This window comes from Dyella psychrodurans, assembly GCF_003363265.1.
Lineage (GTDB): Bacteria > Pseudomonadota > Gammaproteobacteria > Xanthomonadales > Rhodanobacteraceae > Dyella_B > Dyella_B psychrodurans.
Genome location: NZ_QRBF01000002.1, coordinates 261,169 through 307,560, shown reverse-complemented (window position 1 = coordinate 307,560; position 46,392 = coordinate 261,169). Strand labels below are relative to the sequence as shown.

The window sequence follows — 46,392 nt, the reverse complement described above, 5'->3', positions numbered from 1 at the left end:
AACGCATGCGCTGCGCGCATCGCTTTATTCAACTAAGACGGGGATCTTGCCGATCTTCGCCTGCCACTCGCGCGGGCCGGTCTTGTGCACCGAGGTACCCGCCGAATCCACGGCCACGGTCACGGGCATGTCCTTGACCTCGAACTCGTAGATCGCCTCCATGCCCAGATCCTCGAACGCCAGCACGCGACTGGCCTTGATCGCCTTCGAGACGAGGTACGCAGCGCCACCGACCGCCATCAGGTACACCGACTGATGCTTCTTGATCGCATCGATGGCCGCCGGACCGCGCTCGGCCTTGCCGACCATGCCCAGCAGGCCCGTCTGCGCCAGTACCTGCTCGGTGAATTTGTCCATGCGCGTGGCAGTGGTCGGGCCGGCCGGACCCACCACTTCGTCGCGCACCGGGTCGACCGGGCCGACGTAATAGATGAAGCGACCGTTGAAATCCACCGGCAGCTTCTCGCCCTTGTTCAGCATGTCGACCATGCGCTTGTGTGCGGCATCGCGGCCGGTGAGCAGCTTGCCGTTGAGCAGCAGCACTTCACCCGGTTTCCAGCTGGCGACTTCCTCGCGTGTCACGGTGTCGAGGTTGACGCGGCGACCCTTGGACGAGTCGTAGGTGAGCTTGGGCCAGTCTTCCAGCGAGGGCGGATCGAGCATCACCGGGCCGGAACCGTCCAGCGTGAAGTGCGCGTGGCGTGTCGCCGCGCAATTGGGGATCATCGCCACCGGCAGATTGGCCGCGTGCGTCGGGTAATCCTTCACCTTCACGTCGAGCACGGTGGTCAGGCCACCCAGGCCCTGTGCACCGATGCCGAGCGCATTGACCTTTTCGTACAGCTCGATGCGCAATTCCTCGGCGCGATTCTTCGGGCCGCGCGCGATCAGATCCTGGATATCGATCTCTTCCATCAGCGCTTCTTTCGCCAGCAGCATCGCCTTCTCGGCGGTACCGCCGATGCCGATACCCAGCATGCCGGGCGGACACCAGCCGGCGCCCATGGTCGGCACGGTCTTGAGCACCCAGTCGACGATGGAATCGGAGGGGTTGAGCATCGCGAACTTGGATTTCGCCTCGGAACCGCCGCCCTTGGCCGCGACGATCACATCGACGGTGTCGCCCGGCACGATGGACACGTTGATCACCGCCGGCGTGTTGTCCTTGGTGTTGCTGCGCTTGCCCGCCGGATCGGCCAGCACGCTGGCGCGCAGTTTGTTGTCGGCATGGTTGTAGGCGCGACGCACGCCTTCGTTGACCATGTCTTCCAGGCTCATGGTCGCATCCCAGCGCACATTCATGCCCACCTTGAGAAAGACCGTCACGATGCCGGTGTCCTGGCACAGCGGGCGATGCCCTTCGGCGGCCATGCGCGAATTGATCAGGATCTGCGCCATCGCATCCTTGGCGGCGGGCGATTCTTCACGTTCGTAGGCTTTGGCGAGGTTGGTGATGTAGTCGACGGGGTGGTAGTAGCTGATGTACTGGAGTGCGTCGGCGACGGACTGGATCAGATCGTCTTGCTTGATGGTGGTCATTGGCGGCTGCTTCGACTGGGGATGAAAGCCCGGCGAGCCTTGCACTCGCGGGGCGCAACCCCTCTATTGTGCCGCAATCGACTTGGAATCATCCCAAATGCGGCGACGCAACGCGCCGCCAGGGCTTCGCCGCCGGGCATGGTCGGCGCACGAACCGGAGACGGATCAACGATTTAGGCCTACATGCAAATCGTTCCAACCGACATGCATTCGCGGCACTTTCCTGTCACTCGGCGGCGCTATAGGCTGACTTAGCGGCGCAACGGCAGTCGTCAGGGGAGACGGACGACGTCGCGGGAAGACAGAGACTTCAGTTAAACGCCTAACGGTTTTTGCCGGATCAGGCGTGGGTGCGTGCGTGTCATTCCCACGCCATGTCGATTCAGCGAACCGTTTCGACTACGACAAGGAGAAACACCATGTTTGCGAAGTTGCACCGCACGTCGCTTTCGTTATCTCTTGGCTTGCTGCTGGCCGGTTCGAGCGCCGGAGCCATGGCGGCCAATGCTGTTCCGGCCGTCGATACCGGAGCCGCTCCGGCAAACCAGATGGTCCACGTCACCCTGGTCCTCAAGCTGCGCAATCAGGCCGCACTTGAGAATTTCATCAAGCAGACCGTCACGCCAGGCAATCCGAATTATCAGCAGTTCCTGACCACCAGCCAGTTTGCCGCGCAGTACGGCGCTACCGACGATGCGATCGCACGCGTGCAATCCGTGCTCAAGCAGCAAGGCATCAGCAGCGAAGTGCTTCCCAGCCACCTGGCCATTCGCACCAGCGGCAGCTTGAGCCAGTACAACCGGCTGTTCCAGACATCGGTTCATAACTACGTATCGCGCGAGAACGGCCACAGCTTCCACAAGCCGACTTCATCGCCGCAGATTCCCTCCGCGATCGCGGACGTGGTGGATGTCGCCAGCGGCCTGAGCAATGAACTCACGTATCGCCCGCATCACATTTCATCGTCGGCCTTTACTTCGCTCGGCACGCAGCTGCCGAAGACCCACGCGCTGGCGTCCAGCACCGGCGGATCGAACGGCAATCCCACCGCTACGGGTGTGCCGGGCGAATACACGGTGGGTGACGTGGCCAATTTCTACGACATCAATCCACTCTACAAACACGGTGTCGTGGGCAAGGGTTCCACCGTTGCCATCGTGACGCTGTCGAATTTCTACCCCGCCGATGCGGAAACCTATTGGTCGGATATCGGCCTTGCCACCAAGCCCAACCGCATTACGCAGGTGCACGTGGACGGTGGCGGCGCGATCGACGGCGGCAGCGGCGAAACCTCGATTGACGTGGAACAGTCCGGCGGCATTGCGCCGTTCGCCAACATCCTCGTGTATGACGCACCGAACGCCGGCAACGGCTACGTCGATGCGTTCGCGCAGGCCGTGTCGGACAACATCGCCGACAGCATTTCCACCAGTTGGGGCTTGCCGGAAATCTTCAATTTCGCGGCGCTTAACGTAGCGGGTGCCAGCAACACCGACACCAGCGACGCCGGCGACTTGCGTGCCTTCCACGCCATCTTCCTGGAAGCGGCAGCGCAAGGTCAGTCGCTGTTCGCGGCATCGGGCGATTCCGGTGCGTACGACACCGTGCGCGACCTGGGAGCCGGCACCGCACCGGGCGACTACACCGCGCCGCTGACGGTGGATTCGCCGGCATCCGATCCGTTCATCACGGCGGCCGGCGGCACCACCACGCCGTACAGCTATGCCTTCGGCACCGGCCCGACCGAATCCATCTCGCAGGAAAGCGTCTGGGGCTGGGACTACATCCAGAACTACTTCAACACCTACATCGGCCCGAACGTGATCAACTTGTTCTCGGTCGGCGGTGGTGGCGGTGTGAGCGTGTACTGGCACAAGCCGTTCTACCAGGACTTCACCAGCGGTGTTCGCCGCAGCGAGCCGAAGCAGTCGCTGGTGTACAACGATCCCAGCGCGGGACCGACCACGCTCTTGCAACTGCCCAGCCACTTCTCCGGTCGCAACGTGCCGGATGTGGCGTTGAACGCGGATCCGGAAACGGGCTACATCTACGTCTCCACCTACGACGGCGGATTGAATGCCGGTGAAGGCGGCACCAGCTTCGTGGCGCCGCAGCTCAATGGCATCACGGCGCTGTTGCGGCAGAGCACGGGGCATCGCATCGGTCTGTGGAATCCGCAGATCTACGCGATCCAGAACTTCTTCGGCTACGGTCGCTTCTCGGCCTTCAACAGCGTGCGCGCCGGCGACAACTGGTTCTACTACGGCGCGCCTCACTACAACCCTGGCGCCGGTATCGGTTCGCTGGACGTAACCAATCTGGATGTGTTCCTGCGCAGCGGATTCTGAGTTGTCTGTCGCTTGATCATCGGCCCGCACATGTCCTGTGCGGGCCGATTTCTTTTTGGCGATACGCGCACGTGCCGCAACGGATACGATGCAGGGCTTGCCGACAACGGGTATCGCCATGCCATCCAAACGCCGCTTCATGCAGCTCGACGTGTTTTCCCGCCAACCTTTGAAAGGCAATCCGCTGGCGGTGGTGATCGATGGCGACGGCCTCGACGACGACACGATGCGTGCGTTCGCCCGCTGGACCCATCTTTCGGAAACCACCTTCCTGTTGCCGCCCACATCGCCCGAGGCGGATTACCGCGTGAGGATCTTCACTCCGCGCCAGGAATTGCCGTTCGCCGGTCACCCCAGCGTCGGCAGCGCGTATGCGGCGATCGAAGCCGGACTCGTGCCACGCACCAAACACGCGTTGATTCAGGAGTGCGCGGCGGGCCTGTTGCCGATTCGCGTCGACGGCGACGGCGTCGAACGGAGCATCCATGTACAAGCGCCGCCGGCGCGGGTGCATCGCGTCGATGAGGAACTGCGCCGGATCCTCGGCGATGCGCTGCAAGGCGCATTGGAAGACGGGCAGCTGCGCCTCGTCGACATCGGACCTCATTGGCTCATCTGCGATCTGCGCGACGCATCGCGGGTGCGCGGCCTCGTTCCCGATCTGTCGAGCGTCGCCGCCCTATGTCGAAAATACCGCGCCATCGGCGTAAGCGTGTTCGGTTCCGAGCGCGCACAAGATGCCGCCATGGCAGTGCGCGCATTCTGCCCGGCCGACGACATTCCGGAAGATCCGGTCACCGGCAGCGCCAATGCGGCGATCATGGCCTTCCTCACTGATCGGGGCGCGCATCCCTACGGTTCGCGTTACCGCGCCAGCCAGGGGCGCGAAATGAATCGGGATGGCTACGTGGATGTCGCCCGCGATCCGGCCAGCGGCGCCATTACCATCGGCGGCGATTGCGTTGCCACCATTCGCGGCGAACTGGAACTTTGAGAGCCTCGCTCGCTTGCACGATCCTGATTGCACAAGCTTTTAGGCCGAACACGCGATGCGCGCGGACCGGCACGCCATGGTAAAAATCGCCTTGCCCGACGCAAGACTCAGCGCCGGCCGCTTGCCGTGGCACCGCGCGATTGCCATGCTCCGGGTTTCCAATCCAGGAACCTTCTCATGACATCACCGGTTGCGGGTTACCAGCGCAGTCTTCGCTTGCGGGATGCCGCGTTGGTGGTGATCGGGGGCATCATCGGCGGCGGGATATTCCTGAATCCGTTTATCGTCGCGCAACGCACCGAATCCGGACTCGCGTTGCTGTTGATGTGGATCGGTGCCGGCGTGCTGACGCTGATCGGCGCGCTCTGCTACGCCGAGCTCGGTGCGCGCCGGCCGCATGCCGGCGGCAGCTATGTTTACTTGCGCGAAGCCTTCGGCCCCCTGGCCGGCTTCCTGTTCGGCTGGACCATGCTGCTGGTGATTTATTCGGGCTCGACGGCCGCTGTCGCGACGATCTTCGCCAAGTACGCCGCCTCCGTGTTCGGTCTCCCGATGGCGATGGCCACGCCGCTGGCGGTCGGCGCGCTGGTGCTGGTCGCCGGCATCAATCTATTCGGATTGAAGTTCGGCACGCATATGCAGAATTTGTTCACGCTGCTGAAGCTGCTGGCGGTCGCCGTGCTGGTGGTGTGCGGATTGTTCCTGGCCGGCGCAGGCAGCACGTCGGTGCTGGCGGACGATCCCGCGCGGCATGGCGTGGGGTTCATGTCGGCATCGCTGCCGGTGCTGTTCGCCTATTCGGGTTTCACCTACCTCAACAACCTTGCCGGTGAAGTACGCGAACCGCAGCGCACCCTGCCCCGCGCACTGACGCTGGGCATGGCAGGCGTGATCGTGGCCTATGCGCTGGTCAACATCGCCTATCTCGCCGTGCTGGGCCACGACGGCCTGGCGGCCAGCCAGACGCCGGCGGCGGATGTCATGGGCAAGGTCTTCGGCGCGACGGGCGCCAGGCTGATCGCCGTGGGTATCGCCATCTCCACCTTCGGCTTCTGCAACATCACCCTGGTGGCGGGTGCACGCGTGCTGCAGGTGATGGGCGAGGACGGCCTGTTCTTCGCCAGCGTGGGACGGCTGCATCCGCGCCATCACACACCCAATGTCGCCTTGCTGCTGCTTACCGGCTGGTCGATCGTGCTGGTGCTGTCGGGCAGCTACGGGCAATTGCTCGATTACGCCACCTTCGGCGACTGGCTCGCCTGCGCCGTAGGCGTCAGCACGCTGTTCTGGTATCGGCGCCGGCAGAAGGGCGACGTCTCGTTCCGGGTGCCGGGCTATCCGCTGCTGCCGTTGATCTTCATCGCCACCATTGGCCTGGTGGTGGTGCAGAGCCTGCGCACCAGCCTCGTCAATACGGGCATCGGCCTGGCGATCATGGCGGCGGGCATTCCGGTCTATCTGATCTGGCGACGATTGTTCAGGCCCGTACACCCCTAATTTCTTGCGCCGATGCCACAATGGTGGGATAGGTATTCAGGAGAACCCATCGATGGCGCAAGACCACGCCGCGCCGGCACCTCGCAAGGCCGATATCGTCCCCGTCGCCAAGCACACCGGGATCGATCTGTTGATCAACGGCGAGCTTTTCAATCACACCGGCGATCCGGACATGCCGCTGCTGTGGTACCTGCGCGACGTATTGCGCCTGGATGGCACCAAATACGGCGGCGAACACGGTGAAGGCGGCGCGGATCTGGTGCTGGTGAATGGCAAGGCCACCTCGGCCATCGGCGTGCCGATGGGCAAGCTGGACGGCAAGCAGGTGGTTACCGTCGAAGGCCTGGCCGACGCCAAAGGCGGATTGCATCCGCTGCAACAGGCGTTCATCGACGAAGACGCCATCGGTTGCGGCTACTGCACGCCGGGCTGGCTGATTGCCTCGATGGATCTGCTGACGCGCCACAAAGATCCCACCGACAGCGACATCGATACCCTGCCCAACCTCTGCCGTTGCGGTTGCCAGACACGCGTGCGCAGCGCCATCAAGCGCGCCGCCGCGTCGATGAAACAAGGAACGAAGGCATGAGCGTCGACGTGCAACTCTCTCGCCGTCGCTTTCTTCAGGTGCTCGCTGGAACCGCCGGCGCGCTGATCGTGGGCGTGCGCACCGCGCTGGCCACCGAGCCGCCGGTGCCGCTGGACATGCTCGGCGACACGCTTTACGGCCTGGGCGTTTACGTGCGCATCGATGCGGACGGCGATGTGGTGATCGGCGCGCGCGATCCGGACACCGGCACGGGCGTGGCCACGTCATTGCCGCGCATCATCGCCGAGGAACTGGATGCGGACTGGCAACGCGTACGCGTCGTACCACTGGGTCTTGGCGTCGCCAACGGCAACGGCGAGCCGCGCTGGATGTACGGCCAGCAAGTGGGCGGCACGGGTAATTCGATGCCGCGCGCGTGGCGCGACCTGCGCTCGGCAGGTGCACTGGCGCGCTGGCTGCTGATGCAGGCTGCCGCGCAGCAGCTTGGCGTGCCGGCAGATCGTCTGCACACGGAAAAGGGCGTGGTGATATCGCCCGACGGCCGTCGCCTGACCTACGGCTCGCTCGCCGCAGCTGCCGCGAAAATCGCGCCACCGCAGAATTCGCCCGCGCTGAAAACGCCGGATCGCTACACCTTGATCGGCCAACCGGCCGACGACGTCGACGCGCGCGAAATCGTGACGGGCCAGACACCCTACTCGTTCGATCAGCATTTTGGCGACGCCGTGGTCGCCGTGCTCACGCATTGCCCCTGGCCGGACGGACAGATCGCCGAGAAAGACTACAGCGCTGCGATGGCCGTCAAAGGGGTGCTGAAGGTGGTCGAACTCAAGCCCGATCCCAAGTTGCCGCCCGGGCAAACCGTGATCGCGCCGGCAGTAGCCGTTATCGCCGAAACGACATGGCAAGCGCTGCAAGGCCGGCGCGCGCTGAAGCTGAGCTGGAAACCCGGCGCCAGCGGCAGCGAAAGCACTGCCGCGCTGGAACAACAGGCCACCTCGCTGCTCGGCAGCGACAGCGCGCCCACGACACGCATACGCGATGACGGCGACGTGGACAAAGCGCGCCGCAAAACCGCACGCCGCATCGATGCCACCTATTACCAGCCCTGGCTGGCGCACGCCGCCAGCGAGCCGATGAACTGCCTGGTGCGCCTGGACAAGACCGGCGCCACGCTTTACGTACCCACGCAGTCGCCGCAGCAGGCGTGGACCGTGGTGCAGCGCCTCACCGGCTTGCTGCCCGATCAGATCGACATACGCGTGCCGCGCATCGGTGGCGGTTATGGTCGCCGCCTCGATCACGACTACGTGGCAGAAGCCGTATTGCTGGCTCAAGCCATCGACAAGCCGCTGCGCTTGTTCTGGCCGCGCGACGAAGATCTCACGCACGACTATTACCGCTCCGGCTGCGTGCACCAGTTCGACGCCATCATCGACAACAAGCGTCGCATCCTGGCCTGGAACCAGCGTGTCGCCAGCGCTTCCGCGCAGACGGGGCGCGGTGTGTCGAGCGATCGGCTCTGGACCTCCGAAGTCGACGTCAATCAGCTGCCCGCAGGCTTCGTACCCGACTATCGCAGCGACTGGTTCAGTCTTGCCTCGTCGTTGCCGCGCGGTCCGCATCGCGGCATGCCGCACATCACCAACGCGTTCGCCGTCGACTGCTTCATCGACGAGATCGCACATGCGCTCAAGGAAGATCCGCTCGATACGCGCCTGCGCCTGATCGGCGATGCGCGACTCGTTCCACTGCAAGGCGGCGGCGCGATCGATACCGCACGACTCACCAACGTGTTGAAGCTGGTCGCCGACCGCATCAACTGGAAGAACTGGCTACGTTCAGTCAACGGACTCGGCATCGCCTGCTGGTACGTGGATGGCGCGTATGTCGCGCACGCCGTCGAAGTCTCCATGCAGGGCGAAAAGCTCACCATCGAACGCGTGGTATGCGCGGTCGACGTGGGTCGCGTGATCAATCCCAAAGGTTTGGAAGGCCAAATTGCCGGAGCGACGCTGGATGCGCTTTCCACGGCGCTCAACCTCGCCATCACCGTGAAGGATGGCAAGGTGCAGCAGAGCAGCTGGAAGGACTATCCGCTCGCCAGCATGGCGGAACTGCCGAAGACGGTCGAAGTGATTACCGTACCGGGCGAGGACGATCCGACCGGTGCAAGTTTCCTCGCGATGCCGTCGGCGGCGCCGGCGCTGGCGAACGCGGTCTTTCGGGTGAGCGCCGTGCGTGTGCGTCGCTTGCCGCTGATGAAAGAGTTGTTGCGCCTGCTCTGATTTGTCTTGCGTCAACTTCGCCATTGGTCATTCCCGCGCAGGCGGGAATGACGACAAACTGCTTCGACGTCAGCGCCCCGCACGCTCAAGCATCGCGCGCCGGCGTTCGATGCTCGCCTGCGGCCAGTATTTCGCCCGTTCGTAATACTCGTCCACGGCAGGCACACCCGGCGGCAGCAACACCCACGGCTGTTTCGACAGCGTAAAAATGTGGATATCCGGCGGGAAGCGATCGGGATCGTCGAGCGTTCCCACACGAATGAAGCGCTGGATTTCGCCAAGACCCGCGTAAGTGCTCCACACCGCGATGCGGCAAACGGGGCACCGGGCGATCTTCTGGCCTTTTCCGCTGTGCGACGGGGTATGCACGATTTCCACCTCGCCTGCCAGCATCGCGACGCGATCCGCTTCGATCAACGCATTCAACGCAAACGCGCTGCCGCTTTCGCGCTGGCACCAGCGACAGTGGCAGCAGTGCACGAACAGCGGCGTATTCATCATGCGATAGCGCACCGCCTTGCAATCGCAACCGCCATCGAAACGCATCGCATCATCGGCGTTCATGACACGGTTTCCTCATCAATGGAACTGATCGCTCGCCGGCACCCACGAACTCGTGGATGGCGCCGGCAGACGCAAGGGTTTCACCGGTTCCGCCGGCGGGCAATTGGGCGGCATCGGACCACCGCTCACGCGCGCGGCCGCACATTCGGCGCTGTTGTCCAATGTCACCGGCGCGCTCGGCGCTTGCGCGGTGGCGGCTGCCGCAGGAACCGTGGGTATCGAGGCATTCTTGGAAGGAAGGTTCAGGCGGTCGTAGATCTTCTGCGGCAGCGGCGCCGCCGGTGGATCGGGGTTTGTGCAACCGAACAGCGCCGATGGCAGCAACGGCATCACCGTGCACTTGATGCGCACGCCCTGCGGCAAATTGAAGGTGTGACTTACCGTGGTCTTCTCGACGGCGTGGCGCAACGCCGTATCGACCGAGCTCTCGCCTTTGGGTGTCCAGTACTTGTCGAACACGGTCGGGCGATATTTCGGAATGTTCGTGTTGTGCGACATGATTTCCGTATCGCCGTGCGGCGTGAGCTGAATATACGTGCCGTTCGGGCTGCCTGGCGTGCCGCCACCCTGCGGCCCAGGAACATTTCCCGTGCCGGTGGCAGGCGAAGGCTGGCCATTTTGAGCGTTGTTGTTTTCCGAAGGCTGATTGACGCCGTTGGGCTGTCCGGGATTGGCCGTCTCGCTTCCTTGCGGCGTTGCGTTGGGTGCCGTGCTGACGCTGGCGTTGGCTTCGGTGGAAGGTGTCGTTGACGGCGACGGACTTGGCGCGGGCGAAGGCGCCGCCGCAACCGTCTTCTCGCTGGCCGCCGACTCGGGCGCCTTGGCCGGCGATGTCGTGGGTGTCGTAGGTGTCGTCGACGGCGAAGGGCTCAACTGCGGCTGTAGCGACACCTCAGGCAATGCAAGCTTGGGGGCGGGGATGTTCAACGGCGGCGCAGGAGGTACCGCAGGCGTCGGTGCGGGAGCCGGAGCCACGACGGGCGTGACAGGCGCCGGCGCAAGCTGCGCTTCTTCCTGCGGACGGAGCACGGGCGTCGTCACTTGCTCCGCAATGCGCGGCGCATTGGGCGTGACGAGCGGCGTGACCGACGACTGCAGGTTGACCGTGGCTTCGATCTTCGCCGGCATCGGTATCGGCTGCACCGACGGTGTCGGCGGCGAAGGCGGCGCGGCAGGCGTCGGCGCGGGTTCGACCGCGACGACATTGGGCATCGCTATCGGCTGCAGCGACGGTTTCTCCACGGCCATCTGCGGAGGCGTTGCGGTCAATGCCGATTGCGTGGGCTGCGTGGGAAGCGCCACCGACGGCAGCGGAGGCATCGGCTTGGTGCCTTCCAGTTGCGGTTTCGGCGGCGGTACGGGCTGGAATTGCGGCGGCACAGGCTGCGGCGCCGTCACCGCCTGCAGCGACAAGGCCGGCGGCGGCAAGCCGACCGGCTTGGGTTGTTCGATTTCCACCGGCGAAGGCTTGGGCAGCGTGATCGGCGGCAAGGGTGCCGCGACCGGATGCGGTTTTTCGGCCGCGGATGGCTTGGCCTGCGCGACCACGGGCGTTTGTATCGGCGCCGGTACGGGCGGTTGCTGGGTGACGGCCACCGGTGCGGCCGTCGATGCCTCGTGAGTCACATGCACGGCTTGCGCCGTATTGCCGCGATGCGTCGGCCCGTGTTCCTTCGGCGGCACGCCACGAACGGGCGGGGGCGGCGGTGGCACAGGCTTGTTGTTGATGATGCGCACCAGGAGCGGATTGCCCTTCGGCTCTGGCGGCGGCGGCGGCAGCTCGTAGGGCGAGCCCAGCATCGCGCCGAGCAGGAAAATCAGATGCACCAGGAGCGCGCCGAACACCCCGATCACTTTCAGCAAGCGATCGCGCGGCCTGTCGCGGATCTTGCGCCGATAGACGATCGCCCACGTCGCCGCATCGCGCGGCGATTTGATCATGACGACTTTGAGCGGGGTGGGTGGACCCGGGGGCGATGGCGGCATGGCGCCAGTTTAACGGGCGGAACGGAATTTCTTGATGTTTGTTCGACATCATCGTCACCTTTCCGCCCTGCCCCTCAGGACACCACGGCAGCCGTGGCATTCAATGCTCGGCTTGAGGCACGTGTTTTTCCGCATCCACGGCACGCGTTGGCGTGTCCACTGGACAGCCATAGGGCAAGGGCTTGCCCGCCCTGTAGTCGGCGATACATGAGGCGACGTCAGGGGCCTTGGGGGTGGATGCGTTCCTGATCAGCGATGCCGGTGCCATGTTCAAGCGTTCGTCGCCATCGGTGGGCGGTGGCGGTGGCGGCGGATCGGCGCCTCCGCAACCACCGCCAAGCGCGGCGAAGGTAATGGAACAGCGAATGCGAATGCCCATCGGCAACTGAATGGTTTTGGACACGGTGGTCTTCTCGACCGCCTTCTGCAACACGTCGTCGAGGCCGCTGCCGCCTTTGCGCCAATACGGATCGAGCGCCGTCGGCTTGTATTTGACGGGATCTTTGTCGTGCATGATTTGCGTATCGCCCTGCGGAGCGCGCTGCACGTAATCGGGCGTTGGTGCCACCGGCGCACTGGATGCATTGGCCGGCAGAACGATTCGTCCGGTTTGATCGAACAGCCTCACCGGCGCGGAACTGGCAGGCGCCGGCTGCGGGGGCGATGCAGGCGTCGGCGCGGGTCCGGGCATATGCAACGTCATCGCGTTTTTCGACACGGGCTCGCGCGCAGGACGTGGTGGTGACGTCAACACGATGGGCGGCGGTGCAGCGGGCCCTTTCGATGCTGCGTGAACGATCAGGCGCACCTGGATGGCGCTTACCTGTCGCGCCACCATTTCCCCAAGCTGACGCGCCCTGGGTTTCATCTCGTGCCACACGGCAATCACGAAGAAGACGTGCAGAACCAACGCGATCCCCAGCGCCATCCAGAGACGGCCATGATCGGGCGGGGATTTGCGCCAACGCAGCTGGTGCAGCATGGCGCGCGTGGGTCCGTCGAGCGTGGCTAGTCCGCGATCCTTGTCCGGGGGCGGTGAAAACCAGCGGTGATGCTCGACTTCGTCGGGGCGTTCGATAAGCCGTCCTCGGTCTGCTGCCCGGTCACCGCATGTGACCGCGTGGAAATAGGAATCACACAGACCTTTCGAACGCCCGGCGGTTCCGTCCGCTCACATCGCGTTAACGTCTTCGCACTGCAACTTGACCATTCCCGGCAATGGTAGAAGTCTAGACAAGCGGCCCAGCGCCGCCTCCCGCCATGACCGCCCCCCTGCGTCCCGCACGCGAAGGACGACCATGACGGCCCGCCAAATGCGCGGCCTCATGCGGCTAGACCGGCACGATCCCGCGCCTCATCAAAGGAGGGTCGCATCGTGTCCTACAACACGGAAAATATCCGCAACATCGCGCTCGCCGGTCACGCCGGCGTGGGCAAGACCACGCTTTTCGAAGCTCTGCTGCAAGCCGGCGGCGTGATTCAGACGATCGGATCGGTCGAGCGCGGCACCACGCAATCGGACACCGATGCGCAAGAGAAAGCGCGCTGCCATTCCATCGACAGTTGCATCGCGAGCATCGATCGCGGCGACTGTCACATCAACGTGATCGATACCGCCGGCTATCCGGATTTTCGCGGCGGCACCCTTTCCGCGTTTGCCGCGGTGGAAACCGTCGCGGTGGTGGTCAATGCCGCCAACGGCGTGGAGCACGGCACGCGCCGCATCATGGAGCGCGCCCACGAGCGGGGTCTCGCGCGCCTGTTGATCGTCAACAAAATCGACACCGAAGGCGTGAACCTGGCCGACCTCGTGAATACGCTGCGCGAAGAATTCGGCAACGAATGCCTGCCGGTGAATCTACCCGCCGACAACGCCACGCGCGTGCTCGACTGCTTCTTCCATCGCGATGGCAAGACCGATTTTTCATCGCTGGCCGACGCGCACCAGCAGATTCTCGACCAGGTGGTCGAAATCAACGAAGCCACCATGGGTGCGTATCTGGATGCCGGCGAAGAAGCCCTGACGCCGCAGCAGTTGCACGATGCTTTCGAGCAATGCCTGCGCGAAGGCCATCTGGTTCCGATCTGCTTTGTCAGTGCGCGCACAGGCGCAGGCGTGCAGGAAGTGCTGGATATCTTCGACCGGCTCCTGCCGAATCCGGGCGAAGCCAATCCGCCGCCGTTCCGCAATACCGACAAGATGCAGATTGCCGTCGATCCCAATCCGAGTTCGCATGTGGTCGCCGATGTATTCAAGGTGATCAACGATCCGTTCGTGGGCAAGCTGAGCGTGTTCCGCGTGTGGCAAGGCACGATTCGCCGCGACAGCCAGCTGTTCATCGACGACAACCGCAAGGCGTTCAAGGTGGGCCATCTGTTTCGCCTGAACGGCAGGACGCATGTGGAAATCGACCAGGCCATTCCCGGCGACATCGCCGCGGTGGCAAAGGTGGAAGAGATTCACTTCGACGCCGTGCTGCACGATTCGCACGACGAAGACAGCATCCGTCTCGAGCCGCTGCATTTCCCGCAGCCGATGTTTGGGCTCGCGCTCGAACCCAAGCACAAGGGGCAGGAACAAAAGCTGTCGCTGGCCTTGTCGCGCCTGACGGAAGAAGATCCGTGCTTCCGCATGGAGCACCACAAGGAACTCAACGAAACCGTGGTGCGCGGGCTCTCCGACCTGCACCTGAAGATCATGCTGGAACGCATGAAGGATCGTTACGGCGTGGAGGTGGTCACGCATCCGCCGCGTATTGCCTATCGCGAAACCATCGCAGGTTCGGCGGAAGGTCACCATCGCCACAAGAAGCAGACCGGCGGCGCGGGCCAGTTCGGCGAAGTGTTCCTGCGCGTGGATCCACTTGAGCGCGGCGCAGGCTTCGAATTCATCGACGCGGTGAAAGGCGGCGTGATTCCAGGCCAGTTCCTGCCCGCCATCGAAAAAGGCGTGCGCCAGGCGATGGAGACCGGCGCGGTGGCGGGTTATCCGCTGCAGGATCTTCGCGTGACCGTGTACGACGGCAAATACCATCCCGTCGATTCGAAGGAAGTCGCCTTCGTCAGCGCCGGCAAGAAAGCGTTCCTCGATGCGATCAACAAGGCGCGTCCGATCGTGCTGGAGCCCATCGTCGACGTGGAAGTGTCGATTCCGGAAGTGAACGTGGGCGACGTCACCGGCGGTCTCGCCGGCAAGCGCGCGCGCATCATGGGCACGGACGCGCGACGCGGCGGCGAACTGGTGATCAAGGCGCAGGCGCCGCTGGCCGAGCTCACCGACTATCCCACCGAACTCAAGGCCATGACCGGTGGGCGAGGTCGTTACAGCCTTGATCTAAGCCACTACGAACCTGTTCCACCGCCCGTCCAGCGGCAACTGAGCGAAGCGTGGAAGCCGAAACTGGACGAGGACTGACATGCCACCTGCTCTACCGACCGGTCGGGTGGCGTTGCAGTCACCCGACCGTGGCCACATGCCTTGATCAACCGCCCGCGTGATTCGCGACGCGATCGCCACGCGATGTTTCACTCACGAACAATACCTACGCGGAGGGCCGCATGAGTCGCGCCTTCGTCAAAGACGACAATGATGGCGATGCCAGCGAAGCATTGCCCGAACTACCGTTGAGCGATCATCCCAATTACGTGACGCCACGAGGCGCAGCGGCGCTGCGCGAACGTCTGGCCGCTACACAGGCGCGCCACGATGCACTGCGGGAAGACGCCACGCTCGATCAGCAAAGGGAACTGACCGCGCTCGACCGCCAGTTGCGCTGGCTGAACGCGCGCGTGGCCAGCGCCATCGAGATGGATCTGTCCAAACAGCCGCACGATCGTGTCGCGTTCGGTGCCACGGTTACAGTCGACAGCCCGGTGGGCGAACGACGCTGGCAGATCGTCGGCGAAGACGAAGCCGACGCCGAGCATGGCCTGGTCAGCTATGTGTCTCCGCTTGCCCAGGCGCTGCTTGGCGCGCGCGTGGGCGATGAGGTCTGCTGGCAGCGTCCTGCGGGCGACATGATGATCGAGGTGCTGGCGATTGATTACGCGAACTGAAGCAACCGGCCAGGGATGAATGCGTTCGGCCCAAGCCTCAGCGCTTGGGCTTCAGCAGCGTACCCGTGCACTTGGGCGAACCGCACAGGCACACCCACAGCTTCTTCAGGCGTGCGGTATGCGGAACCTCGAGCACGATGCCGTAGTCGTAGGTGAGTTCCTCGCCCGGCTTGATGTTGCGCTTGGCTTCGATGACCACGCGGTCCTTGCGCGGATCGCCGGTTTTGCTTTCTTCGACCAGCGCTTCGCAGTTGGGGTTGCAGCTGTGGTTGATCCAGCGCGCGATATTGCCCTTGCGGTTCGCGTCGATGATGTAGTCATCGTTCAACGTGAACAGAAAGGTGTGACCCGTCTCGCCACCGTCGCCGTACATCTCGTCGGCTTCGCCATGGGTCATCAACGTGCCCCTGTATTCGATGATTTCCTCACCCTTCTTGAGCGGAGCGACGGCGAATACGCCATTGCCATGGATGGGGGAGCGGCGGGCAACGATGCGACGGGTCATGGATAGCTGCAGACATGAGGGGCGTAACCGCTAATGATGCCCGTTCCGTATGACGATGGGAATCGCTAGATAGAACAAAGGTAAGCGGTGTCGATACCAACGATCTTACGCATGCGAAGCATTTGCTCCCTCTTCTGTTTGCAGCGGAGGGAGTGGATCGCGATGAACAAATGCACCTTTGATTGGGTCTTGCACTTGTATAACTCTTTCTGTTTCAAACGTTTCGCGTGTTGCATCCCCACGTTCCACTGACATCATTCCCTGATATATTCAAACAATCGTTTGAGGTGACTCCATGAAACGACTGCTCCACGGATTGGCCCTCGTAGTGCTGGTTTGCGTCCTGGCTGCCTGCGGGCCGCAGCGGCAGAGCGTGTTCCCGCCCACGATCACCATCCAGCAAATGAAGGTGCAGCCGGACGGCACCTGGCAGCTCACCTTGCGCATCCAGAACAACAGCTACACCGGCATGGATTTCCAGTCGATCGAAGGTCAGTTGCAGGTCGCGCAGGGCATACCCGTGCGCGTGCACTCGAAGTTCGACCTGGACATCCCCTCCTTCGCCGGCGACGTGCTGCAGATCGACGTGCTGCCGACGCCCGCGATGAACCAGTCCCTGCAGGCGATTGCCGGCAAGGGCAGCGCCGGTTCGCTGGCCTACGCCGTCAACGGCACCGTGCACGGCACGCCCAATCTGGAAGATCACCCGGACAACAAGAATCCGCGTGACTTCCCGTTCCACAGCAACGACTTCCTGTCGCCGGTCCCCGGCATCGCCAATACGTACCGCTGACCGCTTCACCGCATACGCCCTACGAAGGACTCAAGCCATGACGCTCTACAAGGCCCCACTCGACGACCAGCGCTTCGCACTCTTCGACGTGCTCGGCGCGGAAGCTGTTCTCACCAAACTGCAGGGGGGCGAGGGCCATACCCGCGACCTGCTCGACGCCGTGCTCGAAGAAGCCGGCAAACTGAGCGAGCAGGTGCTGGCGCCGACCAATGGGCCAGGCGATGAAGAAGGCTGCCGCTACGACAAGGGCACCCGCACCGTCGCCACGCCCAAGGGCTTCAAGGAAGCGTTCCGCCAGTTCGCCGATGGCGGCTGGGCCGGCCTGACCATGGCCGAGGAATTCGGCGGCCAGGCCTTGCCTGCGGTGGTCGGCGTCGCGACCACGGAGTTGTTCCAGTCGGGCAATCTGTCCTGGAGCCTGTACCCGCTGCTTTCCGAAGGCGCCTGCCACGCGCTGGAACTGCATGGCACCGAAGAACAGAAACACGCTTACCTCAAGCCGATCGTAGCCGGCCAATGGACGGGCACGATGTGCCTGACCGAGCCGCAAGCCGGCTCCGACCTGGGTCTCTTGAAAACGCGCGCGGAACCCGGCGCCAACGGCAGCTACAAGATCACCGGCACCAAGATCTTCATCAGCGCAGGCGATCACGATCTGGCCGAGAACATCATCCACCTCGTGCTAGCGCGCCTGCCGGATGCGCCGGCCGGCAGCCGCGGCATCTCGATGTTCATCGTGCCCAAGTTCAAGTTGAAGGCCGACGGCGCGCCGGGCGAGCGCAACAACGTTTACGCCGGTGCCATCGAGCACAAGATGGGCATCCGCGGTTCGGCCACCTGCGTCATGAACTTCGATGAGGCGGAAGGCTATTTGATCGGCCAGCCGCACAAAGGTCTCGCGGCCATGTTCACCATGATGAATGCCGCGCGCCTGTCGGTGGGTGTGCAGGGTCTGGCCTTGTCGGAGCGCGCGTGGCAGAACAGCCTCAATTACGCGCGCGAACGCCTGCAGTCGCGTTCGCTCTCGGGCCCGAAATTCCCCGACAAGCCGGCCGACAACCTGCTTGTGCAGCCCGACGTGCGGCGCATGCTGCTCACGCAACGCGCCTTTGTCGAAGGCTCGCGTGCGTTGCTACTGTATTCGGCGTTGCAGACCGATATCGAATCGCGCGGCGCGGACGAAGCCACGCGTCAGAAAGCCAGCGAGCTGCTGGCCTTCCTGATTCCGATCGCCAAGGGCGTGGTGACCGAGCTTGCGCAGGAATGCACCAAGGAAGCGTTGCAGGTGTACGGTGGCCACGGCTTCATTGTCGAGAACGGCGTGGAGCAGTTCGTGCGCGATGCGCGCATCATCACCTTGTACGAAGGCACCACGGGCATCCAGGCAGCCGACTTGCTCGGACGCAAGATCCTTCAGTTGAAGGGAGTCGGCTTGCAGCACTTCCTCGGCGAGATCGGCGCGTTCTGCAAGCAACACGCGCAGGATGAAGCGCTGCGTCCCTACATCGGCCCGCTCGGCGCGTTGGCCAAGGAATGGGGCGAGCTGACGCTCAAGCTCGCGCAACGCGTCCAGGCCAATCCGGAAGAACTCGGCGCGGCCGCCAACGACTATCTCTACTACAGCGGTTACGTCACCCTTGCCTATTTCTGGGCGCGTGCGGTGGCGGCGGTGGAAAAGAGTACGCAGCAGGCGGAGTTCAAGCAGGCCAAGCGCGATACGGCGGCGTTCTACTTCGCTCGCATTTTGCCGCGTACGCATTTGCACAAAGCAGCCGTCGAGGCGGGTGTCGAGACCTTGCCGGCGATTGCATAAACCTCTTGCTTGTATACGTGCAACAAAACGCCCGGTTCGCCGGGCGTTTTGCTTTGGCGCACCGAATAACTCCCTCTCACCGTCATTCCGGCGCAGGCCGGAATCCAGTGGCGACCACCTGGCTTGTGCTTAAGCGCCACAAAATCCCAAACAGGCTTTGAGATTTCCTAGCACTTATCCACACGACCGTCACTGGATTCCGGCCTGCGCCGGAATGACGGTGAGGGGGAAACGTAGGTTTCGGCATGACGGCGTGCCATGGCTTTCCAATGCCGCTACGCTAGGGCGGCACATCCAACGGGGAGTCACCATGAAGTCGAGTCGTGCCGCGATCGCGTGGCGCGGAGCAAAGCCCGCGCTCTTGAGTTTGTTGCTCTCGCTGAGCAGCGTTGCCATGGCCACGGACGCGCCTGCACAGCAATACCCGAACTATCCCAGCGAAACACCCGCTACTTTCAAGCCGGTCACCAGCAGCTACGACTACGTCGAGCGCGACGTCATGATCCCGATGCGCGACGGCGTGAAGTTGTACACGGTGATCCTGATTCCGAAAGGCGCACATCACGCCGGCATGGTGATGACGCGCACGCCGTACAGCGCCAAGGAACTCACCCATCACGTGATGAGCGGTCACCTTGGTCCGATGCTGGAAGGCTACGACAACGCCACCGACGTGATCGTCGAGGACGGCTACATCCGCGTGATCCAGGATATCCGCGGCAAGTACGGCTCCGAAGGCGATTACGTGATGAACCGGCCGGTGCACGGTCCGCTCAATCCCACGCCGGTCGATGACGCCACCGATACCTACGACACCATCGACTGGCTGGTGAAGAACGTTGCCGAATCGAACGGCAAGGTCGGCACCATCGGCATTTCGTATGACGGCTTCGAGCCGCTGATGTCGCTGGTGAATCCGCATCCGGCGCTGAAAGTCGCCGTGCCGATGAACCCGATGGTGGATGGCTGGATGGGCGACGACTGGTTCCATCATGGCGCCTTCCGCCAGCAGAACATGTCCTACATCTACGAGCAGAGCGCCAGTCGCGACAACAGCTACAAATGGTGGACCAGCTATCACGACGAATACGACCTGTTCATGCAGGCCGGTTCCGCCGGCGAACTGGGCCGTCAGTACGGCATGGAGCAGCTCGGCTTCTGGAACAAGATGATCGCGCATCCTGCCTACGATTCGTTCTGGAGCGATCAGGCCGTCGACAAGGTGCTCGCCGCACAACCGCTGAAGGTGCCGGTGATGCTGGTGCACAGCCTGTGGGACCAGGAAGACATTTACGGCGCGCTCGCCGTCTATCGCGCGATCAAGCCGAAAGACAAGAACGGCGACATGGTGAAGCTCGTCATGGGCCCGTGGCATCACGGCCAGGAAATCGATGAAGGCAGTTCGCTGGGCGCCATCCGTTTCGGCAGCGACACCGCCAAGTATTTCCGCGAGCACATCCTGCGACCGTATCTTGCGCAATACCTGAAAGACGGCGCGCCCAAGGCCGACATCGCAGCGGTTACAGCCTTCCAGACCGGTACCAATCAGTGGCAGCGCCTGAGCCATTGGCCGCTTGCCTGCGATGAAGGTTGCTCGACGAAGAGCCGCCCGCTTTATCTTGAGGCCGGCAACAAGCTGGGCTTCAGCGCACCGTCGTCGGGTGACGCGTATGACGAATACGTCTCCGATCCCGCCCATCCGGTGCCGTTCCGCGCACGCCCCATTCAACCGATCGGTTACGACAACGGCCTCACGTGGGCACAGTGGCTGGTGGACGATCAGCGCGAAGCATCGGGCCGCACCGACGTCGTCACCTACGTATCCGATGTACTGACTCAACCGCTGACCATCGCCGGCGCGCCAGTCGTGCATCTGGTGGCATCGACCAGCGGCACCGACAGCGACTGGGTCGTCAAACTGATCGACGTGTATCCGGATCAGGTGTCCGAACAACCGGAAATGGGCGGCTATCAGCTCGCCGTATCGATGGATATTTTCCGCGGGCGCTATCGCGAAGGTTTCGACAACCCCAAGCCGCTCGCCGCGAATCAGGCGCTGGCGTATCGCTTCGACCTTCCGGCAGCGAACCATGTGTTCCTGCCCGGACATCGCGTGATGGTGCAGGTGCAGTCCAGCTGGTTCCCGCTCTACGACCGGAATCCGCAAACCTTCGTGCCCAACATGTTCTGGGCCAAGCCCGGCGATTATCAGAAGGCGACGCAACGCATTTATCACGCGCCGGATCAGGCCAGCTACATCGCACTGCCTGTCATCGCACATTGATAAGCGCATGCTGACGCAATACCGCCACCTCCCCTGGATGCAGGGGAGGGTTGGCGCGGGGTCAAGCCATCTGCGAAAAGCCCACTCTTCCCTCCCCCACGCGCAGGGAGGCATCATCGGGAACGACACAAGGGACTTCCGCGCACAACCCGCTTGGGTGTAGAACCGAGCCTACGTACCCCATGATCGACTCGGAACATGAGCGACAACAGTTTTCTAATCCGTCTGGCCGAGGATGACGACGACTTCATTCTCGGCCTGGTCCCTCGCTTCGTTGATTTTTCGCTACCGGCCTGGCGCAAGCGGCACGAGTGCATCGAAGGCATCCGCAAGGATCTCAGCCGGCAGCTGGAAGAGCAGCCCGCCAACAGCTACGTGTTTGTCGCCGAAAACGAAGACGGCGAACGTGTCGGCTTCATCCACCTGCAAAAGACCCAGGACTTTTTCAACGGTCACGCGAACTGCCACATTTCCGACCTTGCCGTCGCGCCGCGCCATGAAGGCCAGGGCGTGGGCAAGGCCTTGATCGAACACGCGGAAGATTGGGCGCGCGAGCACCAGTGCCAGCTGGTGACGCTCGCGGTTTTTCCGGGCAACGAGCGCGCAAGGGCGTTGTATGAGGCCGCCGGCTACAACATCGACCTGGTGAGGATGGCCAAACCGACGCACTGACAGCAGCAACGCTTTCCCGTGCGGCATGCTCACGGCCTTCGGGCATGCCTTATGTCACTTTTACCCGGGCGCCGGATGCGATGTGCTGGCGTCTTGAGTACTGAAGGGGCACGCGATGCAAGGGGATGGTTCCGAATTTTCGATGAAGCGCCGCGATTTGCTGCGCATGATCGGCGTGAGCGCAGGCGGCGCCGCGATGTACCAGGCGATGAGCACCCTGGGCCTCGCCGCCGAATCGCCGTACCGCGGCACACCTAAGTTGCAGGGCGCGCCGCATGGCGCATCCGTGCTGATTCTGGGAGCGGGACTGGCCGGCATGGTCGCAGCCTACGAATTGCGCCAAGCCGGCTACAAAGTGCAGGTGCTGGAATACAACGCACGCCCCGGTGGAAGGAACTGGACGATTCGCGGCGACGATACCTACACCGAACTCGGTGGCTATACCCAGCATTGCCAGTTTGATCGCGGGCTTTACATCAATCCCGGCCCCTGGCGCATTCCCTATCACCATCGCGGCCTATTGGATTACTGCAAGAAACTGGGCGTGCCGCTCGAACCTTTCGTGCAGATCAACCACAACGCCTATCTGCACAACACCAAGGCGTTCGGCGGCAAGCCGCAGCGCTACCGCAGCATCAACGCCGACTATCGCGGTCACATCACGGAGCTGCTCGCCAAAGTCACGCAGCAGAGCAAGCTCGATGCACTCGTGAGCAAAGACGATCAGGCGATGCTGCTTGATTCGCTGCGCCAATTGGGCGGCCTGGACAAGAATTACGCTTACGTCACTGGACCTTCCGCCAGCAATCGCCGTGGATACGACAAGCCGCCGGGTGGCGGTTTGTCCGCCAAACCGGTGGACTCACAACCGTTGCAACTTCACGACGTGCTCAACTCCAATATGTGGAGGGCCCTCACCGAAGGCGAGATGTTCGAATTCCAGCAGACGCTGTTCCAGCCCGTGGGCGGCATGGGGCGCATCGGCGAAGCATTCGGCCGCTCGCTGGATGGATTGATTCATTACAACGCCAAGGTCACTGCCATCCATCAGGACGAGCATGGCGTGACTGCCACGTACGAAGACTCGCGCCGTCCAGGCAGCGTGCGCAAAGCGCATGGCGACTGGTGCATCTGCACGATTCCGCTTTCCATCCTCAGCCAGATTCCGATGAACGTCGGCGCTGCGATGGCCGATGCGATCGGAGCGATTCCTTATGCGGCAACGGTCAAGATCGGCCTGCAATTCAAGCGCCGCTTCTGGGAAGAGGACGACGATATCTATGGCGGCATCACGTCCACCGATCTGCCGATCAACAACATCAGTTATCCCAGTTGCGACTTCAACAGCCGTGGCAAGGGCGTGCTGCTGGGCGGTTATCTGTGGGGTCTGAGCGCGTATGAGTTCACGGCGATGACACCCGAGGAGCGAGTGCGCCGGGCCGTCGAATACGGCAGCCAGATTCATCCGCAATACAAGACGGAATTCGACAACGGTGTCGCCGTGTCATGGCATCGCGCACCCTTCACCATGGGTTGCTTTGCGACGTGGTCGGAAGAAGCGCGCGCCAAGCACTACGAAAATCTCTGCCAGATCGACGGACGCATTGCACTCGCGGGCGAGCATGCTTCTTACCTGCCCGCGTGGCAGGAAGGCGCCGTGACATCCGCGCTGGATGTCGTTACGCGTATTCACCAGCGCGTCGTGGCCGGAGGTGTGGCATGACGAGCATCACCCGCCATCTGTTTCGTGCAATCGTGCTTCTTGGTTGCACAGGATTCGTCCACGCGCAGTCGTCCGACAACGCGCTCTATACCTACGACACGCTGCACAACGCCAATGGAGAAGCGATTTTCCACACCATCTGCCAGGGTTGCCACATGCCCGATGCGAAGGGCGCGACCGGTGCCGGCACGTATCCGGCGCTGACCGGCAATCCGCGCCTGGCCTCGGCGCAATACATGGCAGCCACGATTCTCTTCGGCAGGCACGACATGCCATCCTTCAAGACCTCCGCGGAGCCCAATCGCAGCTTCTTCGGCGACACCAAGCTCAGCGATGCGCAGATCGCCGACGTCATCCATTACATCCGCACGCATTTCGGCAACCACTACACCGACAGCATCACCGCCGATGAAGTGACCGCCATGCATCCACAAGACAAACCGTCACCATCGAAACCGTGAGAAAAGAGGTTGTCCATGCATAAGATCATCCGCAGCACTGTTGCACTGGGTGGGCTCTTCGCGGCGCCGTTCGCGGCGCATGCGCAGGATGTCGTGCGATACAAGCTTGCCAACAGCAGCTTTCCCATCTCCTCGGCGGTGGAAGTACCGGCCGGCAAAGCCATCGTTTACCTGAGCGGCAAGGTGCCGCCGGTTATCGATCCGAAAGCGCCGAAGGATTCCGTCACCGCCTACGGCAATACGGAAACACAAACTGTCGGCGTGCTCACGGCGATCCAGAAACAGCTGCAAGACATGCATCTGGGCATGGGCAACATCGTGAAGATGAATGTGTTCCTGGTCGGCGATCCCGATCACGGCGGTCATATGGATTTCGAAGGCTTCATGGCGGGCTATACGAAGTTCTTCGGAACCAAGGAACAACCCAACCTGCCTGCCCGTTCGGCGGTGCAAGTAGCCGCGTTGGCCAACCCCGGCTTCCGGGTGGAAATCGAGGTCACCGCCGTGCGGCCGTAACGGGGGCGGGTCAGCGCAAACCGCCCATCGCTATCGGCTCGCCGGACGCGCGATCAGAAGCTGCGGCCGTCGATTTGTACGTGCTTGAGGCCCGTAACATCCACGCCTTCAAGGCAACGCACGTTCACCGATGCCATCGCCTTGCCGCCGGGCCCCGTGCCGAAGCTGAGCGGCGCGCATCCGCACTGTGGACAGAAATGATGATGAATGGCGTGCTTGTTGAAGGTGTACTCGGCCATGTTGGCTTCGGGCGTCTTGAGCGTGACTTGCTCGCGCGATACGAACCACATGAGGAATCCTTTGCGGCTGCAGTGGGAGCAGTTGCACTCCATCACCTGCGTCAACTCGCCTTCGACATCGAACGCGATGCCTCCGCAATGACAGCTGCCGTGGTAGCGCATACAGGCTCCTGACTGGCAAAGTGTTTCTTATAGTAAGCCGATTGCGTCACACCGTAACGGCATAAAAAAGCCGCCCATAGGGCGGCTTTTTCGCGATCGTCCCCGGAGACCGATCAGTTCTTCGTCGCGTTGGCCGCTTCGGCTTCTTCGCGCTGGGCAAGACGCTGGCCCACGCGGTCGATGTTCGACAGCGACAGCAGATGGGCGTAGATCCAGCCCAGCGTGCCGTCGTTGAGGAACTGGTACGCGGTCGCTGCATCGATCTTGCGCAGCTTTTCCTCGCTGACCACGTAGAGGCCGTTGAGATTGATCACGTTGCCGTTGCGCTCCAGGCGAACGTTGCGTGCCTCGAGCAGATCGTGCTTGCGCAGGTCTTCGACGAACTGCTTGGTACGTGCCACGTGCTGCTGGAATTCGCCGAGGAAGCTCACGGCGTTCTTCAGCATGTCCGTTTCGGTGCCGTCTTCCTTGAACAGGCGCTCGCCTTCCTGATCGTTGAAGCCTTCGTAGCCTTCGTCCAGGAACACGGTGAAGTCGTCGCCTTCCGCGCCCGCCGGCTTTTCAGCCAGCACGAACGGATAGCGGCGGACGAAGGCGGGAATGTACACGCCCTGCGCCCAGTGGCCTTCGTTGTCCAGGAACAGGTTTTCGCTCTGGCGCAGGCCGAGCAGCGCCATCGGACCGGTGTTGGCGATGTCCGGACCCGCGAACAGGATCGGAATATCGCGCGCGGCGGCCGGGAATTCGGTGCAGGTAAGCGGCACGGAGTGCGCGCCGTGCGCAAACTTCAGGTTCTGCAGCCCCTTGATGCGCAGATCCTTGTGGGTTGTGCGATTGAGCGGCACCGGCCGCTCGTAAAAAAGAACTTCAGCCACGTTAATTACCTCTGCCCCGCCGTGCCGGGGTCGCCACCCAGGCTCCCCCTCCCAAACCCGGCGTCGGGTCTACAGATGAATGATCACTATATCAGCGCCCGGCTTTCCGGGCGAATAGGGCTTGGAGTACGTTTTTTTGCAGGGCTGGGCACGGTTTTGCATGCGATTTGCAACGCATATGGTCTATGCTCCGGCCAAACCGAGCACCGTTGCATCGATGGGGCGCTCTTTCGCTACTGGGTGAAGGACGAAACGCATGCTTATGGAAGTGCCAAACCGGGCCGACCTGAACTCGACTCGCGTACTGTCACTGGACGCCGCCGGCCGCATCCTCGACTGGATCAGCTGGCAGGACGCCGTCTGCCTTTATGTCCGCGAAGCCGTAGCCTGGACCCTTGGCGCCCCCTGCCTCACCGTTCACGGTGGCTATAACCGGATTTTGGGCGCGCAGAGCCAGATCGAACTGCACCCCATCGTTGCCAGCACGGGCCACTGCCGCGATCACGCCATCGACCCAGCGCCTGCCCTGACCAACAGCGCGCTGTTCGGGCGTGACCGCTACTTATGTATGTACTGTGGCGAACGCTTCAGTCGTGGCGAACTGACCCGCGACCACGTGCTGCCGATCTCCAAGCGCGGCCGCGATGATTGGGAAAACGTGGTCAGCGCCTGCCTGGCCTGCAACCTCAAGAAGGGCAACCGCACTCCGCAGGAAGCCAATATGCCGCTCCTGGCCGTGCCCTACCGGCCGAGCTGGGTGGAACATCTGATCCTGTCCAACCGCAACATCCTGGCCGACCAGATGGAGTTTCTGGTCAGCCACCTGCCAAGGCATCGCCGCGAAGCCTTGGTGTAAGGCGGCACCTGCAAACTAAGACAGATCCTGACCGGGGTGCCGTCCCACCCCGGCGTTACCCTTGCCCCGTCCTAACGCAGGGTTAACAATACGCCGATGATCGATCTGTCCCGCTACCCGCACCTGTCCCGGATTCAGACGCCGGCCGACCTCCGGGGCGTGCCGGACGATCAGCTGCAGACCGTTGCCGACGAGCTGCGGCAGTACCTGATCGAGGCGGTGGCCAGTGTCGGCGGTCATTTCGGGGCGGGTCTGGGGGTGGTCGAGCTGACTGTCGCCCTGCACCACGAATTCGATACCCCGCATGATCGCCTCGTGTGGGACGTGGGCCACCAGTGCTATCCGCACAAGATCCTTACCGGCCGCCGCGACCGCATCACCACGATCAAGAAAAAAGGCGGCCTGGCGCCGTTCCCGCGCCGCGAGGAAAGCGAGTACGACACCTTCGGCGTCGGCCACTCCTCCACCTCGATTTCCGCCGCGCTCGGCATGGCGATCGCCGCGCAGCGCAAGGGCGATACGCGCCAATTCGTGGCCGTCATCGGCGATGGCGCGATGACGGCGGGCATGGCCTTCGAGGCGCTCGATCACGCCGGCGACCTGAGCGCGAACCTGCTGGTCGTGCTCAACGACAATGGCATGTCGATCAGCGAAAACGTGGGTGGACTGGCCAAGCGCCTTGAAAAACGCGACGAAAGCGTGTCGGTGCCGAGCACCATGTTCGAAGAACTCGGCTTCCATTACACCGGCCCCATCGACGGCCACGACATGCCGACCTTGCTTGCCGCCCTGCGCGAGGTCAAAGAGCTGTCGGGACCGCGGCTTTTGCACGTGATCACCACGAAGGGCAAAGGCTACGCACCCGCCGAGCAGGCGCAAATCGAATATCACGCGGTGGGTCCGTTCGATCCGACGGCCGGCGTGGTGAAGAAAGCCGGCGCAACCAAGCCCACTTACAGCGATGTCTTCAGCGACTGGCTCTGCGACATGGCCGCCGCCGACGAACGCCTTTTCGGCATCACGCCTGCGATGCGCGAAGGTTCCGGACTGGTGCGCTTTTCGCAGGAATATCCGCAACGCTATATCGATGTCGCCATCGCCGAACAACACGCGGTAACACTGGCGGCCGGCATGGCCTGCGAAGGCGCCAAGCCGGTGGTGGCGATTTATTCCACGTTCCTGCAGCGCGCCTACGATCAGGCCATCCACGACGTCGCGCTGCAAAACCTGGATGTTACGTTCGCAATCGACCGCGCCGGCGCGGTGGGGCCGGATGGTGCCACGCATGCGGGCAGTTTCGATCTCACTTTCCTGCGCTGCCTGCCCAACATGACGATCATGGCGCCGGCCGACGAAAACGAATGCCGCAGCATGCTCACCACAGGCTTTCGTCACCAAGGTCCCGCCGCGATTCGGTACCCGCGCGGCACGGGTCCGGGCGTGGCCATCGGCAAAACGCTGGAGACGTTGCCCATCGGCAAGGCGGATTTGCGGCGCCGCGGTCGCGGCCTGGCGATTCTCAGCTTTGGCGCGATGCTCGCGCCGGCCGCGGAAATCGCCAAGGAAATCGATGCGACGCTGGTGAACATGCGTTTCGTGAAGCCGCTGGATGAAACCTTGATCCTGGAACTGGCGAAGGACCATCAGGCCTTCGTCACGATCGAGGACAACGCCATCGCCGGCGGCGCGGGCTCGGGTGTGGCCGAGTGCCTGGCCGCACATGGTGTAACCTTGCCGATCCTGCATCTGGGCCTGCCCGATGCGTATCTGGAACACGGCACCCGCGAAGAAGTGCTGAGCGAAGCGGGACTGGATCTGCCAAGCATCCGCCAGGCGATACGGACCCGATTCCCGCTACTTGTTTCGCTAAGTCAGGCGAGCGCCTGACGCGATGTGTAACACGAACGGCCAGCATGCATGGACTGCGAGCTGGCTGTTTCACTTTCGGCGCTTGATGAAGGTCTGACATGACGCGCGGCGAACGCGGCCGCGACGCAACCGATCGAACGGGGTCACACCCCACGCAAGCGCTGTACTGCGAACTTTTATAAGGAACCGTTTGGCCCGTGACTGAGCTTATCGTCCGACTTACTCAATTCTGCCGACGTTATGCCCTTCTCGTCGCGCTGTTCTTTTTCGCGCTGTCCGGCGTCGCCGTCTGGGTTGCTGCCCATCGGCTGAGCGTGGACACGAATACGGACAACCTCTTCGCCAGCACGCTGCCGTGGCGACAGGATGCGATGGCGTTCGATCGCGAATTCCCGCAGTTCAACAATGTGCTGGTGGCGGTGGTGCGTGGCGCCACGCCCGAGGAATCCGACGAGACCGCCGCCCAGCTCGCCAAGGCCATGGCTGCGGACAAGAAGCACTTTATCGATGTCACGCGACCGGATGCGGATCCGTTCTTCCGTCAGGAAGGCTTGCTGCTGCTCGATCCCGACGACCTGACCAAACTGCTCAATTCGTTGATGAATGCGCAGCCGTTGCTCGGGCCGCTGGCTTCCGATCCGTCGGCGCGCGGACTGTTCAACGGCGTGTCGCTGATGGCGGCGGGCGTGCGCATCCAGCACGCCGATCTCACACCGTACAAATCCGCGCTCGACCAACTGCGCCAGGTGCTGGACAACGCAGCCGACGGTCGTCCCACGCCGCTGTCGTGGCAAAGCCTGCTCGGTTCGGACGTCACGCAGCAGCCTCAGAACGTGCGCTTCGTATTGACGCATCCCGTACTTGAAGACGGCTCATTGCAACCGGGCCTTGCCGCAACTCAGACACTGGAACGCATTCGCGACAGCCTGCCGGATGTGAAAAGCGGTCGCGTACACATCGACTACACCGGCTCCGTCGCCTTGGCCGACGTGCAGTTCGGCGCACTGACCAAGGGCATCGTCGCCAGCACGCTTGTCAGTCTGTTCCTGCTTGCGCTGTGGCTGTATCTGGCGATGCATTCGTTCCGCCGAATCATCCCGATCCTGCTGACCTTGCTGGTCGGCTTCGCGCTGACGACCGGCTTCGCGGCGATCGCCGTGGGCACGTTGAATGTCATCTCGGTAGCCTTCGCCGTGCTGTTCGTCGGGTTGGCGGTGGACTTCTGCATCCAGTTCGCCGTGCGCCTGCGCGAGATGCGCATGCTGTACGGCGACATCGATGTGGCGCTCGCTGAAGGCGCACGCGTGTCGGGCGTGCAGATTGCGGTGGCGGCAGCGGCGACGGCCTGTGGCTTTCTGGCCTTTTCGCCAACCAGCTTCGTCGGTGTCGCCGAGTTAGGCACCATTGCCGGTGTGGGCATGGGCATCGCGCTGTTGTGCACGCTGACCTTGCTGCCGGCCTTGCTCAGCCTGATGAAGCCGACCCGTCAATCGAAGGAGCTGGCACTCCCGTTCGGTCCTGTACTGGACGCAGGATTGCATCGGCACGCCAAAGCGGTGCTCATCGTATTCACACTGGTGGGCATCGCAGGCTTGGTGGCAGGCATCCGCATGCCGTTCGACGCCAATCCGCTCAATACGCAGGACCCCCATTCCGAGCCCATGCGCACGCTGCGCAGCCTGGCCGACAATCCGATTACCAATCCGTTCAACATCAACATCATGGTGCCCAACCTGGACACCGCGCGCACGCTCAGCGACAAGCTGTCGAAACTGCCGGAAGTATCCAGCGTCATCTCCGCGGCGACGTTCGTGCCGGCACATCAGCAGGCATCGCTCGACCAGCTCGACCAGGCGCAGGTGCTGATGCTGCCGTCGCTGGCGGTGGATCCCTCCGCGCCACCTGTCACGCCTGCCGTGCTGCGCGCCGCCATTTCCGACGCGCACGACGCGATCATGGACGCCAACGCCGACATGCCCGCCGATTCGCCGCTGCGCGGTATCGACGCCGCGCTGCAGCGCCTTGCCAAGGCTCCCGACGATCGACTGTTGACGATGAACGAATCGATCAGCCGCTTCCTGCCGACGCAATTGGAGAGTCTGCGAGATGCGCTGAACGCACAAAACGTAACGCTGGCGACACTGCCCGAATCCATCAAACGCGACTGGGTCAGTCCCAACGGCCAGGTGCGCATCCAGGTGTCGCCCACCGTCAACGAGCAGGACACCGCAGGCCTGCGTCGCTTCGTGGAAGCTGTGCAACGCATCGCGCCTGATGCAGGCGGCCCGGCGGTCACGACGATCGCCTCCGCCGACACCATCATGAATGCATTCAAGCAAGCCGCCACTCTGGCAATCATTGCCATTGCCATCGTGCTGCTGCTGGCAATCCGTCGCTTGAAAGACGTGGGCATCGTGTTGCTGACGCTTGGCATGTCCGCGCTGCTGACTGCCCTGCTTGCGCGCATGCTGGGCATGGCCATCAACTACGCCAACATCATTTCGCTGCCCTTGCTGCTTGGCGTGGGCGTGTCGTTCAACGTGTACTTCGTGATGAACTGGCGAGCCGGCATGCGACGTTTCGTAAGCTCCGCGTCGGCACGCGCGGTGCTGTTCTCCGCGCTCACCACGGGCACTGCATTCGGCTCGCTGGCGCTGTCGCACGACCTTGGCATGGCAAGCATGGGCGGCATGCTGCTGGTCAGCCTGGTGGCCGTGCTGTTGGCCACGTTCATCTTCCTGCCCGCGCTGCTTTACGCAATCAAGCCGCCTGCGAAGCTGTCGGGAGCCGGGCATTGACGAATGCGCCCTTCTCCTCGACCGGAGAAGGGCGCATATCCCTCAGAACGGAACGTTGAAGGCCACGCCGACAGTGCGCGGAGTCGACATCTGCACCAGCATCGGCCCGCCTACCGAAGCGAGGAAGTTGACCGCTTCGTCATTGAGCGTACCGATCGGCACCTGTTTATTGAGCACGTTGCGCACGTAGAAGTTGATGTTGGCGCCGCCATGCAGATTCACCCCGGCGTTGAGATCCAGAAAGCCGAACCCGGGCAGCTTGAAATTCGGATCGCTGCTGTCGCCGCTGAATCCCGCATTGCGACGCGTCGATCCACGCGCGGTCGCACCGACATAGGCATCGATCCCGGCAAGCATGAATTTGTACTTGCCACCCAATGTGCCTGCCCACTTCGCCGAGTACGGCAACGGTGAATTGGGAGCGATGCCCAGCTCCGGACTGCCGTTCTTGGTATAGGCATCGGTATAAGCCGACGAAGCGTCGAATTGCCACGGCCCGTTCGAGTAGCTGGCCTGCATCTCCACGCCTTCGACGCGCGCATCGCCCGCGTTCTGGATGATCGTATTGCCCAGCGTGAAGGTATAAAGCTGCAGGTGATGCCATTCGATGTCGTAACCGTCGATGCCGACATTCAAATGGCCGTCCAACTGCCTGGACTTGTAGCCAAGCTCATAGCTCTGCAGGTTGTCCGAACCGAAGGTGTCCTTGGCGTTCGCATTCGGTCCCAGTACCGTGCTTTCGATAGGCGCTTGCAATCCGCCGGGCCGGTAACCCGTCGATGCGCGCATGTAGTAGCTGTCCCTGTCGTTGGGTCGCCAGCTGAGCGTAATCATCTTGGTGACGTCATCGCTGATCAGACGCTCGCGGAATCCGCCGGGGCTTCCCGCAACCGGGCCTTCTTCAAAGTTTGCCAAGTGTTGCTTGTTGCCGCTGGCGCGCGCGCCGATCGTCAAATCAAGCGTCGGATCCGCATGCCAGGTGATGTCGCCATAGCCGGCGTACTCTTCGAAACCCGAACTGACGCGTTGCCGCAACAAACCGGTGGTGCCCGGTGGCGGCGTGTTGTTGCCTTCCAGCAAATAATCCTCCCAGACATTCTCGCGATTGAACCAAAAGCCGCCAAGCCAATCGAAGTTCTCGTTCTTGCGCGACGTGAGGCGAATCTCCTGCGAGGTCTTGTGCACGTCGTACTGGGAATCCACATACAGGCTGCTCAACGGATGATCCACACCGAAAGCCGGCCCAAACGCATTCAACAATGCAAGAAACGAATCGGGATAGTCCTGCACACTGTGGTTGACAAAATCCTGGTACGAGGAGATCCAGTCCAAGGTCGCCCAATTGAAATCGTAGGCGGCCTGGAATGAATACAGCTGCAGCGTTTGCGTAAAGGGTTCGCGATGATTGAGTCGGCGATCGTAGGGGCCACCTGAAATGGGTTGCCCCTGAAGGTTGAAGTCGCCCATCGACAGACCATCCGCCGCGATCTTCTGCGCCATCGCCGTGACGTTGAACGTCAGCTTGTCGATCGGATCGTATTCCAGCTGCATGCGCGCGCCCTTGGTGTGCGTGCGATCGGCGCCGCCCGCGGGTGTTTCACCTACCGCCTGATAGATGCCTGTGGTGTGCTGATCCACCGCCGAGATGCGCAACGCGGCCTTGTCTTTCAACAGCGGGATGTTGAGCGAGACGTGTTCGGAATAACTCATGCCGCCGCGCTGTGTATTGGAAATATCGCCACCCACGTTGCCTGAGAAACCACTCGTATCAGGCTTGACGGTGACGTACTTGACCAGGCCGCCCATGGAGCCGGCACCATAAAGGGTGCCTTGCGGGCCATACAGAAATTCGATGTGATCGAGATCGAGCAGCGCCGGATCGAACACAAAGGTCGCCGCAGCCGCATACACCGTGCTTCCTCCCACCGGTACATCGTCGATGTAGAGCGAAACGGTGGGGCTGGTCTGATTGCCGGTCGACACGCCGCGCATGACCAGTTCGCCCTCGCCCGCTCCGCCGGAACTGGCGAAGAACACGCCGGGCTGATACGACACGTAGTCGTTGAGATTCTTCGCACCCAATTGCTGCAACGACGTGGCCGAGACGTTGTCCACATGCATGGGCACCTCGCGCTGAGGTTCGCGACGGCGATTGGCCGTCACCATCACTTCGCTCAATGTCACCGCCGATTTGCTGGCCTGGGGCGGCGTTGTCGGCGAAGGTGTGTTGCTTGCGCTGGATGTCTGTGGCGGCGTGCTGGTTTGCGCCATGGCAACCGGTGCAAGCACCGGCAAAGCGAGAGGAACTAGCAGCAGACGAATCGCGCGCGATAAACAACGCTGTGCAGGCTGACGGCGGACTACAACACAACGACCAATGTTCATGACGGTATGTCCGGGACAGACTATTGTCGTTTTGCCCGGATGCACCGACTCCTATCCGGGCCCGTTCTTTTGTGGTTGCAGTCTACGACAATGTTTTCCGCAAACCACAATCGCCGTTAACTACGTGGCCAACATCCGGCACTGACACGATCGCGTTGCTCCATATCGCGTGCGGTAAAGACATCGACAAAGCCCGCGTTGCGCAGCAGCATGCGCACCGCTTCACCCTGATTCCAGCCATGCTCCATCAACAGCCAACCCTTTGGAAGGAGATGATGCCTGGCGTCGTTAACAATGCGGCGAATATCGTCAAGCCCATCCTCTCCCGCTGCGAGCGCGCTGGGAGGTTCGAAGCGCAGATCGCCTTCGGTCAGATGCGGATCGGCACTTTCGATGTAGGGCGGATTGGACACGATCACATCGAAATGCTGATCGGCCAATGGGATAAACCAGTGCCCTTTCACGAAACTTACATGGTGAAGATGATGCCGATGTGCGTTACGTTGCGCGACAGCGAGCGCATCCGCACTGGCATCGGTGGCAATGATCTGCGCATGCGGACGCTCGTGCGCAATCGCCAACGCAATCGCACCACTGCCCGTACCGAGATCGGCCACTTTTGATGCGGCATCGCGAGGCAAGCGTTCAAGCGCGAGCTCGACCAGCAACTCGGTCTCCGGCCGTGGAATCAATGTCGCCGGCGTTACTTCCAAGTCGAGCGACCAGAAACCGCGATGTCCCGTGATATAGGCGACCGGTTCTCCGGCATCACGCCTTGCGACCAATACCTCGTAGGCCGAAGCATGCTCCGTCGAAAGCATGTCGTCTGCATGAGCGATCAGCCAACTGCGCGGCTTGCTCAGCGCATGAGCCAACAGCACCTCGGCGTCAACACGATCACCGAGGCGCTGCACAGCCGCCATTAACGCGTCGCGTACCTTAGGCATCGCCCAATGTGCTCTTGGCGGGCGTGGGATTCGTCGGCACGACATTCTTAGGTTCGCGCTTGCGCCAATAACCGCCTCGCGTCCACGCATCAAAGCCCCAGCGCAACCAGCCAATCAACGCATTCGCCAGCCACAATGCCCAGGCCAGCATGGCGATCTTGTAGAACCAGAGTGATACGCTGAATACACCTGCTTGCGGCATCGCGTCCTTCGCCTGATCGGCAAACCAGTTCAAATCCCATGCGCTGGAATTATTTCCCGTGACATGCATATCCGGCAGGCCAAGAAGTCCCGTGGGCACCGCCGACACGAGCGTACACAGCGCAAGGATGGTCACGATGGCCAGACCCACCTGCAAAAGATTGAAGCGGGGATTGCTCAGCCTGGCCCATGACGCTTCATGACGCGCGCGCAAGCCGAGCAAAATCAGCCATGCCACTACAAACGCATAGGCACTCCACGCGAAGGCCGAAAAACCGAGTCCGAGCAGCAACCAATGATGGAAGCGCAGCGGCGTCGGTGCGTAGCGGGACAGCAGCCAAGCGGCCACCAACAACACGATCAATTGTGCCCAATACAGTACGGCCGGCCCCATGCGCGGCCCCCATGTCCACAACACCCAGCGATCTTCCGGCAGCTTCAGTTGCAGCGAGATGTTCGCCGCAGGGGCGGCGAGCGCATAGGCGGGCGTGATCGAACGCAAGCTTGCGCCACGCGGCTCGCGCAAATGAAGTATGTAGTGATGCTTGCCCGGAAGCAGCGGCAAGCTGAGCTTGCCATCCTTGATGGCGAGGCTGAGCGCCACGTCATCGCGCATCGCGTCAAGTAGTTCCGTTCCAGCCGGCAGCGAAATGGCATGCTCGCCACCTCGCGTACTGCGTGCCATCAGATCCAACGTCGTCTCTGTTGCACGGTCGCCCACACTGCTGCTTGCGCTGACGCTGTCAAAGGCAAGACTGTCGCCTTCCACCGGCTTGGGCCGCGTTATGACGAGCGACAAGGTTTCCCCAGGCAAGGGCTCGAACCGCATGCCATCGCTGTTGTCGCCAAGCGGCACACCCTTTGTCTCAATGTGCCAGATCGCTGCCGCATGCAATTGCCAGATCTCCGCGCGGTCATCGAGCGAAGGCGCCTTCCATTGCAAGCTGTCGACGTGATCGAGGCGGCTGGCCCACTCCACACTGGTTTGTCCGGCATTGAACGTTACGCTGACGCGTCCGTTCTGAACGCGTACGTTGTCGCCGAGCGGATGCTCGCTAGGAAGCAGGGGCACTTCCACTGTGAATCCGCCCTCGCTGGGCGCAAGGCGCCTGACCGTATTGACCACCCTCCAGTCCACGCCCAGCCGCAAGTCGCGCGTGATTCGCACATACGGCGGAAATGCCTGTTGCGGCAAAGGTGCCTGCTTGCCATCTTCGGCGACCTTCAAGCGATTGAACGTGACACTGTCGCCCAGCATGCGGCCGGCATCGACGCCATCCAGCGACCAGCCTTGTCCGCTGAAAGATATCCGTTGCGGACGCAACGTGAAATTCAATGTCGTGCTATCGACCGGTTTGACGCGATAGCTCAGGCTCACGTGATGTATGCCGGGAACCAGCCTTGTCACGAGCTGCCCCTCGCTCCTGCCGATCAAGGCATTCGCGTTGTTGTCGACACTCACGCTGATCAATTGCATGCCGCCGTCCGTTTGCGGCATCGGAAGCGCTACAGACGCACCCGTGTGCACTTCCATATCGAGCGAGATCTGATCGTCCTTGGCCTGCACCGTCGTGGCGGCAACGACGGCGCAATCGGGTACACATTTGGGTGCCTCGGTCAGTCGCGCTTGCAACTGGTTCAACACGGCCTGGTTCGGTGTCGATTGCGCGTGCGCGATGTGCGGCAAACACGCCATGATCAGCAACGCCGCCGCGGCACGTCCCGGCCAGCCGCCGCGCCACGACGGATACAGCGGCTTGATCAGGCTTTGCGCCATCCGCCCCAGCAACACGATCAGCAAACCGAGCATGATGACGCGCAACCATCGCACCAGCCATGCCGGCGCGATCACCAGCCGCATGGTTTGTTCCGGCGTGACGGGGCCGGACCATCTCAGCTGATAGTTGTTGCCTACATCCCACGAAGGTTCGCCGGCACCTGCCTGGATCACGCTGCGGCTGTCTGTTTCGTCCGCATAAACCGAACTTGGAATCTGGCTCGCCGTAACGACCACGCTGGCCAGCTCTCGACTGCCACCCGTGATCGCGGGATTGGTCGATGACTCCTGTACGGCGGGCGCTGGCGCGGCAGGTGGCGCCGGCGGTGCGGGCGCAGCGGCTTGTTCCTCCGCGACAGGAGGAGGCATGGGCGCCTTGGCGACGTATTGCACTTTCTCTTTGGCGATTTGCTCCTGCGCGAAGAACGCTGGGCCACCCCGGCTTTCCAACTGCGGATGCAAGGCGCTTTGCAATTGCGTCGATGCAAAAGGCAGCGTCCATAGCACCGCCAACGCCAGCGCAGCGCCGGCGACGAGATGCGCAGCACGTTCCAATCGACCTTGCGGCAGCGCTCTTTTCAGCAACGCAAAGGCAAGCGCCAGACCCAACGTCCAGCGCGGGGCGCCACCCTCATGCTGGGACAACGCCAGAAAAACGATCGCCATCAGTGCCCAGCGCCATCCCAGTAAACGTCCGGCCAGCAAAGCGATCAAGGCGACGACAAACAGATCCAGCAAACTCCACTGTGCGATCCAGGAATCAGGCGAACGATCAACCCCGCTCGCGCCGATCAACCGATAGCCATAAGGAAGATGCAGTGTTGCATCGATGCTTTCGAGAGGTGCATGCCAACCTGTACTTGGCAACGCACCGCCGCGATCGGCGATGCGCAAGCCGGCCTCAAGATCCAGATCCGCCCCCCGCAACTCCACACCACTGCGACCGTCACCTGTTTGCGTGACGAGCAACGGATCATCGTTTTGCGATGCGCGTTGCAACTGCCATGGGCTATCCACATCGAGCCGCTGCGTATGCTGCAACGTGCCGGTCAAATGATCGCTGATGCTTAGACCTTCGCCATCGAAATCCACCCACATCTGACGCTGCAATCGAAGCTGGTCGGCGGCGCTGCCTTCGTTGCCGCGTGTGCCCTGCTCCACCGTCAAGCCGTTACCGGCATCAAGTACATAGGCTGGCAAGTTATTCCAGTCGGACGGCACGTCCGCTTGCGCGGCGTCGGTGGCATGGCCAAGGACGTGTGTGCTGCGCAGACCTGGATCGTCCGAGTAGCTCCAGATTTCCTGACGCGGCCATGGATCGGGCGGTAGATGGAGCGTGACCTGTTGCAGGGTATCCACGCCGCGTGCAGAGAGCTGCACGGTCCAATCGCCCGGGCGCAACTGCACGCGCAACCGGCCATCGCTGTCCAATTGAGCAGGCAGGTCGCTGGTCAATGCGGTGGCGACGAATCCCTTGGGCAACGCAGGTCCAAGCAGCAGCTCCCGCGAACTGCCGGTGACATTCAACTGCAGTTGCGTATCGAGCATCGCCGGCATGCCATCGGAAAGATGCCGGTAGACACGCACCGAAAGCGCATCCGCCTGACGCTGCTCTGCGGCGGCTTCGCCAAGCGTGAGCTGATCGCCGTTGCGCTGGACGCGATCCACGGGCTGGCTGTCGAGACTCAGCGAAACCAGGCCAATGCTCATGGGTACGTTCAAACGTGCGGGACGCGTTTCCCAGGGCAACGCGCCGCGCACGGTGTAATCGCCGGGCTCCAGCCATAGTGCGGGACGCCCTTGCCGGGACAACACGGGCGCGGCCTTGTCGTTGACCGACACTTGCTGCGGCCAACTGTGTTCATCGCCAGGCACACCCACCCAGCCTGCAGCATCAACGTGCACGCTGAGGCTGAAATGTCCACCATCCTTGTCCGCCTCCAGGCCAAGACGGCCCGGCCAGATGCATTGGTAATTGCCGACGCCCGGATTGCGGTTGGCCAGGAATGGACAGGCATGCTCGGGAACATCGTGCAACACCCAGCCCTGCCAGTCGTGCAATGCGGGTGGGACATCCTGCGCCCAGAGGGGCGCGACCATCCACAGCAGAACGAATATCCCCGTCCATCGACGCATGCGACTCTCCCCCTCGGCGGCGTTCCACCCAGTTTAGATGGAATCGGGGGAGTAAAAAGGCCCGTGTTTTTCTGAAAAAAGTGGGCACAAAAAAACCGGGCAGCCCTCGCTGCCCGGCATCTTTCGATCCAAAGTGCTTGCTGTTAAATCTTCGAAGGGTCCTGCTTGGCCTTGAGCGCGGCACACAGCAAGGTCTGCTCACGCGTCTGGGCAAGGCCACGGTCGGCACCGGTTACATCCTTCAGGCGCGGCTCGAAATAAGCCTGGAGGCGATCCGCTTCCGCCTTGGAGCAACCACCACCGCCAGCCAATGCCGGCAAGCGGCCACCGGCAAAGCTGCCGGTACGCGCAACGACCTGATCGTAGTGGCCAGTGAACCAGTGCCACAGCGCATCGCGAGCCGCGGACGTGTCGTGGTTGCCACGCAGAATCGCCGCCATCTCACCCACCTTGACCTGCTTGCTCAACGAGAAATCGCGAGCCTTGTCCGCCAACGCGGGCGTATCGGTCGCGCTGAGCCCGTCGAGCATGGCGTTGCGCAAAGCGGGATCGGTCGTCTGCGGAAGTTCCGCAATCAATGCATCGAGCGCAGGCTCACCACGCTCCTGCACGGCAACAGCAAGCGCCACGCCGAGCAGATCCGGATCTGCAGCAGTCAGATTCAGATGGCCATCGGCTTTCTTGGCAAGTGCAGCGTCACCCTGCTTGAGCAAGGCTGCCCGCACTTCCGGCAATTTGAAGTCCAGTGCGAGCGCGCTGGCCAGCGTGCTGCGCAGCAACGAATCGCCATCGGCTTCGCCTGGCTTGCGTTGATAGCCAAGCTGCTCCATGCGTGGCATGTAAGCGTCCTTCACCCACGCCACGACGTTGGTTTGCTGCGCATCGGTCACGGCCTCGTTGCGATAGATCCACTTGATCGTCTCCAGCGGCGCCACGACGACTTCGCGAGTCGTCACGCCGGTCAACGGCTTCAGCGCAGCCATCGCGTCGCCCGCATTCAAATCGCCGTGGCGAAAACCTGCATCGATGCTGTCAGCGTAGGCAAGCTGTTCGGTGTCGCTCAACGCGGCAACGTGCTGAGTCAGATCGGCCCATTCTTGCTTGCTCAGATTGAAGCGGTAATAACCACGCGCATTGGCGTTGGGCATCACCCAGGTCGGCGTGCTGGCATCGGCCAGCACCATCGTGCCCGTCGGCTTGTCCAGCAGCTCGCAACTCTGCTTGGTGCCGTCGCCGGTGGCGTAGCGCACGCAAACCGGAATGCCCCACACGCGATTTGCATCGCCCGTGCTGCCAACCGGCAGATAGCGGTCCTGGCTCAGGTGCAGGATGGTCTTGCCGCCCTTCTGCTCCAGTCGCGTCTGCACATATGGAACGCCGGACTGGTTGAGGAAGCTGTTGAAGGCGTGCTTGAACGTCGGGCCCTGATTTGCGGCGGTGGCGATGGCGCCCACGAGATCGTCGGCGGTAGCGTTACCGAACTTGTGCGCCTGGATGTACGCGCGCATGCCCTTCTGGAAGGTATCTTCTCCGACGTAGCCTTCGAACATGCCAAGGACGGCAGCGCCTTTCTGATAAGTGATGCCATCGAACGCCGTCTCGATGTCGCCATTGCCGGTAATCGGCTGACGAATCTGGCGCGCGCTGGTCAGGCTGTCGTTGTGCATCGCACCTTCGGCACCACTGATACGATCGAGATCGGCGCGATATTCCGGATGCACTTTCATGGTGACTTTCTGTTGCATCCAGGTGGCGAAAGCTTCGTTGAGCCAGATGTCGTTCCACCAGGCCAGCGTCACAGTGTCGCCGGTCCACTGGTGGGCGAGCTCATGCGCAGTGACATTGAAAGAGCCGCGTACATATTTGGCCGGAGAATCGGGATCGAGCAGCAGCAACCAGTCGCGGAAGGTTACCAACCCCGGATTTTCCATCGCACCTGCGGAGAAGTCCGGCGCCGCCAGCAAGTCGAGCTTGCCGAACGGATAACCAAAGCCGTAATAGTTTTCCAACGTATGGATGATGCTGGGTGTTTCGCTCAGCACATGCTGCATGCGGTGGCCCTCGCCATGCGCTGCAATGCCGCGCAGCGGCAGCACCTCGGTGCGGTAATCGTCCGGCGCGATATCCGGGCCGTTGACGATATCCCACGGACCGACCGCGAACGCCACAAGATAGGTGGGAAGCGGCTGAGTTTTCGCGAAGGTCAGTGTCTTCCAACCGGCCCCGGCGGCGGTTTCGCTGATCTGCTTGGTATTCGCGACAGCGGTGACATCCGACGGGATGGTCAGGCTGATGTCATATGGTGTCTTGAAACCGGGTTCGTCGAAGCCCGGGAACGCGTAGCGCGCGCTGATCGGTTCCATCTGCGTCATGGCGTACGGCACACCCGCGTGACTGACCTTGTACAAACCTTGCAACTGCTGGTTGAGCGGCGCGGTGTATTCGATCGCAAGCGTCAACGGCTGCGGCTTCAGCGTGCTGCCGAAATCGATGCGCGACACGCCTTCGTTCGGCGCGACGGCAACGTATTTGCCGTCATGTGCATGGCCGCTCGCGTCGGTGATCGTCACCTTGCTCACGTTCAGATCGCGCCCGTCCAGCCACAGATGGTCGGCGGCTTGCTTCAAGTCGACCTTGATCGTGGTCGTACCCGAATAGTCCTGTTGCTTCGGATCCACCTTGAACGACAGCTGGTAAGACTCCGGTACCGCCCAGCGCGGCAACGTCCCATGCGGCACTTGATCGGCCGGCGCAGCCGCTAATGCTGCGCCACAACACATGGCAAGGACAGTCAAGGCAAGTGGGCGAACGAAACGGTGCATGGTGGCTTCCTACGGCATCGAAAAGTGTTCACGCTAGGTTGTGTAGGTACTCTGCCACAGTGCCAAAAGGCATAGTCCTCTGATGTAAGCCGCTCTCGCTCCCTAAGCTAGGCCAAGGGAGAGCTTAGGGGATGGGCACGACATGTCGATGAGGGGTCACCGGGTATTGTCCGGGTACGGGTCCACACCGCCGATTCGCATCGCGGTACTGGAAGACGACGAAGCACTGCGCGAAGAAATTCTGCTGCCTGCACTGAGTGACTACGGATTCAGCACACAAGGCGCCGCTTCTGCGGCCGAGCTCTACCGTCACATGTTGTCGCAGCATTTCGACATGGTGGTTCTGGACATCGGCCTTCCCGACGAGGATGGCCTTACCGTCGCGCGGCATCTACGCACAATGTCCAACATCGGCATCATCATGCTGACCGGCTCGACCGATCGGCGACATCAGATCGAGGCATTGCACAGCGGTGCAGACGGTTACCTGATCAAACCTGTCGACCTGGACGTACTGGCCGCCGCACTGCACAGCCTTGCGCGCCGCATGACTCCGCAAGCGCACGGCTTCGTTGCCGAACAATCGCCCGTATCCCGTTGGCGATTGGAAGCCGGCGGCTGGCGACTGGTATCGCCACGCGGCAAGATTGTCGCGCTGACCGCCATCGAGCAATGCGTGCTGACAACGCTGACGTGCGCAAGCGAAGAGCCGGTCACGCGCGAATCCCTCATTCAGGCGTTGAATCACAACCGCTACGACTGCGATCCGCATAGCCTTGAGATGATCATTCACCGGCTTCGTCGAAAGGTGCTTTCGCAGACCAACGAGACGCTGCCCTTGCTCACTGTGCGCAGCAAAGGCTACATCCTGCCCAGTGACGCCTGGCATAAGCCGACAATTACCGTCGGATAACGACGCACTCCACGACGGTCATTCACCGCATGTCGCCGCCAGAAGGGTGGAGCGTGTGCACGTCATCGATCCACACACCATACGCACTCGTAAGGCTGCGACCCCGCATGCATCCTCCGGCATGGATCGCCAGCACGCGTGTGAGAAACCGTGAGAAAGCGTGAAAGAAGTGAATTTCCGTGATTTTCCGTGCGTGACACATCTTTACACGAATCGTGATGCTCGCCATGCGCCACATGCACGGGCCTGACACAGACAGACCACCGGCTGCGGCCACACACGAAAGCAGGATCGAGGGGAATTTCTATCCGGCTTCCATCGCCTCGACGTACGCATGCGTTGCCGTGCGCGTCCTGCATTCCTTATCCGCATGGAGGAAATATCAAGCATGAACAGGATTTACAGCAAAGTCTGGAACGCATCGCTGGGCGCTGTCGTGGTGGCATCCGAGCTGGCCAGCTGCGATGTGGTGGTCGACAGCCGCAAACAAGAGCGCTCCGGCCTCCGTCTTGTCGGTATTTCAGTAGCCATCATGCTGGCCATGGCGTTGACGCCAAAGTCCGCGCACGCCGATGTCTGCACGGGAACGTTTGCGCCGGCCAATCAGCCTTATGCGTTGAGCAACGCGTTCGCCTGTGGTTCGCTGGCGTCGGCCCTGGGCAACTACAGCACCGCCCTGGGCAATCGCTCGCTGGCGATGGGCGACTATTCGACGGCGCTTGGCTACATGTCGACCGCGCGCGGCGACAACAGCATCGCGATCGGCCACGACGCGTTCGCCTCTGGCACGGCCAGCATTGCACTGGGGCAAAACAGCGCTGCATCGGGCAACAACAGCGTTGCGCTTGGTGCCGGATCGGTCGCCGATGTCGACAATGTCGTCTCCGTAGGCAGTGCAGGACAAGAGCGCCGCGTCATCCATGTCGCCAATGGCGTTGATGCGCACGATGCGGTGAACATATCCCAGTTGAAGACGCTTGCCGACAGCGTCAGCGATGCACAGCATTACTTCAAAGCCAACGGCAACAACGACGGCAGCGACGATGCCATCGCCACGGGCGTGAGGTCGACGGCGGCTGGGTCATACAGTGTGGCCACGGGCAATTACAGCACCGCCACCGGTGTTGCCGCCGAAGCTATCGGCAACTATTCCCTCGCCCAAGGCGCCTTCGCATTCGCCAACGGGGACAGTGCGACCGCATTGGGCGTGGCAAGCTACGCCATCGGCGACAGTGCTACGGCCGTTGGCGACGACTCCCTCGCTTACGGCCGAAGTTCCACGGCAGTCGGCAGTCTCGCATTCGCCAATGGCGTCAATGCCACCGCGCTCGGCACCTTCAGCTACGCACAAGCGCGCAATGCCATCGCGCTGGGCTTCAACGCGCAAGCGCTCACTGCAGGCAGCGTGGCGCTGGGCGCCAACTCCATCGCCAACCGTGCCAACGCGGTATCGGTGGGCCGCGTGGGACACGAACGCCAGATCACCAACGTGGCTGCAGGTACCCAAGGCACCGACGCGGTCAACAAGTCGCAGCTCGATGACGTGGCTGACGGCGTGAGCGATGCCACTCACTATTTCGCCGCCAACGGCCAAGGCAACGACGATGCGATCGCCAGCGGCCAGTACGGCACCGCCGCCGGTTCGGGCAGCTTCGCCATGGGCACCGGTGCCTCGGCTTTCGGCAGCGGCGCCAATGCTATCGGTAGCTACAGCAGTGCCGTCGGTTACGGCAGCGCTGCGATAGCGAACAACAGCGTTGCGCTGGGCGCGAACTCCGTCGCCGATCGAGACCATACCGTCTCCGTCGGCAGCGCAGGTGCCGAACGCCAGATCACTAACGTGGCGGCCGGTACGCAGGCCACCGATGCGGTCAACAAGTCGCAGCTGGATACCTTGGCCGGCAACGTCAGCGACGCACAGCATTACTTCAAGGCCAACGGCAACAACGACGGCAGCGACGATGCCATCGCCACAGGCGTGAAGGCGACGGCGGCCGGGTCATACAGCCTGGCCACGGGCAATTTCAGCACCGCCACCGGTGTTGCCGCTCAAGCCATCGGCAACTACTCCCTCGCCCAAGGTGCCTTCGCATTGGCAGAGGGAGACAGCGCTACCGCGTTGGGCGTAGCGAGCTTTGCCATCGGCGATAATGCTACGGCCGTTGGCGAAGACTCCTTCGCTTACGGCCAAAATTCCACGGCTATTGGCGGATTCTCCTTCGCTTACGGCCAAGGTTCCACGGCGGTCGGCTATGACGCGTTCGCCAATGGCGTCAATGCCACCGCGCTCGGCACAGACAGCTATGCGCAGGCGCGCAATGCGATGGCACTGGGCTACAACGCGCAAGCGCTCACTGCAGGCAGTGTGGCGCTGGGTGCCAACTCCATCGCGAACCGCGCCAACTCGGTATCCGTGGGCAGCGCGGGACACGAACGCCAGATCACCAACGTGGCGGCCGGCACGCAGGCCACCGATGCGGTGAACAAGTCGCAGTTGGATGACTTGGCCAGCAACATCGGCGGTGCACAGCGTTACTTCAAAGCCAATGGCAACAACGATGGCAGCGACGATGCGAGTGCGACGGGGATAAAATCGACGGCGGCCGGGGCAGACAGCGTGGCCAGCGGCAATTACAGCACCGCCACCGGTATCGGTGCTCAAGCCGCCGGCGTCACCTCTCTCGCCCAAGGTGCCTACGCATTCGCCGGCGGGGACATGTCGGTCGCGTTGGGCATGGCAAGCCTCGCCAGCGGCGACGGTAGTACGGCCGTCGGCGGAGGCGCCTACGCTTACGGCCAAAGCTCCACGGCAGTGGGCGGCTCCTCGTTCGCCAATGGCGTCAATTCCACCGCGCTCGGCGTTGACAGCTACGCGCTGGCACGCAATGCGATGGCACTGGGCTACAACGCGCAAGCGCTCACTGCAGGCAGTGTGGCGCTGGGTGCCAACTCCATCGCGAACCGTGCCAACGCAGTATCGGTGGGCCGCGTGGGACACGAACGCCAGATCACCAACGTGGCTGCCGGCACCCAAGACACCGACGCGGTCAACAAGTCGCAGCTGGATGACGTGGCTAACGGCGTGAGCGATGCCACTCACTATTTCGCCGCCAACGGCCAAGGCAACGACGATGCGATCGCCAGCGGTCAATACGCCACCGCCGCGGGTTCGGGCAGCTTCGCGATGGACGATGGCGCATCAGCCTTCGGCAGTGGCGCCAATGCTATCGGTAGCTACAGCAGTGCCGTGGGTTACGGCAGCGCCGCGATAGCGAACAACAGCGTTGCGCTGGGCTCGAACTCCGTCGCCGATCGTGACAGTACCGTCTCCGTCGGCAGCGCAGGTGCCGAACGCCAGATCACTAACGTGGCGGCCGGTACGCAGGCCACCGATGCGGTCAACAAGTCGCAGTTGGATACCTTGGCCGGCAACGTCAGCGACGCACAGCATTACTTCAAAGCCAACGGCAACAACGACGGCAGCGACGATGCCATCGCCACGGGTGTGAGGGCGACGGCAGCCGGGTCATACAGCGCGGCCACGGGTAATTTCAGCACCGCTACCGGTGCTGGCGCTCAAGCCGCCGGCAACTACTCCCTTGCCCAAGGTGCTTTAGCTTTGGCAACCGGGGACAATGCGGCAGCGTTGGGCGTGGCAAGCTACGCCATCGGCGGCAATGCTACGGCCGTTGGCGCAAGCTCGTTCGCTTACGGCCAAAGTTCCACGGCAGTTGGTAGTGGCTCGTCCGCCAGTGGCGTCAATTCCACCGCACTCGGCAATGTCAGCCGTGCGCAGGCGGACAATGCGATGGCACTTGGCTAC

Annotated in this window: 30 protein-coding genes (1 of these 30 only partly in view); 19 read left to right on the top strand and 11 right to left on the bottom strand. The window is 62.4% G+C overall.

What is annotated here, in order from left to right:
- Positions 1–24 precede the first annotated feature (24 nt).
- Entirely contained in the window at positions 25–1,539 is a 1,515-nt protein-coding gene (locus tag DWU99_RS07585; RefSeq protein WP_115477418.1) for a fumarate hydratase, read from the bottom strand.
- Positions 1,540–1,958: 419 nt separating this feature from the next.
- On the opposite strand from DWU99_RS07585, the gene DWU99_RS07580 reads away from it, so the two are divergent.
- From DWU99_RS07580 to DWU99_RS07560, 5 genes are all read left to right on the top strand, one after another.
- Positions 1,959–3,887: a S53 family peptidase gene (locus DWU99_RS07580; protein WP_115477417.1), complete on the top strand. Its 1,929-nt coding sequence runs from the start codon at positions 1,959–1,961 to the stop codon at positions 3,885–3,887.
- Positions 3,888–4,005: 118 nt separating this feature from the next.
- Positions 4,006–4,881: a PhzF family phenazine biosynthesis protein gene (locus DWU99_RS07575; RefSeq protein ID WP_115477706.1), complete on the top strand. Its 876-nt coding sequence runs from the start codon at positions 4,006–4,008 to the stop codon at positions 4,879–4,881.
- Positions 4,882–5,058: 177 nt separating this feature from the next.
- Positions 5,059–6,378 carry an APC family permease gene (locus DWU99_RS07570; protein WP_115477416.1) on the top strand — a complete coding sequence of 440 codons (1,320 nt, stop codon included), beginning with the start codon at positions 5,059–5,061 and terminating at the stop codon, positions 6,376–6,378.
- A 52-nt stretch (positions 6,379–6,430) separates the two neighbouring features.
- Complete coding sequence (locus DWU99_RS07565; RefSeq protein ID WP_115477415.1) at positions 6,431–6,967, top strand: (2Fe-2S)-binding protein; 537 nt, start codon at positions 6,431–6,433, stop codon at positions 6,965–6,967.
- Between the two features lie 329 nt (positions 6,968–7,296).
- Positions 7,297–9,216, top strand: a complete 1,920-nt coding sequence (locus tag DWU99_RS07560; protein ID WP_425476805.1) for a xanthine dehydrogenase family protein molybdopterin-binding subunit — start codon at positions 7,297–7,299, stop codon at positions 9,214–9,216.
- A 69-nt stretch (positions 9,217–9,285) separates the two neighbouring features.
- On the opposite strand, the gene DWU99_RS07555 is transcribed toward DWU99_RS07560, so the two are convergent.
- The 3 genes from DWU99_RS07555 to DWU99_RS07545 form a co-directional block, all read right to left on the bottom strand.
- Positions 9,286–9,780: a GFA family protein gene (locus DWU99_RS07555; RefSeq protein ID WP_115477413.1), complete on the bottom strand. Its 495-nt coding sequence runs from the start codon at positions 9,778–9,780 to the stop codon at positions 9,286–9,288.
- 15 nt (positions 9,781–9,795) lie between these two features.
- Positions 9,796–11,721 carry a hypothetical protein gene (locus tag DWU99_RS07550; RefSeq protein WP_115477412.1) on the bottom strand — a complete coding sequence of 642 codons (1,926 nt, stop codon included), beginning with the start codon at positions 11,719–11,721 and terminating at the stop codon, positions 9,796–9,798.
- A gap of 145 nt (positions 11,722–11,866) precedes the next feature.
- The gene (locus DWU99_RS07545) at positions 11,867–12,748 is read right to left on the bottom strand and encodes a hypothetical protein (protein WP_115477411.1); all 882 of its coding nucleotides are present in this window, start codon (positions 12,746–12,748) and stop codon (positions 11,867–11,869) included.
- 393 nt (positions 12,749–13,141) lie between these two features.
- Here DWU99_RS07545 and fusA point away from each other — a divergent pair, with 393 nt between their 5' ends.
- A complete protein-coding gene (gene fusA, locus DWU99_RS07540) occupies positions 13,142–15,181 on the top strand; it encodes an elongation factor G (RefSeq protein WP_115477410.1) in 2,040 nt (679 codons plus the stop codon).
- Between the two features lie 143 nt (positions 15,182–15,324).
- Positions 15,325–15,822 carry a GreA/GreB family elongation factor gene (locus DWU99_RS07535; protein WP_115477409.1) on the top strand — a complete coding sequence of 166 codons (498 nt, stop codon included), beginning with the start codon at positions 15,325–15,327 and terminating at the stop codon, positions 15,820–15,822.
- Positions 15,823–15,859: 37 nt separating this feature from the next.
- On the opposite strand, the gene DWU99_RS07530 is transcribed toward DWU99_RS07535, so the two are convergent.
- Positions 15,860–16,327, bottom strand: coding sequence for an SET domain-containing protein (locus DWU99_RS07530; protein WP_115477408.1), 468 nt, complete (start codon positions 16,325–16,327; stop codon positions 15,860–15,862).
- A gap of 295 nt (positions 16,328–16,622) precedes the next feature.
- Here DWU99_RS07530 and DWU99_RS07525 point away from each other — a divergent pair, with 295 nt between their 5' ends.
- The 7 genes from DWU99_RS07525 to DWU99_RS07495 all read left to right on the top strand — a co-directional run bounded on the left by DWU99_RS07525 (position 16,623) and on the right by DWU99_RS07495 (position 24,589).
- Positions 16,623–17,120, top strand: coding sequence for a hypothetical protein (locus tag DWU99_RS07525; RefSeq protein WP_115477407.1), 498 nt, complete (start codon positions 16,623–16,625; stop codon positions 17,118–17,120).
- Between the two features lie 37 nt (positions 17,121–17,157).
- Entirely contained in the window at positions 17,158–18,933 is a 1,776-nt protein-coding gene (locus tag DWU99_RS07520; protein ID WP_115477406.1) for an acyl-CoA dehydrogenase C-terminal domain-containing protein, read from the top strand.
- Between the two features lie 310 nt (positions 18,934–19,243).
- Complete coding sequence (locus DWU99_RS07515; RefSeq protein WP_115477405.1) at positions 19,244–21,217, top strand: CocE/NonD family hydrolase; 1,974 nt, start codon at positions 19,244–19,246, stop codon at positions 21,215–21,217.
- A gap of 198 nt (positions 21,218–21,415) precedes the next feature.
- Positions 21,416–21,889, top strand: a complete 474-nt coding sequence (locus DWU99_RS07510; protein ID WP_115477404.1) for a GNAT family N-acetyltransferase — start codon at positions 21,416–21,418, stop codon at positions 21,887–21,889.
- 115 nt (positions 21,890–22,004) lie between these two features.
- Positions 22,005–23,612 (top strand): flavin monoamine oxidase family protein, encoded by a 1,608-nt coding sequence (locus DWU99_RS07505; protein WP_199535733.1) that lies wholly within the window; start codon positions 22,005–22,007, stop codon positions 23,610–23,612.
- Entirely contained in the window at positions 23,609–24,073 is a 465-nt protein-coding gene (locus DWU99_RS07500) for a c-type cytochrome (protein WP_115477403.1), read from the top strand. Before DWU99_RS07505 ends, DWU99_RS07500 begins: the two co-directional genes overlap by 4 nt.
- Positions 24,074–24,088: 15 nt before the next feature.
- Positions 24,089–24,589: a RidA family protein gene (locus DWU99_RS07495; protein ID WP_115477402.1), complete on the top strand. Its 501-nt coding sequence runs from the start codon at positions 24,089–24,091 to the stop codon at positions 24,587–24,589.
- A gap of 53 nt (positions 24,590–24,642) precedes the next feature.
- On the opposite strand, the gene DWU99_RS07490 is transcribed toward DWU99_RS07495, so the two are convergent.
- Complete coding sequence (locus tag DWU99_RS07490) at positions 24,643–24,990, bottom strand: GFA family protein (protein ID WP_115477401.1); 348 nt, start codon at positions 24,988–24,990, stop codon at positions 24,643–24,645.
- A 113-nt stretch (positions 24,991–25,103) separates the two neighbouring features.
- Complete coding sequence (locus DWU99_RS07485) at positions 25,104–25,865, bottom strand: SapC family protein (RefSeq protein ID WP_115477400.1); 762 nt, start codon at positions 25,863–25,865, stop codon at positions 25,104–25,106.
- Between the two features lie 256 nt (positions 25,866–26,121).
- On the opposite strand from DWU99_RS07485, the gene DWU99_RS07480 reads away from it, so the two are divergent.
- The 3 genes from DWU99_RS07480 (at position 26,122) to DWU99_RS07470 (ending at position 31,388) form a co-directional block, all read left to right on the top strand.
- Positions 26,122–26,721 (top strand): HNH endonuclease, encoded by a 600-nt coding sequence (locus tag DWU99_RS07480; protein ID WP_115477399.1) that lies wholly within the window; start codon positions 26,122–26,124, stop codon positions 26,719–26,721.
- Positions 26,722–26,817: 96 nt separating this feature from the next.
- The gene (gene dxs, locus DWU99_RS07475) at positions 26,818–28,608 is read left to right on the top strand and encodes a 1-deoxy-D-xylulose-5-phosphate synthase (protein WP_115477398.1); all 1,791 of its coding nucleotides are present in this window, start codon (positions 26,818–26,820) and stop codon (positions 28,606–28,608) included.
- A gap of 179 nt (positions 28,609–28,787) precedes the next feature.
- Complete coding sequence (locus tag DWU99_RS07470; protein ID WP_115477397.1) at positions 28,788–31,388, top strand: MMPL family transporter; 2,601 nt, start codon at positions 28,788–28,790, stop codon at positions 31,386–31,388.
- 42 nt (positions 31,389–31,430) lie between these two features.
- Here the strand turns inward: DWU99_RS07470 and DWU99_RS07465 are convergent, their stop codons facing one another.
- From DWU99_RS07465 to DWU99_RS07450, 4 genes are all read right to left on the bottom strand, one after another.
- A complete protein-coding gene (locus DWU99_RS07465; protein ID WP_115477396.1) occupies positions 31,431–33,773 on the bottom strand; it encodes a TonB-dependent receptor in 2,343 nt (780 codons plus the stop codon).
- A gap of 116 nt (positions 33,774–33,889) precedes the next feature.
- Positions 33,890–34,720: a peptide chain release factor N(5)-glutamine methyltransferase gene (gene prmC / locus DWU99_RS07460; RefSeq protein WP_115477395.1), complete on the bottom strand. Its 831-nt coding sequence runs from the start codon at positions 34,718–34,720 to the stop codon at positions 33,890–33,892.
- Entirely contained in the window at positions 34,713–38,834 is a 4,122-nt protein-coding gene (locus DWU99_RS07455; protein WP_115477394.1) for a hypothetical protein, read from the bottom strand. The genes prmC and DWU99_RS07455 overlap by 8 nt, the downstream gene beginning before the upstream one ends.
- A gap of 143 nt (positions 38,835–38,977) precedes the next feature.
- A complete protein-coding gene (locus tag DWU99_RS07450) occupies positions 38,978–41,656 on the bottom strand; it encodes a M1 family metallopeptidase (RefSeq protein ID WP_115477393.1) in 2,679 nt (892 codons plus the stop codon).
- A 142-nt stretch (positions 41,657–41,798) separates the two neighbouring features.
- Between DWU99_RS07450 and DWU99_RS07445 the strand changes: the two genes are divergently transcribed.
- Positions 41,799–42,569, top strand: coding sequence for a response regulator transcription factor (locus DWU99_RS07445; protein WP_233510956.1), 771 nt, complete (start codon positions 41,799–41,801; stop codon positions 42,567–42,569).
- A gap of 388 nt (positions 42,570–42,957) precedes the next feature.
- Positions 42,958–46,392, top strand: partial view of an ESPR-type extended signal peptide-containing protein gene (locus DWU99_RS07440; RefSeq protein WP_158543248.1) — the start only. 4,308 nt of this gene lie beyond the right edge of the window; only the first 3,435 of its 7,743 coding nucleotides appear in the window; the start codon lies at positions 42,958–42,960; its stop codon lies beyond the right edge, outside the window.

What these genes read in the sequence shown, in the direction of transcription:
- DWU99_RS07585 (WP_115477418.1), bottom strand. Translation starts at nt 1,539, where the DNA reads ATGACCACCATCAAGCAAGACGATCTGATCCAGTCCGTCGCCGACGCA.
- DWU99_RS07580 (WP_115477417.1), top strand. Translation starts at nt 1,959, where the DNA reads ATGTTTGCGAAGTTGCACCGCACGTCGCTTTCGTTATCTCTTGGCTTG.
- DWU99_RS07575 (WP_115477706.1), top strand. Translation starts at nt 4,006, where the DNA reads ATGCCATCCAAACGCCGCTTCATGCAGCTCGACGTGTTTTCCCGCCAA.
- DWU99_RS07570 (WP_115477416.1), top strand. Translation starts at nt 5,059, where the DNA reads ATGACATCACCGGTTGCGGGTTACCAGCGCAGTCTTCGCTTGCGGGAT.
- DWU99_RS07565 (WP_115477415.1), top strand. Translation starts at nt 6,431, where the DNA reads ATGGCGCAAGACCACGCCGCGCCGGCACCTCGCAAGGCCGATATCGTC.
- DWU99_RS07560 (WP_425476805.1), top strand. Translation starts at nt 7,297, where the DNA reads ATGTACGGCCAGCAAGTGGGCGGCACGGGTAATTCGATGCCGCGCGCG.
- DWU99_RS07555 (WP_115477413.1), bottom strand. Translation starts at nt 9,780, where the DNA reads ATGAACGCCGATGATGCGATGCGTTTCGATGGCGGTTGCGATTGCAAG.
- DWU99_RS07550 (WP_115477412.1), bottom strand. Translation starts at nt 11,721, where the DNA reads ATGATCAAATCGCCGCGCGATGCGGCGACGTGGGCGATCGTCTATCGG.
- DWU99_RS07545 (WP_115477411.1), bottom strand. Translation starts at nt 12,748, where the DNA reads ATGCTGCACCAGCTGCGTTGGCGCAAATCCCCGCCCGATCATGGCCGT.
- DWU99_RS07535 (WP_115477409.1), top strand. Translation starts at nt 15,325, where the DNA reads ATGAGTCGCGCCTTCGTCAAAGACGACAATGATGGCGATGCCAGCGAA.
- DWU99_RS07530 (WP_115477408.1), bottom strand. Translation starts at nt 16,327, where the DNA reads ATGACCCGTCGCATCGTTGCCCGCCGCTCCCCCATCCATGGCAATGGC.
- DWU99_RS07525 (WP_115477407.1), top strand. Translation starts at nt 16,623, where the DNA reads ATGAAACGACTGCTCCACGGATTGGCCCTCGTAGTGCTGGTTTGCGTC.
- DWU99_RS07520 (WP_115477406.1), top strand. Translation starts at nt 17,158, where the DNA reads ATGACGCTCTACAAGGCCCCACTCGACGACCAGCGCTTCGCACTCTTC.
- DWU99_RS07515 (WP_115477405.1), top strand. Translation starts at nt 19,244, where the DNA reads ATGAAGTCGAGTCGTGCCGCGATCGCGTGGCGCGGAGCAAAGCCCGCG.
- DWU99_RS07510 (WP_115477404.1), top strand. Translation starts at nt 21,416, where the DNA reads ATGAGCGACAACAGTTTTCTAATCCGTCTGGCCGAGGATGACGACGAC.
- DWU99_RS07505 (WP_199535733.1), top strand. Translation starts at nt 22,005, where the DNA reads ATGCAAGGGGATGGTTCCGAATTTTCGATGAAGCGCCGCGATTTGCTG.
- DWU99_RS07500 (WP_115477403.1), top strand. Translation starts at nt 23,609, where the DNA reads ATGACGAGCATCACCCGCCATCTGTTTCGTGCAATCGTGCTTCTTGGT.
- DWU99_RS07495 (WP_115477402.1), top strand. Translation starts at nt 24,089, where the DNA reads ATGCATAAGATCATCCGCAGCACTGTTGCACTGGGTGGGCTCTTCGCG.
- DWU99_RS07490 (WP_115477401.1), bottom strand. Translation starts at nt 24,990, where the DNA reads ATGCGCTACCACGGCAGCTGTCATTGCGGAGGCATCGCGTTCGATGTC.
- DWU99_RS07480 (WP_115477399.1), top strand. Translation starts at nt 26,122, where the DNA reads ATGCTTATGGAAGTGCCAAACCGGGCCGACCTGAACTCGACTCGCGTA.
- dxs (WP_115477398.1), top strand. Translation starts at nt 26,818, where the DNA reads ATGATCGATCTGTCCCGCTACCCGCACCTGTCCCGGATTCAGACGCCG.
- DWU99_RS07465 (WP_115477396.1), bottom strand. Translation starts at nt 33,773, where the DNA reads ATGAACATTGGTCGTTGTGTTGTAGTCCGCCGTCAGCCTGCACAGCGT.
- prmC (WP_115477395.1), bottom strand. Translation starts at nt 34,720, where the DNA reads ATGCCTAAGGTACGCGACGCGTTAATGGCGGCTGTGCAGCGCCTCGGT.
- DWU99_RS07455 (WP_115477394.1), bottom strand. Translation starts at nt 38,834, where the DNA reads ATGCGTCGATGGACGGGGATATTCGTTCTGCTGTGGATGGTCGCGCCC.
- DWU99_RS07450 (WP_115477393.1), bottom strand. Translation starts at nt 41,656, where the DNA reads ATGCACCGTTTCGTTCGCCCACTTGCCTTGACTGTCCTTGCCATGTGT.
- DWU99_RS07445 (WP_233510956.1), top strand. Translation starts at nt 41,799, where the DNA reads ATGTCGATGAGGGGTCACCGGGTATTGTCCGGGTACGGGTCCACACCG.